We start from the raw sequence: 55,385 nt of genomic DNA, 5'->3' as shown, positions 1-55,385 counted from the left end.
TTTGCCCGGCGGATACGACCGCGAGTCGAGCGGAAGGCCGCCGAGAGGGTGTGGCAGCTGCGTACCATGCGGCGGCGCCGTAGGGCGGCGGTCACAGACCCGGTGCTGCGCCCGGTGGCGGTGCGCGGCCAGCAGTTGTACGGACGGGTCGTGACCCGGTTCAGCGCGGCCGAGGCGGCGGCGGCCAACCTCGGCCTGGTCGTGGCCGCGCTGGAACAAGAAGGCATCCCCTACTTCCTGGTCCCGGCCTCCCGTACGCGTCACACGGTCGGCGTGAACGCCGTCGACCGGGAGCGTTTCCTGACCGCTCTGGAGGAACAGAACGCGGGGAAGGCGGTGTTCATCGGCAGGCCGCTGCCCGGCGGCAAGCTCAACCATCCCGCGCTGTTCCTGGACGGGGTGCTGCCGGCCGCGCTGCGCACCTCCCCCACACTGCGGATCGGGGAGAACCACCTCGGTCCCGCGGGCCAGTTGCTCGCCGGTCCCGAACTCGCCTGCGACGTCGAGTTCTGGGAGGACGGCGCACAGCTGCTCGCCTCCCCCGAGGGGCCCCGGCGACTGGCCAAGGTGCAGCCGCAGGCGTCGGAGGACATCTTCGCCGAGTCCCTGATCGCGCCGCGCAACAACGGCATCACGGACGTGCTGCCGGCCTCCGAGCAGCGGCCGGCCACGGTGCGCGTCGGCGACCGGGAACTGCCGAGCTTCGTGGCGCTCACCCGGCCGACCGTGAACGATGTGACGTTTCCCGTCGACGTCGTCTACACCTGGGTGGACGGCGAGGAGCCGAAGATGCGGGCCAAGCGGGCCCGGTACCAGGACCGCGGCACCGCCGAGATCCTGGACAAGGAGACCAACGCCTCCCGGTACACCAGCCATGACGAGCTGAAGTACTCGCTGCGGTCGCTGGCGATGTACGCCGACTTCGTCCGGCACATCTACCTCGTGACCGACGGTCAGAAGCCGCACTGGCTCGACGACCGGGCGCCGGGGATCACGGTCGTCGACCACCGCGACATCTTCCCGCCGGACGTCCTGCCGGTGTTCAACTCGCATGCCATCGAGACCCGGCTGCACCACATTCCGGGGCTGTCGGAGCACTACCTGTACTTCAACGACGATGTGTTCGTCGGCCGCCGGGTCACCGCCGAGCACTTCTTCCACGGCAGCGGCCTCATGAAGATCCCGGTGTCCCCGCTCAAGATCGGCATCGGCAAGCCGCACGCCGAGGAGACGGCCACCAACTCCGCCAGCAAGAACGTCCGGCGGCTGCTGCTGGAGAGGTTCGGGCGGATGACGACGAACAACTTCATGCACACTCCGCTGCCGCAGCAGCGCGGGGCGCTCACGGCGATCGAGGAGCTGTTCGCGGAGGACGTACGCCGCACCACGGCGTCCCGTTTCCGCTCGCCGCAGGACATCGCCATGACGGCCCCGCTGCTGTACCAGTACGCGCTGATGACCGGCCTCGGGGTGCCGGGCAGGTTCAGCTTCCGGTATGTGAACATCAGCCGTCCGGACGCCGAGGCGCGCCTGGCCGATCTGCGCCGCAACCGCCGCTTCGACTTCTTCTGCCTCAACGACGTCGATGTGCCGGCCGAGGAGCGGGAGCAGGTCGGCATCCGGATGAGCGAGTTCCTGGAGGGCTACTTCCCGTTCCCGAGCCCCTTCGAGAAGCAGAGCTGACGGAAACCAACCCATGGACCTACACCATCGTCTCGCGGCGCCCACGGGCCTGCGGGCCGCCCGGGACCTGCTCGTGTACCTCAGGCTCCGGCAGTCCGCCCGGCTCTGGACGCTGCGTACGGGCCGGGCGCGCCGACGGCTGCGCGCCGCTGTCCCCGGCCTGCACCCGATCACCTGCGGGCCGGTGCGGCTGTACGGACGCACGGTCGCCGACTACACCGCCGCGGATGCCGCCGAAGCCGACCGGGAACGGGTGTGCACGTTGCTGGAGGCGATCGGCGTCCCCTACTTCGTCGTTCCCACAGAGCACGGATTCGGTGCGCCGCGTCAGGTGATCGGTGTCGAGGAGGAGTACCGCGGCACGGTGCTCGACCGGGCCGCGCAGCGGTTCGCCCGCACTGCCGGGTACGTCGGCGCCGTCGGCCCGGACGGGGCCGTGACGACCGCGGTGCTGTGGGCCGACGGAAGACTGCCGCGGGCGCTGCGGCGGGCCGCCGTGCTGCGTACCGGCGTGGTGCGCCTCGGCCCCGCGGGGCAGGTGCTCAGCGGTCTTGAGACGGGCTGCGACATCGAGTTCTGGTGCCGCGGCCGGAACCTGGGCGCCGCCCCGGACCCCTCCTGGCTCACCGTGCCCGGCAGCCGCCTTGAGGATGTCTTCGGCACGGCGCTCGTCGCCCCGCGCCGCAACCCGGTCTCGGAGGTGCTTCCGGCGGCGGCGCTGCGGCCGGCCGCGGTGGCGGGCCGCCGGGGCAGCGTGCCGACGTTCGCGCCGTTCGCCGAGCCGGGCATCGACGAGGTGCGCTTTGCCGTGGACGCCGTGTACACCTGGGTCGACGGGGACGACCCGGCGATGGCCGAGAAGCGCCGTGCCCATCAGGCGCTGTCCGACAACCCCATCGCCCCGCGCGAGACCGGCGCCTCCCGTTACACCAGCCATGACGAACTGAAGTACGCGCTGCGCTCGTTGGAGATGTACGCGGGGTTCATCCGGCATGTCTACCTCGTGACCGACTCGCAGATCCCCGACTGGCTGGATCCGGACGCGGCGGGCCTGACCGTGGTCGATCACCGGGACATCCTCCCGGCCGACGCCCTGCCCGTCTTCAACTCGCATGCGATAGAGAGCCGGCTGCACCACATTCCGGGGCTGTCGGAGCACTACCTCTATTTCAACGACGACGTCTTCGTCAACCGCCCGGTGCGTGCCGAGCACTTCTTCCACGGGAACGGCATCGCCCGTATCCCGCTGTCCCCGCTGAAGCTCGGCGTGGGCGCCCCGCATCCGCTGGAGCCGGCGCCGAACTCCGCCGGGAAGAACACCCGTGAGGTGATCAGGCGCTTCCACGGCAGATACATCACGCACAAGTCGCTGCACACCCCGCATCCCCAACTGCTGTCGGTGATGCGTGAGATGGAGGGCCTCGCGATCGAGGAGCTGCACAAGACCTCGTACTCGCGCTTCCGCTCCGTCACTGACGTCGCTCCGGCGTCCACCCTGCACCACCACTGGGCGATCGCGACCGGCCGGGGGGTCCCGGCCGACTACCGCTTCCGCTACATACAGTTGGGCACACCGGACATGCAGCGCCGACTGGACCGCCTTGCGGCCGGGGAGGACATCGACTTCTTCTGCCTCAACGACGTGGAGACGGCCCCCGAGGACAGGGCCGCCGCCCAGACGGCCATCCGCGCCTTCCTGGAACGCAAGTACCCCTTCCCCAGCCGCTTCGAGGGTGCGTCACGGCCCTTCTCACAGCTGATCGGGCCCGCTGCGGTGCCTCGCCCGCAGCGGGCGAGGCTGGAGGACGCACAGCGCCGCGAATGATCTGCCCTGCTCCCCGCCGGCTCACCGGCCGGCGGGGAGCGCCGCGTCTCAGATCGCGAGCGCGCTGATGCCGAGGGCGATCAGCGCCGCCGCCTCGGCCGCCTCAGGGGTGACGTGGACCGGGTGGGCGCGGGGGCGCGGAAGGGTCTCGCCCGCAGGCAACCGGGTCGGACCGGCGGTTGAGAACGGGCCGCACCGCGGTGAGTCGCAGGACCGGCGGGAGCACGGCGGCGGCGGCCGGCACGACCACCGACACGGGCGGGTCCGAGGCGCTGAGCCCCGACACGACGACGGCGGCCGGCGCGGCCTCCACGGTGTTGAGCGCCCGGAAGACGATACGGCCGACAGTCCGATCGCCGCCCTCACTCCCGGGGCGCGGAACTTCAACGGGGCTTCCAGGAAGGAGATCGCCGGCACCGTCCCGAGCCAGATGGAGCCGGCGGCCGCGACGACGGCCGAGGTGTCGGCCAGGGGTTGCCTGCCCTTGCCGACGGCGGATTCCGCCGCGTCGAGGGGTTCCGGGCCGGCGGGGCCCGGAACCGCCCGGTCCGCTATGCGGCGGCGAGCCAGAGGTCCGGTCCGAACACCTCGTAGTGGATGTCCCGGGCCGCAACGCCGCGGCGCAGCAGGTCACCGCGCACGGACCGCTATGGCTCCGGCCGCAGCCTGGTCGCCGGCGAGGACGGCATGACCTACCTCACCGTGCACCGCCGCCGCCCCGGCATGCGGATCCTCGGCCCGGCCGCACCGGGCACCGCTCCCCCGTCCTGACCGGCGCGGCGGGTGGCTGCCGCCCGCTGAGGCGAGCGCGGGTGCCGCGCGGGCCGCGCACTGGTCACACCCGGCGAGTGGGGGGACGCTGAAAAGGGAGGGGGCAACCGGCACCGGCAGCGCTCTCGCCCGCCGGGAAGCCGCGGCCGGGCGGGATGACGGACGCAAGGGAGACAGCCATGAAGGTCGGCATACTGACCGGTGGCGGAGACTGTCCGGGCCTGAACGCGGTGATCCGCAGCGTCGTCCGCAAAGGCGTGCAGAAGTACGCCTTCGAGTTCGTCGGACTGCGCGACGGCTGGCTCGGGGCGCTCCGCAACAGCGTCGTCCCGCTGGACATCTCCAGCGTGCGCGGGATCCTCCCGCGCGGCGGGACCATCCTCGGTTCCTCCCGCACCAATCCGTTCAAGCACGAGGACGGGGTGCGCCGCGTACAGGACACGCTCGCCGCACACGACGTGGACGCGCTCGTCGTGATCGGCGGCGAGGACACCCTCAGCGTGGCCGCCGAGTTGAGCCGCCAGGGGATCAGGCTGGTCGGCGTACCGAAGACCATCGACAACGACGTGTCCGGCACCGACTACACCTTCGGTTTCGACACCGCCGTCGGCATAGCCACCGAGGCCATCGACCGTCTGCACACCACCGCCGAGTCGCACATGCGGACACTCGTGGTGGAGGTGATGGGGCGGCACTCCGGGTGGATCGCCCTGCACGCCGGCATCGCGGGCGGCGCCAATGTGATCCTCGTCCCGGAGCGGCCGTTCGACATCGGCGAGGTGTGTGGCTGGGTGCGGAGCCGGTTCAAGATCAACTATGCGCCCATCGTCGTGGCGGCCGAAGGCGCGGTCCCCAAGGAGGGGCGGATGATCCTCAAGGACCGCACGGTGGACGAGTTCGGCCATGTGCGGCTGTCCGGAGTGGGCGAGTGGCTGGCCCGGGAGATCTCGGAGCGTACGGGCACGGACGCCCGTACCACCGTTCTCGGTCATGTCCAGCGGGGCGGTACGCCGAGCGCGTTCGACCGCTGGCTGGCCACGCGGTTCGGGCTGCACGCCGTGGACGCGGTCGAGGACGGTGACTTCGGTGTGATGACGGCGCTGCACGGCACCGGGATCGTGCGGGTTCCGCTGGCCGATGTCACGGGCCGGACGAAGAAGGTCGATCCGTCGCTGTACGAGGAGTTCGAGGCGTTCTTCGGCTGACCGCACAAAGTCGCGGGCGGGCTGGGGTGCGCCGACCGGCCCGGAGATCACCCGCCGTACGGAACGGCCGCCGGCATGGTGCAGCACGCGGGGCCGCAGGCCGCAGCCGGCCCCCGCTGAGCCGGGACCGGTGCCGGAGCCCACGACGAGCAGGCGCGGTCACACACGGCGTCCATGCGGCACCGACTCGGCGGGCAGGCGGGCAGGACCCGGGCCGGACCGCCCGCAGCGCTGCCCCGCCCGCCTGGCCGGCCGAGAAGGCGAAGTCCGCCACCGGGCGAACCGCGAGCCCGTCGAAGCCGCCCGGTCCCCGCGGCCCGTCGCCGAGGAGCCCGGCGCCGCGGGGGCGCCACCGGCAGCTCGTCCCGTGTCAATGGGGCCGATCGGCACTCGTCGGTGGGTCGTTTCCGTGGTGTGCTGGAGATGGGCGGGAAGGAGCGTTGGCGACGCGGAGAAGCGGCTCGTGGCCGTGCACCGCGCAATCCGGATCCGCGAGAAGTGGGTGGCCCTTCCCGTCCCCTCATACCGGCTCACCCGGCGATATGCGCCGAGAACCCCGAGGAGGAGAGCATGGAGCGCAGCCCGCACCGGGTGGGCGATGTGATGACGCGCGCCGTCGTCGCCGTGGGGCGCGAGGCCCGGTTCAAGGACATCGTGGCACGCATGGAGCAGTGGCAGATCAGTGCGCTTCCCGTGGTGGAGGGCGACGGCCGGGTGATCGGCGTGGTCTCCGAGGCGGATCTGCTGCCCAAGGAGGAGTTCCGGGACGAGGACCCGGACCGGCGCACCCAGCAGAACCGGCTTCCCGACCTGGCCAAGGCCGGGGCGCTGACGGCCGAGCAGCTGATGAGCACCCCGGCCGTCACCGTCCGCGCCGACGCCACGCTCGCCGAGGCCGCACGCATCATGGCGCTGCGGCAGGTGAAACGGCTGCCCGTGGTGACCGCCGAGGGCCTGCTCGACGGCGTGGTCAGCCGCGGGGACCTGCTGAAGGTCTTCCTGCGTCCGGACCAGGACCTCGCCGACGAGATACGGCGCGATGTCGTCGACCCGTTGTTCCCGGCACCCGTCGAGCCCGTGCACATCACGGTCACCGACGGCGTCGCGACACTGACCGGACGCGTCGCGGACGGCAGCCGGATCCCGCTGGCCGTCCGCCTCGTACGCGGCGTCGAGGGCGTGGTGAGGGTGGACTGCCGGCTCACCGCGGCCGACACATAGCCCCGCAGGACCGACGGCACGCGGGTCGGGCTCGGACGGTGATCCGGCGTCCGTCGGGCTCAGACGGTGATCCGGCGTCCGGAGACCGTGAAGGGACGGATACACACCCACAGATTGCGGGAGCCGCCCGCCCAGGGCGCGCTGTACGCCCGCTGCGTCAGCCGGCGCTGCTCCTGCGGGTCCGTCACCACCCGTGCGGTGCCGCGGACGAGCACGCTCCAGCCCTGACTGAACGCCTCGTCGATGTGGTCGACCTCGAAACCCACCTGGCAGCCGTCGCCCAGCGCCGGCGTCGCGCCGCGCGCGGTGCGGAAGACGATCGCTTCGTCCACGACGCTGTAGTTGACCGGTACGATCACCGGCCCCGAAGGGGTGGGTACCGCGATCCGCCCCACTCCGTGCGAGGCGAGCAGGGCCCGGCACTCGCCCGCGCGCAGCCTGGTGAACTCCGGGGACCGTCCGGCGCGTCCGGTACCGGCCGGCGGGTCGACGGCGCCGCCGCTCAGCTCGCTGACGGTGGTCTCCAGCGCCTCGGCCAGCCGCAGCAGCGCGCCCGTGCTCGGCGTGGCCCCGGGATGCTCCTCCAGGTGGCTGAGATAGCTGGTGGCCATGCCCGCGCGCGCGGCGGCTTCCCGCCGGCTCAGGCCGACCTGTGTCCGCCGCGCGGTCAGACGTCGGCCCAGATCGCCCGGCGGCTCCGCGGGCGCCGTGCCCGTACCCGCCCTCGTCCGTTCGCTCATGTTGCGCCGAGCCCTTCAAGTCCGGCCGTGGGAACGGCGAGTTCGTGCTGCTCCCCGTCCAGCACCACTTTGAGCGCGCCGGTGTCGGCCGCCCGGGAGAAGACGTCGTAGGCCTCCTCCATGTGGTCCAGCGGGAAGGTGTGGGTGACCAACTGGCCGGTCGGCAGCCGGCCGGCCGCGGCCATCCGCAGCAGCGTGGGCGTCGAGTAGGTGTCCACCAGCCCGGTCGTGATGGTCACGTTCTTGCTCCAGAGGTCTTCCAGGTGCAGCGTGGCCGGCTTGCCGTGCACCCCGACGTTGGCCACATGCCCGCCGGGGCGGACCATGCGGGTGCACAGTTCGAAGCTCTCCGGCACGCCGACGGCCTCGATCACCACGTCCGCCCCGAGCCCGTCGGTCAGGTCGGCGACCAACTGGACGGGGTCCTCACGGCCGTCGGCGACCGCGTCGGCGCCGAACCGGCGTGCCGCCTCCAGCCGGGCCGGGGCCAGGTCCACCGCGATGATCCGCTCCGGTGCGAACAGGCGTGCCGTGGCGATCGCGGTGAGCCCGATGGGACCGGCGCCCACGACGGCCACGGTGTCGCCGGGACGTACGCGCCCGTTGAGCACGCCCACTTCGTAGGAGGTCGGGAAGATGTCCGCGAGCAGTACGGCGTCCTCGCTGCGTACGGCGCCCGGCAGCGCGTGCACGGACAGGTCGGCGTAGGGGACGCGCACGTACTCGGCCTGAGTGCCGTCGATGCGATGCCCGAGGATCCAGCCGCCGCCACCCTGGCACTGGCCGTAGCCGCCCTCCCGGCAGAACCGGCACCGGCCGCACGAGGTGATGCAGGAGACGAGCACCCGGTCACCCGGCCGGACGGTACGCACATCGCTGCCGGCCTCGACGATCTCGCCGACGGCCTCGTGGCCGAGCACCGTTCCGGAGCGCACCTCGGGCACGTCCCCCTTGAGGATGTGCAGGTCCGTCCCGCAGATCGTGACGGCTCCGACCTTCACGATCGCGTCGGTCGGTTCCTTGATGTCCGGATCCGGGACGTCCTGCCAGGACGCCTGTCCCGGGCCGTGGAAAACGAAGCCTTTCATGACGCTCCTCACCTGTTCGACCTGTCGCGGGGCCCGGTCCCGGCCGATACGGCCGAGAACACGACCCGGACCCGGCGTGGTGCCGGGCCCGCCGCCCCGCTGTTTCAGCCTGTGGGGTGCGCGGGTCGCCGCGCTTGGGCCGACCGGCCCTGGCCTGCCGCCGGTCCGCCCCTCGGCTGCCCCGGGCGCGGTGGCCGCATGCCGGGACCCATGGCCCCTATGCCGGCACGGGAGATGGGCCGTCCGCCTGCCGGGCGGGGCTCCATCGGCCCCTGGCCACGGCGACCCCGTAAGGGGAACCGTCGAGGCAGCACCGCGACGAGGCGACGGGGCGAGGAGAAGTGAGGTGTTCCGCGATGAGCGCGACACGGCGGCTGTGGCGGTGGCGGAGCAATCCGCTGCGGCGGCGCGAGGACGTCGTAGAGGCATGGATCGTCCTGGCCGTCTGGGTCGTGGTGGTGGTCGGCGGGGCGGTCGCCGGGGCGGCGGCCGCACATGCCGCAGCGGACATGCTGGCGCGGGAGCGCGCCCACCGGCATCCCGTCCGTGCCGTCCTGCTCGCCGACGCCGTGCCCATGACCGCCTGGACGGCGAGCGGCCAGGTCCGCAACTCGGTGCGCTGGACGGCGCCGGACGGTACCTCGCGTACGGCGCGGACGCTGGTCGACGCGGGGCTGAAGAGGGGCGCCCGGGTGGTGGTCTGGCAGGACGACCGGGGTCGGCTGACCGGGCAGCCGCCAAGCCGCGCCATGGCGGCCGTCGAAGCCGGTCTCTACGGCACCGCGGCCGCGTGCCTCGTGGCGGCCCCGGCGCTGGCCGCGGGAGCCGTCGCGCGGGCGCGGCTGGACCGGCGTCGTATGGCCCGCTGGGACCGGGAGTGGGAGCTGATGGGACGCCGCCGGGGCCCGAGGGCGGCCTGACCGGTCCGTCCCCGGACTCTGCCGAACGGCCCGAACGGCCTGGGCGGCGGGCCGGGCGGCCCCTGGCCCGCCGGCCGGCAGCGGCCCACGCTGGAAGTGGCACACCCGCCCGCGAGCGACCCGACGGAGTTCATCATGTACGGCGCTCCCCACATCGTCAGTGACGTCATGACCCACACGGTCGCCGCCGTCGGCCCGCGGGCCCCGTTCAAGGAGATGGTGCGGCTGATGCGGGACTGGAAGGTCAGCGCGCTTCCCGTGATCGAGGGCGAGGGCCGGGTGGTCGGTGTGGTCTCCGAGGCCGATCTGCTCCCGACGGAGGAACTGCGCGACGACCCGGACGTGGGCTACCTCCGGCTGCGCCGGCCCGCCGACCTGGCCAAGGCCGAGGCGGTCACGGCGGCCGATCTGATGACCTCGCCCCCGGTCACCGTCCGGGCCGACGCGACCCTGGCCGAGGCGGCGCGTGTCATGGCGCGCGCCCGGGTCAAGAGGCTGCCCGTGGTCGACGACCTCCAGCTGCTGCAGGGCGTCGTCAGCCGGACCGACCTGCTCAAGGTCTTCCTCCGCGAGGACGACGACATCGCCGAGGAGGTGCGCCGCGAGATCGTGTCGTATCTCTTCCTCCCGCCGTCGGCCGTCCGGGCCGAGGTGCGCGACGGGGTCGTCACACTGAGCGGCACGGTCAGCGACACCTCCCTGCTGCCCGTGGCCGCCCGTCTGGTGCGGGCCGTCGAGGGCGTGGTGGACGTGGAGTTCGACCTCGCACGGGAGGGCGACGCGCCGCGACGGTAGCGGCGCCGGGTCACCGGCGCTCCTTCGGACCGGCGCCGGTTCCGCGCGCACCCGGGCCGGGGGACGCGGACGCCTCGGCCCGCGTGCTGGGTCTGGTGGTGGGGACCGCACGCGAGTGGGCGGCGGTCACGGAAAGTCCGGTACGACGGCCACGGGGCACAGGGCGTGGTGCAGCAGCGTGTGCGCGACCAGGCCCAGGTGCAGCCCTTCGTCGCCGTTCCTGCGCCGTACGCCGAGGACCAGCAGGTCCGCGGCGCCGGACCGGTCGAGCAACACCTTGCGCGCCGGTCCTTCGAGGACGCAGCGGTGCACCCGCACCTGGGGGTACTCGCTCATGGGATGGCGCAGCACGTCGTCGACGAGCGCGGACGCCTGCTCCTCACAGGTCGTGGGTGTGACCGCCCGCTCCTCGTACCCGTGGCCCCGGTCCCCCACGAGCAGGGCATGCCGGGCGGCCCGGTGTGCCGGACAGAGCCAGGTGCGGAGCACGTCGAGGGCGCAGTGTCGGGCCGCGGCCTCGCACAGCGCGAAGCGCGCCGCCTCGCCGCTCGTTCCCGGTTCCCCGACCGCGAGCACGATCCGCTCGTACGGGCCCGCCGCACCCGCCGGCCCGCCGCGGACCACGATCACCGGTCCGTCCGCGCGGCCGGCCACGGCCAGTCCCACCGAGCCGAGCAGCAGACCCGGTATCTTCCCGCGGCCTCGGCAACCGGTCACCACGGCGGTGGCGTTGTGGCCCTCGCGCAGCAGCGCGTACACCGGGTCCTCCTCCAGGACCACGGATTCGACCCTGACCGCGGGGGCGCGGCGCAGGGCGCGCGCTGTCGCGGCCGTCACGATCCGGTCGGCGGCGGCAGGGTGGGCGGGCCCCGGGTCGCCGGTCGAGGGCATGTCGCCCTCGTACTGCTCCCAGAGCGACGCGTGGACCAGCCGCAGGGGCAGATCCGCGTCGCGCACCGCCTCGTCGGCCGCCCAGTCCACCGCCTGCAGGCTGGAGTCCGATCCGTCGACGCCTACGACCAAGGGCAGACGCATCATCCTCACCGCCTCTCGTCGGGCCGCGACCGGCGCGGCAGTCCCCCGCGCGTACGCTCGCACGTCCCCGGCCGCATCCGCCGTGTCGGCTCTGCGGCGCGTGGGGCCGATTTCACCGTCGCACTCCGTACCGGAACGGCACGAGGGCCCTTCGGCCCCTTCCGGTGGCCTTCGGCCACGAGGGAGGTGCGGGAGCCGCGCAGTCCCCGGTGTGGGCCACCCGGCCCATGCCGTCCCGGGCGTGTTGACCGAGCCTGGAAGGCGGGACGACGATTCCGAGCAGCCCGGGAGGTCGAGATGACCGGCCGTCGCTACGCCGTCAGTGATGTGATGACCCGCAAGGTCGTCGCCGTGAGGGCGAAGGCTTCCTTCAAGGACATCGTGCGGACCCTGCGCCAGTGGGGGGTGACGGCGCTGCCGGTGGTGGACGACGAGCGACGGGTCGTCGGCGTCGTCTCCGAGGCCGATCTGCTGCCGAAGGAGGAGGCCAGGGACGGCGGTCCGTCCCCTGTCCCCCGGGCGGCGGACGGTTCGGCCGCCGCCAAGGCGGCCGCGGTCACCGCGGACCGGCTGATGACCGCGCCCGCCGTCACCGTGGCCGGGAGCGCGACGTTGGCGGTGGCCGCCCGGATCATGGCACGCAACGGGATCAAACGACTGCCCGTCGTCGACACCGCCGGCGTGCTCACGGGCATCGTCAGCCGGTCCGATCTGCTCAAGGTGTTCCTGCGGGACGACGAGGAGATCGCCGAGGAGGTGCGCCGCGACGTCCTCGGGCGGCTGTTCGTGGCGCAGCCCGAATCGCTGCGGGTCGAGGTGCACGACGGCGTCGTGACGCTCACCGGCCGGGTCCGGGACAGCGCGCTCGTGCCCGTCGTGGCGCGGCTGGTGCGCGGGGTCGAGGGGGTGGTGGACGTCGACTGCGCACTCATGGGACCACTACGCCGCCCGAACCTCGATCCGGACCTCCCCGACATCGCCGAATTCCCCCCGACCTGACACGAACCACACCCCAGGGCCGCCCCACCGGGCGGGACGGGGCGGCGGCCGGTCGTTACCGGTCCGGGGCCGTGCCGGGCCGGCATGCGAGGAGCGGCTGGAGGGCCGGCCGCGCACACGGCGCCCGGCCGATCCGACGCGCTGGCACGGCTCCGCCGGACCGGGCGCCCCGCGCCGGGTACGGACCCTGCCGAGCGGCTGCTGACGTAGGCAACCGGGTTTCAGCCGTCCAGGACGCCCGGCAGGGCCAGCGCCCCCAGCGCGGCGGCGCCGAGCAGCAGCCAGGCCACATAGTCCCCGACGTGCCCGGACTGCAGCCGGCGCAGTCGCTGCGCCCAGCCGGGAGCCGCCGCCCGGCGAGGGCGTACCACGGCGCGGCAGGCGAGAGCCGCGGCCAGCCCCGTGGACAGCAGACCGAGCAGGACGCCGGGCGGTGTCCAGTGCACCTCCCCGGCGCCCGCGGCGTCGACGCCGCGGGCCACGGCCGCGGCGAAGCCGGGAACCACGCCGACGGCGAGCGCGGCGGCCAGCAGCACCGCCGGGACGGCCGTCATGGTGTCCGGGACCCGCAGCAGTCTGCCCCCGGTCTCGGGCCGCTCGCCCAAGCCGGTGGTCTCGTAGCGGGACGAGTTCTCGGGGCGTGGGCCGAGTCCCCAGAAGACCCGGGCGGTGACCCGGAGCACCGCGGCGGCGGTGCTCGCCGATGCGGCGACGTACAGCGCCGTGAGCGGGCCGCCGACGGCTTCCTCGACGGTCAACTTCCCGAGGGCCGTGCCGAACGGCGGCAGGCCCGCGAGACCGAGCGCGCCCACCGCGAACATCGCCCCCGTCCCGCGCATCCGGCGGGCCCTGCCGTGCAGGGCGTGCTCGTCGAGGGCTGCCGAACCGGTCGAGGAGGACGCCGGCACAGGCGAACAGCGCGGCCTTCACCCCGGCGTGCCCGAGGATGTACAGCGCCACTCCGTCCTCGGCCGCCGGCTTGAGCAGGCCGATACCCACGAGGAACAGACCCATGTGGGCGATCGTGGAGTAGGCGAGCAGCCGCTTGATGTGCCGCTGGTACCAGCACAGGAGGGCCCCGGTCAGCGCCGTGAGCACGCCGAGGGCCACCAGCGCGCGCTCGAAGTCGCCCGCCGGGATGCCGCCGGGCCCGGCGAACACGGTGGTGTACACCCGCCAGACGCCGTATGCGCCGAGTTCCACCATGACGCCGGAGAACAGCATGCACACCGGGGTGGGGGCGACCGCGTGGGCGTCCGGGAGCCAGAAGTGGAACGGCGCGGCGGCGGCCTTCACCAGCAGGCCCGTCGTCACCAGTACGAACGCCGCGAGGACCAGCGCGTCGGGTCCGCCGTGCGCGTCCAGGCCGTCTTGGATCCGGGCCATGCCCAGTTCGCCGGTGCGCGCGTACAGCAGCGTGATGCCCATCAACAGGCCGTAGGCGCCCAGGGAGTTGACGACGCCGAAGGTCAGCGCGCCCTGCACGGGCTTCGCCTCGTCGATCCGGTAGCCGGTCAGCGCGTAGGCGACGACGCCCATCAGTTCGAAGAACACGAACGCGTTGAACAGGTCGCCGGCCAGGGCGAAGCCGGACATGCCCGCCTGGAACACCAGCATCAGGGCCGGGAAGGAACCGGCGTGGCCGCGCGGCGGCTCGTCGAAGTAGTGCCAGGAGTACGCCAGTGCCGCGAGCGTCAGCAGCGCGACGAGGGCGGCCATGCCGAGCGCCGGTGCGTCGCCGAGCAGCACGATGCCGATGCCGGGCCCCCAGCCGCCGACGTGTTCGGCGAGGGCGGGCGAGGCGTGGAGCAGCAGCACCAGCGCGAGGGCCCCGGTGCCGCCGGAGAAGGCGCATGCGGTGCTCTCGGCGGCGAGCCGTGGCAGCCGGCGGCCCGCGGCGACCAGCACCGCGGCGCCCAGCAGCGGCACCGCCGTGAGCAGCGGGAGCAGATGGTGCATCAGCCGCGCAGCTCCATCAGTTCGTCGGGGTCGACTGTGCCGTGCCGCTTGGCGATCTGCAGGACGAGCGCGAGCAGCAGCGCGGTGACGGTGGCGCCGACGACGATGTCGGTGAGGGTGAGGGCCTGCACGACGGGATCCACCAGGGGCCGGGTGCCCGGCTTCAGGTCGGAGAAGACGGGGGCGGTGCCGCCGTCCCGGTAGCCGACGGCCAGCAGCAGGACGTACGTCGCGCACTGGCACACGGACAGACAGCCCACGGCGTGGATCAGGTTCCGGCTGGTCGCCAGGCCCAGGCAGCCGGCCAGGAAGATATAGACGGCGACCAGATAGGGGAAGACGTGCATCACGGACGGCTCAACTCCCCTGCTCCTCCTCGATCTCGACGGCCTGCTCAAGGAACCGGGCGAGCAGCACCACGACGGCGCTCGCCACCTCCATGCCGATGGCCGCGTTCAGCAGGGGCACGGTGCCGCCGGACGACAGCGTGTTGAAGGTGCCGTAGGGCAGCAGGGTATTCGCGAGGAACGCGGTGCCGGCCAGGACGCCGGTGAGGCCGAGGACCAGGTACGCGCCGGCGGCGAGCGCGTCGCAGACCTCGAACGCCCCGATGGGGCGGACGCGTTCCAGGGCCCGGTAGTCGGCGCCCAGGTGGAGCAGGTGCAGTGCGGTGGCGGCGACCACCCCGCCCTGGAATCCGCCGCCGGGGCTGAGCTGCCCGTGGGCCATGACGTAGACGCCCACGACCAGGGCGATGGGCAGCACGACAAGGGCGTAGCGGGCCACGGCGGGTGCCACGTCGGCGGGTGCGGGCGGCGCACGGTGCTCGTCCCGGGCCTGCCGCAGCAGGACCACACAGCCCAGTACCGCGGCGAACAGGATGCTCATCTCGCCAAGGGTGTCGTAGGCGCGCAGATCGAAGTTGACGGAGGCGATGGTGTTGGCGGTGTGCCGGGCCAGTGAGGCGCGCACGGCCCGGTCCCCGTAGGGATGCCGTCGCCCGCCGAACGAGGGAAGGTCGAGGCAGGCGAGGACGAGCAGCACGGCGAGGCCCGCGCCGCCGACGGCCAGCACGGCCAGGCGCAGCCGGCGGCTCATCCGTCGCCGTCCCTCACCCGGGTCCGGGCGCGCCGCTTGAGCTTGCGCACGGACAGCATGATCAGCAGCGGGGTGAGGGCCGCGCCGACCGCCAGCTGCGACAGGCCGACGTCGGGGGCCTGCAACACGGTGAACAGCACGGCGAGGAGGGTGCCCAGCACGGACAGCACCAGGGCCTGACGGGCCGGATCGCGGGTGGCGACCGCCGCCGTGGCGGCGGTCGCCGTGGCGGCGGTCGCCACCAGCACCAGAACCACGACGATCGACGCGTCAGCCACCGCGCACCCCCCGAAAGCCGCCCGCCAGCGCGCGGGAGGCGACGAGGTTGCCGCCGATCAGCAAGGCGCCGGTCACCAGGAGCTTCACCATGGCGCGCCCCGGTCCGGCGGCCACGCACACGGCGAGAACGACGACCGCGCCCACGCCTGCCGCCGCCCACGTCAGCCTCCAGGCTGACGCCCCGGAATCGGCCAGGTCCTCGGCGAGCAACCGCGCGAAGACGAGTGTGCCGACCGGTCCCAGCAGCGCCAGGAGCAGGGCGAGATCCACATAGGAGGAGCGGTCGTAGCCCTGGGCGAGAAGCAGCAGACCCGGGCAGGCGACGGAGGTGGTGAGGTTCTGCGCCACCGCCCGGCGGGCCGGCGGCCCGCTCGCCACGCCCCAGACAGTCGCCGCCAGCCCCGCGCCGAGCAGGATCGTCGCCACGAGGACCCAGCCGTTCAACGCTCCCTCACCGCCTGCCGTGCGGCCCGCGCGGCGACGACCCGGACGACTTCGTGGCGGCGGTACGGCCCTACGCGGAGGCCGGGTTCACCGACGTCGCCCTCGTCCAGATCGGCGGCGACACACAGCCGCAGTTCCTGGACTGGTCGCAGAAGACACTGCTCCCGGCGCTGCGCGACGCGTTCGGCTGACGTCCTTCGGCGCCGGGGCCCGGCTCACCGGTCGGACCGGGCCTGCCGCACCACGCCGTGGCGCTCGGCCTCGTCCCGGATCAGCAGCGACAGCAGGGAGGCCACCGTCAGGTCGGCTTCGGCCGGGTGCCGCAGGATCTTGCTGGCGTCGATCCGGTAGGTGTTGCCGCGTCCCTGGCGGGTGTGGGAGAGATAGCCGTCCCGCTCCAGATCCGAGATGATCTTCTGAACGGCGCGTTCGGTGAGCCGGCAACGCGCGGCGATGTCGCGGATGCGCGCCCTGCGGTTGTCGGCGATGGTGGCCAGCACACGGGCGTGGCTGGTGAGGAACGTCCATCCGGTGTGCGGCTCGGGCACTCCATCCACTCCAACCATGGGGAAAGGGTAAGGCCGGGCGGGCATGCACTCAAAAGAACGAAATAAAATTCATGTATATCTTGACGGGCTGCGCGCGGCGGGCGACGCTGGTGGGACACGCAGGACCACGGAGAGGCAGTCATGCCGCAGCCGCCCGACACGACATGGTCGATCGACGGGCACGATCCCGTCTGCATGAGAACGATCTCCTCCTCGATTGTCACGCGACGTGACGGCGACCATGTCGTCGTGCGCATCGACGGAGAACTGTGTTTCGACGACGCCGAGTTGCTGGAGCACACCCTGCGCGCCGCGCTGGACAAGCCGGTCTCGCGCCTGGACCTGGACCTGCGTGACCTGACGTTCTGGGACTGCTCCGCGCTCAATGTGCTGCTGACCCTGCGCCGGCAGGCGCTCGCGGTGGGCAAGACGATCGCCGTGACGGCGGCCAGTGGGGTGGCGGAACGACTGCTGACCCTCACGGACACGCGCAGCCTGTTCACACCGGCGCAGCAGGGCGCGCACGACACCACGGGCGGCGACACGGACGCCCGCACGGACGTAGGCGACATAGCCGACGTGGACACGGACGAGGGCACGGGCGAGAGCCTGCGCTCGGAGGTCGTCCAGTTGCGGCGGGCTCTGCAGACCCGGCCGGAGATCGACATGGCCCGCGGCATCCTGATGGCCTCGTTCGGGCTGAACGCCGACGAGGCCTGGGACGTGCTGGTCATGGCCTCCCAGGGCACCAACACCAAGTTGCACCGCCTTGCCTCGAACGTGGTCACCGCGGTGACCGGGGGCACGCTGCCGCGGCCGGTGCGACAGCAGCTCACGGCGGCGGTCGCCCGGCGACGGGCAGCGGACGCACGGAGCGCCCGCGCGTCGGCGCCGCCCCGTGCCCCCCGTCGGGCAGGCAGTAGACGTGGAAGGCCCGCCCAATGACGGGCTGTGCCACGTTGCGCACCTTGATCCCGCCGCCGGTCATGCCGTGCTCCGCGCCGAAGTGCGCATGGCCGTGGACGGCGAGGTCCGCGCCGGCCGTGTCGATGGCCTCGGCAAGCAGATAGCTGCCGAGGAAGGGATAGATCTCCGGGGGTTCGCCGGCCAGCGTGTCCGGCACGGGTGAGAAGTGGGTCAGGGCGATCCGCGCATCGCACCGGCTGCGGCCCAGTTCCTCCAGGGCGCCGCGCAGACCGTCGGCCCGGCGGCGCGAGTAGCGGACGAACTCCTTCATGACCGGTTCGCCGAACTCACCGGCGCAGCGGCCGGCGAACCCGCCGCCGAACCCCTTGGTGCCGGCCACGCCGATGCGCAGTCCGGACCTGGTCACCACCGTCGCCTCGCCTTCCAGGACCTGTGCCCCGGACTCCCGCAGGACGGCCGTCACCTCGTCGGCCCGTCCGTCGTGGTGGTCGTGGTTGCCGAGGACGGCGACCACCGGCACGGCCAGGTCCGCTATCTCCCGGGCGACCACGCGCGCCTCCTCGGGGGTGCCGTGCCGGGTGAGGTCACCGGCCAGCAGCAGCACGTCCGCGCAGTCCGGCAGGGTCTCGAAGGCGGGGCGGAGCGTGCCCCGGCTCTCGGGCCCCATGTGGATGTCGCCGACGGCCGCCACCCGGATCACCAGAACTCCTCCGCGTGATCGGGCGGACCGTTGTCCGCGATGACCAGGTCGCTGAGCAGGGGCAGGTCCGGCAAGGTCTCGTGGGCGATGCGCAGGATGTCCTGGCGGCACCGGGCGGTCCCCACCGTGCCGGTCAGCACCAGGGCCTCGCCCCGGATCTCGGCCCGCACACCCAGCTCGCCGAGATTGCCCTCCGCCAGCCGCTCGGCCAGATGAGCGACCTGATACTCCAGGCAGCCCCGCGGGTTCACCGGTGCTCCCGCGGCGATGCGGGCGGCCGGCCGGCAGCGATGACGTTCAGCCGTTCCAGCAGGAACAGGAACGCCGCGGGCATCGGCTCGTGGCCGCACCGGCTGCGCACCTCGTCCCAGTCGACCTTCTCGCGCAGCGAGCGGGCCACGGGGAGCACCGCCCCGAAGTCGCAGTGGTGCTCGGAGAAGGCGGTGTTCAGGCTGACCAGCAGATCGGTCGCCGACAGCACCGGCATGCGCACGGAGTCCACCGGCAGTTCCTCGGCGCGGTCCAGCAGTTCCTCGGTGACCGGCCGGTCGGCCAGTTCGAAGATGAGGTCGACGTCCTGGTCGAAGCATGTGGTCTTCAGCAGCCAGTCCTCCGGTGGGACGCGCACCCCGAGTCCGGCCGCGCGCAGGTCCTCCGCCACCGCCGCGGCGTCCTCGGAAAGGACGCAGAAATCGACGTCGTGCCGGGGGCGGTCGCCGCCGCCGTGGGCGTAGACCGCCACGCTCCCGGCGAGCGCGAACCGGTGCCCCGACCGTTTCAGGACGGCACCCACCTGCTTGGCCGCCTCAAGGATCTGCTGGCCGCGGTCATGGGGCGGATCCTTGTGCGACGGAGGCGGCGGCCCCTTCGCGGCGGCGTGCGGGGTGGCCGCGGCGGCGTGCCGCGCGTGCTGCGTGCCCTGCGCGTTCGTCCTCACGACCGCTCCCTTCACCCGGCTTCACCCGGCCCGGCGCCCGCAGCCGTCGGGCGGCTCCGGCAGGGGCCGGGTACCCGGGGCTCCCCGGGCGACACGGAGCACCGCGAACCTCGCGCCGTACCCGGCGGCGCCGGCCGGAGACCCCCGTGCCGCGCAGGGGGCGGGTTCGACGGTCCGCTCCCCCGGGTACTCGAAGGCGCGGCCCCGTTCCACCAGGAAGGCACACAGATGGCTCACTTCGGATATTTCCTGTCCTGCGAAGAAAATTCCTGCCGCGGCTGCGCGGCTGACGCGTCGGACGGATGGTGGCAGCCATGGACGGCACCGCGAAGGCGGCGGGTTGCGCCCTCATCGTGATCGACATGATCAACACATACGACCACGAGGACGCCGAACTGCTGGTGCCCTCCACACGGCGGGTGGTGCCCGTCCTCGCGGACCTGATCGGCCGGGCCCGTGCGGCACAGGTGCCGGTCGTGTACGCGAACGACAACTTCGGGCTGTGGCGTTCCCATCACGGAGAACTGCTGGAGAGCGCGCTGTCCCGGCCCTACGCCGACCTCATCGAGCCGATCAGGCCCGACGACGAGTCGCTGTTCGTCGTGAAGGCCCGCCACTCGATCTTCTACGAGACACCCCTGTCCTATCTGCTGTGGCGCCTGGGCGCCGGACACGTGGTGCTGAGCGGCCAGGTCACCGAGCAGTGCGTGCTCTACTCCGCGCTGGACGCGCACATCCGCCATCTGGAGGTCACCGTGCCACGGGACGCCGTCGCCTCCATCCATCCGCGGCTGGCGGACGCGGCCCTGGAAATGATGGAGCGCAACATGGGGGCACGGATCGTCATGGCGCAAGACATCGCATTCCTGGGTACCCGTTGGCCCGTATCCGACGGACACCAGCCGGGAGGCCGAGCATGAGCGAACCCGTCCTCGAAGCGCCCGCGGACCGGCTGGTCGCGGCGCTGCGTGCCGAGACCGACGCCGAGGTCCGCTTCGATCCGGGCACCAGGGGCGCCTACGCCACGGACGGCTCCAACTACCGGCAGGTCCCCCTCGGCGTGGTCGTGCCCCGCACGGTCGAGGCCGGTGCCCGCGCGGTCCAGGTGTGTGCCCGGTTCGGGGCGCCCGTGCTGTCCCGGGGCGGAGGCACGAGCCTCGCCGGTCAGACGACGAACACGGCCGTCGTGATCGACTGGAGCAAGTACTGCCATGCCCTGGTCTCGGTCGACCCGGACACCCGTACGTGTGTGGTGGAGCCCGGGATCGTCCTGGACGAACTCAACCGGCGCCTGGCCGATCATGGGCTGCAGTTCGGTCCCAAGCCGTCCACCCACAGCCACTGTGCGCTGGGCGGCATGATCGGCAACAACTCCTGCGGGGCGTCCGCTCAGGCGTACGGCAAGACGGTCGACAACGTGCGCCGTCTGGAGGTGCTCACCTACGACGGCCTGCGCATGTGGGTCGGCCCGACCTCCCGGGCCGAGCGGGCGCGGATCGCCGCCGAGGGCGGTCGCCGGGCCGAGATCTACGAGGGTCTCGACCGGCTCGTCGCCGGGCACCTGGCGGACATCCGGCGCGGCTACCCGGACATCCCGCGCCGGGTCTCCGGCTACAACCTCGACTCGCTGCTGCCGGAGCGCGGCTTCGACGTCGCGCGGGCCCTGGTCGGCAGCGAGGGCACCCTCGTCACCGTCCTGCACGCCGAACTCGACCTCGTCCCCGTGCCGCCCTACCAGTCGCTGCTGGTCCTCGGCTACGACGACATCTGCCGCGCCGCCGACGACGTACCGCGTCTGCTGGAGCACGGTGCCCCGACCCAACTGGAGGCCCTGGACGGGCGGATGGCCCAGCTCATGCGCGAGGAGCACGCCTACCTGGACTCCCTCGACGCGCTGCCCGACGCGGACAGCTGGCTGTTGCTGCAGTTCAGCGGCGACAGCCAGGAGGAGGCCGACGACCAGGCACACCAGTTGCTCAAGGCGACCGGCCGCGGGGAGAAGGACCCCTCCGTCGCCTTCTCCGACGACCCCGACCGCGAGCAGCAGATGCTCAAGGCGCGGGAGGCCGGCCTCGGCGTGACGGCCCGGCCGCCGGACGACCGCGAGACCTGGGAGGGCTGGGAGGACTCCGCCGTCCCGCCCGACCGCCTCGGTGACTATCTGCGCGACCTGAAGCGGCTGTTCGTGGAGTTCGACTACGACCATCCTTCCCTGTACGGCCACTTCGGGCAGGGGTGCGTGCACACCCGCATCCCGTTCGGGCTGCGCACCGCGGACGGGGTGGCGGACTTCCGACGCTTCGTGGAACGGGCCGCCGACCTCGTGGCCGCCTACGGAGGTTCCCTGTCCGGCGAGCACGGGGACGGCCAGGCCCGGGGCGAGCTGCTGACCCGCATGTTCGGCGCACCGCTCGTGACCGCCTTCGGGGAACTGAAGGCGCTGTTCGACCCCGGCAACCGGATGAACCCGGGCAAGGTGGTCGACCCGCACCCGGTGGACGGGCAACTGCGCCTCGGGCCGGCCTGGCAACCGGCGTCGAACGACACCCACTTCGGCTATCCGGAGGACGACTACTCCTTCACCCGGGCCGTGTTGCGCTGTGTGGGCATCGGCAACTGCCGCAGCCACCGGGGCGGCGTGATGTGTCCCTCGTACCGGGCCACCCGGGAGGAGGAGCATTCCACCCGGGGACGTGCCCGGTTGCTGTTCGAGATGCTGGACGGGCATGCGGACTCGGCGGTCACCGACGGCTGGCGCTCCACCGAGGTACGCGACGCCCTCGATCTGTGCCTGGCCTGCAAGGGCTGCAAGTCGGACTGCCCGACCGGCGTCGACATGGCCACGTACAAGGCGGAGTTCCTGGCCCACCACTACGCCGGCCGGCCACGGCCCGCCGCCCACTACTCGATGGGCTGGCTGCCGCTGTGGGCCCGGCTGGCACGGCCGGCCCCGGGACTGGTCAACAGTGTGCTGCACGCACCCGGACTCGCCGGTGCGGGCAAACGGCTGGCCGGCGTGGCCGGCGACCGGCAGGCACCGGTGTTCGCCGGTGAGTCCTTCCTCCAGTGGTGGCGGGCCCGCCGCCCCGATGAGCCGGACCCGGCGGATCCGGCGGCGGTGGTGCTGTGGCCGGACACCTTCAGCACCTACTTCCACCCGTCCGTCGCGATCTCGGCGGTCCGCGTCCTGGAGGACGCCGGCTTTCGCGTCACCGTACCCAGCGCACCCGTCTGCTGTGCTCTGACCTGGATCTCCACCGGCCAACTGGCCACGGCGAAAAGAGTGTTGCGCCATACGCTGCGAGTCCTTGGCCCCTACCTGGACGCGGGCACGCCCGTCGTCGGCCTGGAACCCTCGTGCACGGCCGTCTTCCGGGCCGACGCCCCCGAGCTGCTGGCCGGCGCCCCGGACGCCCGCCGGCTTGCCGGGCAGGTCCGCACCCTCGCCGAACAACTCCTGCGCGCGGACTGGCGACCGCCGCGGCTGGCCCGGCACGCGACGGTGCAGACGCACTGCCACCAGCACGCCATCATGAAGTTCGACGCCGACCGTGAACTGCTGCGCCGCGCCCACCTGGACGCCGACGTCCTCGACGAGGGCTGCTGCGGGCTGGCCGGCAACTTCGGCTTCGAACGAGGTCACCACGAGGTCTCCCTGGCCGTCGGCGAGCTGGGCGTCCTGCCCGCCGTCCGCGCCGCCGCACCCGACGACGTGCTGCTGGCGGACGGCTTCAGCTGCCGCACCCAGATCGAGCAGGGCGACACCGGCCGCCGGGCGCTGCATCTGGCCGAGGTGCTGGCCCTCGGACTCGACGGCCCGCTGCCCGGCGACCGGCCCGAGCGGCTGGCCCGGCGCCCCCGTGTCCCCTCCGCCCCGGCCCGGTGGGCGACCACCGCGGGCGCCGGCACGCTGGCCGCCACGGCCGCCACGGCCGCCGTGAGCCTCGTACGCCGGCTGCGCCCGTAGCCCCAGGTCACACCTGGTCCCGTAGTCATACGCCCCTTGCGGAAAGGATCCGACCATGTCGACGAAGGTCTCCGACTACCTCCTCCAGCGGCTGCGCGAGTGGGGCGTGGAGTACGTCTTCGCCTATCCCGGAGACGGCATCAACGGCCTGCTCGCGGCCTGGGGACGCGCGGACGACAACCCACGGTTCATCCAGTCGCGCCACGAGGAGATGTCCGCGTTCGAAGCGGTCGGCTACGCCAAGTTCTCCGGCCGGGTCGGCGTGTGCGCCGCCACCTCGGGACCGGGCGCCATCCATCTCCTCAACGGCCTGTACGACGCGAAGCTGGACCATGTGCCCGTGGTCGCCGTGGTCGGGCAGACCAACCGCAGCGCCATGGGCGGCTCGTACCAGCAGGAGGTCGACCTGGTCAGCCTGTACAAGGACGTCGCCTCCGACTTCTGCGAGATGGTCACCGTCCCCGAGCAGCTGCCGAACGTGCTCGACCGGGCCCTGCGCACCGCCCTGGCCCGCCGCTCGGTGACCGCCGTGATCGTCCCGGCCGACGTCCAGGAGCTGGACTACTCCCCGCCCGAGCACGCCTTCAAGATGGTTCCCTCCAGCCTGGGCATGCCGCACTACGCGCCGGTGCCCTCCGACGAGGACCTGCAGCGGGCCGCGGACGTGCTCAACGCCGGCGAGCGGACCGCCATGCTGATCGGGCAGGGCGCGCGCGGGGCCCGTCCGGAGGTGACGACGGTCGCCGAACGGCTCGGCGCCGGCGTCGCCAAGGCGTTGCTGGGCAAGGACGCCCTCGATGACGAGCTGCCGTATGTGACCGGCGCGATCGGCCTGTTGGGCACGCGGCCGTCGTACGAGCTGATGCGGGACTGCGACACCCTGCTCGTCGTCGGCTCCTCCTTCCCCTACACCCAGTTCATGCCGGAGTTCGGGCAGGCACGGGCCGTACAGATCGACATCGACCCGCACATGGTCGGCCTGCGCTACCCCTTCGAGGTCAACCTCGTCGGCGACGCCGCCACGACGCTGCGCCGGCTGCTTCCGTTGCTCGAGCAGGCCGACCGTCCCGCGTGGCGGAAGAAGGTCGAGGACAACGTCGCGCGCTGGTGGGAGGTGATGGAGCGGCGCGCCGCCGTGGAGGCCGATCCGATCAACCCGGAGTACGTCACGCACGCGCTCGACGGTCTGCTCCCGGAGAATGTGATCCTCAGCTCGGACTCCGGGTCCGCCGCCAACTGGTACGCCCGCCATCTGAGGCTGCGCGGTGCCATGCGCGGTTCGCTGTCGGGCACGCTGGCCACCATGGGGCCGGGGGTGCCGTACGCCATCGGGGCCAAGTTCGCGCACGGCGACCGGCCGGCGATCGCCCTCGTCGGCGACGGGGCGATGCAGATGAACGGCATGGCCGAGCTGATCACCATCGCCAAGTACTGGCGGGAGTGGGCGGACCCGAGGCTTGTCGTCGCCGTGTTCAACAACCGGGACCTCAACCAGGTCACCTGGGAGATGCGGGCCATGGCGGGCGCCCCGCAGTTCCTGCCCTCGCAGTCGATCCCCGATGTGGCCTACGCCGACTTCGCCCGTTCCGTCGGGCTGACCGGGCAGCGCGTCGAGAAGCCGGACGAGGTGCGCGGCGCCTGGGAGGCCGCGCTCGCCGCGGACCGGCCCTGCGTGCTCGACTTCGTGACCGATCCCGCCGTACCGCCCATTCCGCCGCACGCCACCCTCGACCAGATCGAGGCCGCCGCGACGGCCGTCCTCAAGGGCGACAGCGACCGTGCCGCGATGGTCAGGCAGGGGTTCAAGGCAAAGGTCCAGGAGTTCCTGCCCGGCGGCCGGCACGGGACGAGCGGACGATGACCACCGAGTCGCCCGTACGACGGCCGAAGCGCCCCGCCGGCGCGGTTCTTCGGGGCGTCGCCGAGGGCGGAGGTGTCACCGTTGCCGGTCCCGTTCGTGGCCCGGTGGCCGCCCGCGGATGTCGCCGCCGGAGACCGGCCGGGCGCCGCGGGAGCGGATCGATGGGGCGCCGTCCGTCGGCCGTGCCGGGGAAACCGGCCGCTGGGCCGAGCCGCGACATCCAGGAGGGCCCGGCCCTTCATGACTCGCTGAGAACAGCACCGGAGGAATCGACCATGCCGCAAGTCGTCGTCATCACCGGAGCCAGCGCCGGTATCGGCCGTGCCACCGCCCGTCTGTACGCGCGGCGCGGCGCCGCCATCGGCTTGATCGCACGTGGCCGCGGCGGGCTGGACGCGGCGGCGCGGGACGTGGCGGCCCTGGGCGGGCGCCCCTTCATCCAGCAGGCGGACACCTCGGACGCCGGCCAGGTCTCGGCCGCCGCCGAAGCCGTCGAGCGGGCCCTCGGCCCCATCGACGTCTGGGTCAACTGCGCCTTCACCAGCGTGTTCGCGCCCTTCACCGAGATCAGCGCGGAGGAGTACCAGCGGGTGACCGACGTGACCTATCTGGGGTTCGTCAACGGCACCCGCGCGGCGCTCGCCCGCATGCTGCCGCGCGACCGCGGCACCATCGTGCAGGTCGGCTCCGCCCTGGGCGAGCGGTCGATCCCGCTCCAGTCCGCCTACTGCGGCGCCAAACACGCCATCAACGGCTTCACGTCGTCCGTGCGCCTGGAACTGCTGCACCGGGCGAGCAATGTGCACATCACGATCGCCCAGATGCCCGCGGTCAACACCCCGCAGTTCTCCTGGGTCAGGTCCCGGCTCTCCCGTCATCCGCAGCCGGTACCGCCGATCTACCAGCCCGAGGTCGCAGCGCGGGGCGTCCTGTACGCCGCCGACCACCCCCGACGCAAGCAGTACTACATCGGGGCCAGCACCGCGGCGACCGTCTGGGCCAACAGGATCGCCCCCGCCCTCCTCGACCGTTATCTGGCCCGCACGGGCTTCGACTCCCAGCAGACCGACAGCCCGGCCCCGACCGGAGCGGACAATCTGTTCAGCCCGTCCGACGGAGCGGCCGGCAGCGACTACGGCGCCCACGGCGTCTTCGACGAGAGGGCGCATCCCCACTCCGCCCAGGCCGCCCTCGCCCGGCACCCCGTGGTCACCGCCGCCACCACGTCGGTGGGCCTGGCCGCCGCGGCCGTCGGCTTGGGGCGACGGCTGAGCGGCCGGGCCCGGCAGGGTCACCGACTCGCACGGTGAGGCGTTCCCCGCGCGGCTCGCACGGTGAGGCGTTCCCCGCGCGGCTCGCACGGTGAGGCGTTCGGGCGGGGCGTCGGGCCGGGGCGGTCAGCCGACCTTGCGGCCCCGCAGGGGTTCGGTGTCCGCCCCCATGCCCGCTCGCAGCCCGCCCAGGAACTCCCGTACCACTTCCGGCGCGGTGTGTTCCGGCTCCCAGCCCAGCTCGCGGCGGGCCCGGCCGCAGTCCATCAGGGGCAGCCGCAGAACCGCGTCGAACAGGTGGGGGGACGCGGGCAGCAGATGCAGCCCCCAGGCCGCCGCGATCGCGGACCGGGCCGCGGTGCGGGGCAGCCGGACCGGGCGCAGGCCGAGCATCTGGCCGAGCCGGCCGGCGTCCAGCGGCGGTTCGGCGGCGAGGTTGAAGGCGCCCCGCGCACCGCTGTGCCGCAGGGCGAGCTGAAAGGCGCGGGCCGCGTCGTCCGTGTGCAGTGCCTGCACCCGCAGACCGGGCACATCCGGCAGGAAGGGCAGCAGATCGGGGCGGAGCAGCGGGCCGGGCAGGAACCGGCCGCCGAAGATACGCCGCTGTTCGCTCGCGGACTCCCGCTTGAACAGGAACGCCGGCCGCATGCGGACCACCCGGATCTCGGGGTGGTCGTGTGCGAAGGCGTCCAGCGCACGCTCCAGATAGGCCTTCTCCCGGCAGTAGGCGGCGTCCGGCCAGCCGTGTGTCGGCCAGGACTCGTCCACCGCCCGGTCCTTGGGGCCCGGGGAGTAGGCGCCGACCGACGAGGCGTGCAGCAGCACCGGTACCCGGGCCGCGGCCACCGCCTCGAACACCCTGATGCTGCCGAGCACATTGGTCTGCCAGGTCTTCGCCGGATCGTGCGTCGGCTGGAACGCCCACGCCAGATGGACCACGGCGCCGGCTCCCCGGAACACCGGGGCGAGATCGGCCTGCTCGGACGCGATGTCGACGGTGTGCCATTCGGTCCTGTCGGGTGCCCAGCCGGGCGTGCGCCGTGCGACACCGCGCACCCACTCGACCCGCGGGTCCCCGCTGAGCAGGCGCACCACGCTCGTCCCCAGATTCCCGGTCGCGCCCGTGACCACGACGCCACCGCCCGTTTCGCTGCTCATCTGTGACTCCTTCGGGTGTGAGGGTGCACGTCACAGCCGAACCGCAGGGAGGCCGGTTCGGCTGTGACGGCGTCGGCGGCCGCCCGGGGCTGCGGGCAGGGCACTCCCGTCAGCGGCCGAGCGCGTCCTCCAACTCCTTCTTGCTCATCGAGGAGCGTCCGTGGATGTTCCGCTTCCTGGCCTCGTCGTACAGCTGGTCCTTCGTGGGGCCCTGCGCGCCGCGGTGCGAACGCTGCCCACCGCGCTCGTACGACGATTTGGGGTCACGGGTCGAGGCCCTGCCGGCGGTCTTCGACTCGCCCGACCTGGCCCTCTCCTTGTTGACCGTGCGCGCGGCGATCTCCTTGGCCCGCCTCGTCGACTCGCCGCGGTCCTCCGCGCTCTTCTTGATGTGCTCGTACTGTCGTTCCCGTTTGGAACTGGATCCGGCCGGCATGGTGCCTCTCCTCTTCGGCGTACCGGGCGTGCTGCCCGCTCACGTGGTCGTTCGGGGGACGAGTTCCCCCAAGGAGCGGCCCGACGCGTGGGGCCCGCAACGGGCCGTCAGAGCGCCGAGCCGGGATCCTCGGGCCGGATCCGTCCGCGCCAGGCACCGCTCTCGCCCTCGCGGCCTTCGATGTACTCCTTGAAGCGGCCCAGGTCTCCCTTCACCCGGCGGTCGATCAGGCCCAGCGCGTCCGCGCCCTTCTCGGCGATGCCCTCGGGCTCGACCTCCATCGTGAGTTCCACCCGTGTGTGCGTGTCGTCCAGCCGCTCGAACCGGACCGATCCCCGCTGGCGTACGTCGCCGGCGATGGCGCGCCAGGTGATCCGGTCGTCCGGGAGCTGGTCGACGATCTCGGTGTCGAACTCGCGCCTGATCCCGCCGATGCTGGAGGTCCAGTGGTTGTGCCGGTCGTCGAGCTGCCTGACCTCCTCGACGCCCTCCATGAAGTTCGGGAACTCCTCGAACTGTGTCCACTGGTTGTAGGCGGTACGAACGGGAACGTCGACCTCCACCGATTTGCTGACGGTGCTCATGTCTTCCTCCTTGCCGTCGGCCGGTCGCGCCGGACTGCCGGCGCACCATGTGTCCACGGGAGACCGGGTACCCACCCGCGCGGACGACACGACACATGTCGACGGGTGGACGAAATCTCACGGAACCCGTCCCGCCCCGGCCCGGTTCCCACGGGGGTTTCGCCGGGTACCCGGTCGTGACCCGGGGCCGGCCCATGGCCCCCACCGCCGGGAGGCGTGATGGCGCAGGTGCGGCGAGCGGCCGTGTTCGACGTGGACGGAACCCTGGTCGACACCAACCATCTGCATGTGGTGGCCTGGTGGGAGGCGTTCCGCCAGGCCGGGCACCGGATCACCGCGCACGCCGTCCACCGGGCGGTCGGGCTCGGTTCCGCCGACCTCGTCACACATCTGCTGGGCGAGGCACGGGCCGAGGGCGAGGCGGCTCATCTCAGCAGCGCCCACAAGGTGCTCTACGCCGAGTACTTCGAGCGGCTGACCGCGCTGCCCGGTGCGGGACGTCTGCTGCGGCGCCTGGCCGAGGACGGCTGGCGGGTCGTGCTGGCCACCTCGGCGGCCGGCGACGAACTGTCCGCGCTGCGGCGGGCGATCGACGCGGACGACGCCATCACGGCGACGGCCAGTGCCGATGACGTCACCGAGGGCAAGCCCGCGCCGGAACCCGTCGAGCGGGCGCTGGAGCTGGCGGGCGTCGCGGCGGAGCGTGCGGTGTTCGTCGGCGACACGGTGTGGGACATGCGGGCGGGCCGGCACGCGGGGGTGCGCTGTGTGGCACTGCTCTGCGGCGGCATACCCCGCGCCGATCTGGAGGAGGCCGGCGCCGACGCCGTCTTCCAGGATCCGGCGCATCTGCTCCGCGCACTGCCGCACAGCCCCTTGGCGTGACCGGGGGCGCGCCGTCCCCTGTCCCGTTACCTCCGCCGTGCGGGGGTACTCGGACGGCGCCGCCGGTGCCCCGGCGTGCCCCATGTGTCGTCGATCGCCCCGGGAGCAACGGTGAAAGCACTGGTCGTCAGCTGCACGCTCAAGAAGTCGCCCGAGCCTTCGAACACCGAGGCGCTGGCCGCGGTGGTCGCCGGGCGGCTGGCCGAGCGCGGGGTGGCGGTGGAGCAGGTCCGGGCCGTGGACCTGGACATCGCGCCGGGTGTGGTCACCGACGCGGGCGACGGCGACCAGTGGCCACAGGTGCACGACAAGCTGCTGGAGTCGCAGATACTGATCATCGCCTCGCCCACCTGGCTGGGCCGGCCGTCCTCGGTGGCGCAACGCGTTCTCGAACGCATGGACGCGATGCTGTCCGAGACGGACGAGGAGGGGCGGCCCGTCGCCTACAACCGGGTGGCGGGCGTGGTGGTCACCGGCAACGAGGACGGCGCCCACCACGTCATCAGCGAGATCTCCGGGGCGCTCGCCGACATCGGCTACACCGTTCCCGGTCAGGCCTGGACGTACTGGCATCTCGGCCCGGGGCCGGGGCCCGACTATCTTCAGGAGCGGCGCGGTCGTGGCTGGGCGCACCGCACCGGTCGCACCATGGCCGACAACCTGTGCGGCGTGGCCCGGGCGCTGTCCTCCCTGCCGTTGAATGCGGCCGGGTGACCCGGATGACGCAGACATCCCCGACGACAGCCGACACCCTCACCGCGTCGTGGCCCCGCTGCTGGGTGCCCCGGGGTGTCTACGCCCCGCAGGCCGACACCCGGCTGCTGCGGCGGGCCATGCGCCGTGAGGGGATCGCGAGCGGGGCGGACGTCCTGGACCTGGGCACGGGCAGCGGAGTGCTCGCCGTGGAGGCGGCCCGGCTGGGCGGTCGCGTCACCGCGGTGGACATCTCCTTGCGGGCGGTGGCCGCCGCCCGGTTCAACGCCCTGCTCAACGGGCAGACGGTGCGCGTGCGTCACGGCGACCTGGCGTCCGCCGTGCCGGGCTGCCGCTTCGACCTCGTGGTCGCCAACCCGCCGTACGTACCCGCACCGGGCGGGCTGCCCCGCGGGGGCCCCGCGCGGGCCTGGGACGCCGGGAGCGACGGCCGTGCCCTGATCGACCGGGTCTGCGACGCCGCCCCGGCGCTCCTGCGGTCCGCGGGAGCGCTGCTGCTGGTGCACTCGCATCTGTGCGGCGTCGAAAACACCCTGGGCCGTCTCGAAGCGGCGGGGCTGCGTGCGGCCGTCGTCGACCGGACCCGGCTGCCGTTCGGGCGGGTGCTGCGCTCGCGGCTCGCCTGGCTGCGCGAGCGGGGACTGGCGGACGGCGATACGACCGAGGAGCTGGTGGTGATCCGTGCCGAACATGTCTGAACGCCCGCGCCGTATCCGCGTCCAGCGTGACGGGCCCCTGCTGGTGGAGGGGCCGGTCGAAGTGGTGGGCGAGGACGGTGAGGTGATCGTCTCGAAGCGTTTCCTGGTCGCGGTCTGCACCTGCCGCCGCAGCCGGATCTTTCCCTGGTGCGACACCAGCCACCGCCATCGGGACAGGCGGCACGGCGGGGGCGATGGCGTATGACGGCCACGCCCGCTCGGCGGCACGCCCCGCCGGGCCCGCCGCCGCTGCCCGAGCCGCGCGGTGCGCTGTCGGCCGCGGTGCTGGCCGCACTGCGCGGAGCGGGGCCCGGCCGCCTGCCGGTCCCGGTGACGGGTTCCGCGTACGGCGACGATCTGCACCTCGCGCTGTATGTCCTGTACGAGCTGCACTACCTGGGCTTCGCAGGCGTACCGGACCGCCTCGAATGGGACAGCGGCCTGCTGGCGCTGCGCGGCGCCATCGAGGAACGCTTCCTCGGTGCCCTGCGCTCCGACGTGCCGGTCGCGGGCACCGACACGGCCGCGCGTGCGCTGGACGAACTCCAGCTGGAACCGGTCGGTGACACCGACGGCAGTGTGTCGCACTATCTGCGCGGCGAGGGCACGCTGCGGCAGCTGCGCGAGTACGCGGCGCTGCGCTCGCTGTACCACCTCAAGGAGGCGGACCCGCACGCCTGGGTCATCCCCAGGCTGCGCGGGCGGGCCAAGGCGGCCATGGTCGCCGTGGAGTTCGACGAGTTCGGCGCCGGCCGCGCGGACGAGATCCACGCGGAGCTGTTCGCCGATCTCATGGCCGACCTCGGGCTGGACACCGCGTACGGGCGCTATGTCGACAGCGCTCCGGCCGAGGCGCTCGCGACGGTCAATGTGATGTCGCTGTTCGGTCTGCACCGGGCGCTGCGCGGTGCGCTCGTCGGGCACTTCGCCGCCGTGGAGGTGACCTCGTCCCCGGCCTCACGCCGGCTCGCCGAGGCCCTGCGCCGGGTGGGGGCGGGGCCGGCGGCCGTGCGGTTCTACTCGGAGCACGTCGAGGCGGACGCGGTGCACGAACAGGTGGTGCGGCACGATGTCGTCGGCGGGCTGCTGGAGAGCGAACCCCGGCTGGAGGACGACGTGGTGTTCGGGATCCGTGCGACCTCGCACCTCGAGGACCGGCTCGCGGCCCGGCTGCTGGGCGCGTGGCGCAGCGGCGCCACGGCCCTGCGCGGGGCAGGGCCGTCTCCGCTCTGAGTCCTCTCGGCGGCCGGGTCCTCGGCGGGGCGGGTCAGGTCGCGCCGCCGCCCCCGCCGCCGAAGGACCCGCTGGAACCGGACCGCCAGCGCGGCCGGTCCTGGTTCCCGCTCGGCCGGTCCGGCGTGTTGCCGAGTTCATGGGGCGTGGGCCGGTGGCCTTCACTCACCCGGGGCACCTCGCTGGGTTCACGCATCTGCCGTTCCTCACCCACCGGCCCCGACCGCGGCGGCCTTTGCCGCGCGGTGGACCGCTGCGGCATCTGCTCCCGTCGCAGCACCCTGGTCCCCAGCCGTACCGACCACACCAGTGCGGCCGTGACGAGCAGCCCGCAGACGACGATGACGATCTTCCCGGCCGTCGATCCCGCGGCGGCCATGTACTGAAGTGTCGTGTCCATCAACGCCGAGTACCCGGCCTTGTGCCGCCGGATTCAGGAAAGCGTGGCGGAACCGGCATTCATCACTGTCACCGGTAGCGTCGTCACACAGAGGAGTCGCCGGTTTCCCGTCCGTCGGGCGGAGCACTCGCCCGGTGCTGTCCGCTGTCGGCCGGGTTGAGGAGGGCCATGACCGAAGTGCCACAACGCCTCGGCGAGGGCGAAGGGGGCACGTCTTCGCCGACCGCCACCTCACTGGGGCGGACGCTGCTGGGCTGGGCCTCCACGACCGACCACAAGGTGATCGGCCGGCTGTACATGGTGACCTCCTTCTGCTTCTTCCTTCTGGGCGGGCTGCTCGCGCTCGCCATGCGCGCCGAACTGGCCCGTCCGGGGCTGCAGTTCATGAGCCAGAACACCTACAACCAGCTCTTCACGGTGCATGGCACCATCATGATGCTGCTCTTCGCGACGCCGATGTTCGCCGGGTTCGCGAACGCGGTGATGCCGTTGCAGATCGGCGCCCCGGACCTGGCGTTGCCCCGGCTCAACGCGCTGTCGTACTGGATGTACCTGTTCGGCGGGCTCATGGTCGTCTCGGGGTTCCTGGTGCCGAGCGGCGCGGCCTCGTTCGGCTGGTTCGCGTACGCCCCGCTCAACAGCGCCTACCACTCCCCCGGCGCCGGCGGTGACCTGTGGGCCATGGGCCTGGTGGTGACAGGTGTGTCGACCACGCTGAGCGCGGTCAACTTCATCACCACGATCCTGTGTCTGCGTGCCCCGGGGATGACGATGTTCCGGATGCCGATGTTCACCTGGAACGTGCTGTTCACGTCCATCCTGGTGCTGCCCGCGTTCCCGGTGCTCACCGCGGCGCTGCTGGCCCTGGAGTCCGACCGGAAGTTCGGCTCGCACATCTTCGACGCCACCAACGGCGGCGCCCTGCTCTGGCAGCACCTGTTCTGGTTCTTCGGGCATCCCGAGGTCTATATCGTCGCCCTGCCGTTCTTCGGCATCATCTCCGAGATCATCCCGGTGTTCTCACGCAAGCCGCTCTTCGGCTATCTGCCCATGATCGGGGCGACGACCTCGATCACCATGCTGTCGGCCGTGGTGTGGGCACACCACATGTTCGCCACGGGCGCGGTGCTGCTGCCCTTCTTCTCCCTCATGTCGTTCCTGATCGCGGTGCCGACGGGGATCAAGTTCTTCGCCTGGATCGGGACGATGGTGCGCGGGTCCATCTCCTTCGAGACACCGATGCTGTGGTCCCTCGGCTTTTTGGTGTCGTTCCTGCTGGGCGGGCTCAGCGGCGTGCTCGTCGCCTCGCCACCGCTCGACTTCCATGTCACCGACTCGTACTTCGTCGTCGCCCATCTGCATTACGTGCTGTTCGGCACCGTGGTCTTCGCGATGTTCGCCGGATTCTACTTCTGGTGGCCCAAGTTCACCGGGAAGATGCTGAACGAGCGGCTGGGCAAGCTGCACTTCTGGCTGCTGTTCCCGGGGTTCCAGCTGACGTTCCTCGTGCAGCACTGGCTCGGTGAGATGGGGATGCCCCGCCGCTACGCCGACTATCTGCCCTCCGACGGCTTCACCCTCCTCAACACCCTGTCCTCGGCGGGCGCGTTGCTGCTCGGTGTGTCCACCCTGCCGTTCCTCTACAACGTCTGGCACACCTCCCGGTACGGACGGCGCGTCGAACTGGCCGACCCCTGGGGGTACGGGCGGGCCCTGGAGTGGGCCACCGACTGCCCGCCGCCCCGCCACAACTTCGTGGCGCTGCCCCGGGTGCGGTCGGAGTCCCCGGCGTTCGACCTGCACCACCCCGAGGTCGTGCAGCAGGCGAAGCTGGAGGGACGGCAGTGAAGGTGGAGGCCCTGCTGTTCGGCGGTGTGGCCGTCTTCTTCGGCGGTACCGCCGCGCTCTACGGGGCGTGGTCGGGCGATCCGACCGGCACCGCGGCGCTCATCGTCGCGTTCGGCATGGCCGCGCTGGTGTCCTTCTTCTGCGCGGTGCAGTACGCCCGCCGCGGCCGGCGCCCGCAGGACCGCAGGGAGGCGGAGGTCACCGATGCCGCCGGGCCGCTGGAGTTCTTCCCGCCGCACAGCCTCTGGCCGATCGTGACCGCGCTCGGCTTCTCGGTCGCGGCGACCGGTGTGGTCTACGGGCTGTGGCTGTTCCTCATCGGCCTCGGTGTTCTGGCGCGGGGTGTTCTGGGTCTGGTGTTCCAGTACGCGAACCGGGGCGTCGAGCGGGAGGACTGACCGGGATGCGCGGGGCGCCCGGCCGGAAGGATGTGACCGGGCGGTGGCCGGCCTCGTATCCGCCCGCCAGGGTCTGGCGTACCTCGCCGGTCTCCTCACCCTCCGTCAGACGCTCGTGTTCGGCGGCCACGAGGGCGTGGCACAGCGCACGGGTGAGCGCGAAGGCGAGGACGGGCGCCACGATCAGGGCGATCCGCAGCACCCAGGTCAGGCTGTTCACCGAGATACGGAAGGTCGCCGCGATGACGTCGTTGCCGCCGGCCAGCAGCAGCACTCCGTAGAAGGTCACGCCCGCGACGCCGAGACCCGTGCGCACGGGCCGCTCCCGGGGCCGGTCGCACAGGTGCCGCTCCTTCCTCCACTCCCCGGTGAACCGCTGCTCCACAAACGGGTACGCGTACAGGACGAGGAAGAGCAGCGCGGGCAGCACGACGGCCGGCAGGAGGACGTTCCACATGAGGGTGTGCCCGGCGATGGTCGTCTCCCAGGGCGGTACGAGCCTGAGGGCGCCCTCCAGGAAGCCGACGTACCAGTCGGGCTGGGAGCCGGTCGACGCCTGGTCCGGCCGGTAGGGTCCGTACACCCACACCGGGTTGATCTGCGCGATGCCGGCGAGCACCGACAGCACCCCGAAGACGGTCAGGGACAGACCGGCGGACGAGGCCGTGAACCGCGGGTAGAGCGGCTTGCCGACGGCGTTCGCGTTGCTGCGGCCGGGCCCGCGCCACTGGGTGTGCTTGAGGTGGAAGACCAGCATCAGGTGCACCGAGACCAGGGCCACCAGTGCCCCCGGCAGCAGCAGGATGTGCAGGCTGTACAGCCGGGGCACCATGTCGTGGCCCGGGAACTGGGACCCGAACACAAACAGGGCGAGGTAGGTGCCCGCCACCGGAATGGACAGCATGATGCCCTGGGCGATCCGCAGGCCCGTGCCGGAGAGCAGATCGTCCGGCAGCGAATAGCCGGCGAAGCCCTCCGCCAGGGCGATCGCGAACAGCGTGACACCGATGACCCAGTTCAGCTCGCGGGGCCTGCGGAAGGCACCGGTGAAGAAGATCCGCAGCAGGTGCAGGCCGATCGCGGCGACGAAGACCAGCGCGGCCCAGTGGTGCAGTTGCCGGATCAGCAGGCCGCCGCGTACGTCGAAGCTGATGTCCAGGGTGGAGGCGAACGCCGTCGACATGCGCACCCCGCGCAGTGGCCGGTAGGAGCCGTCGTAGACCACATCCCGCATCTCGGGCTTGAAGAAGAAGGTCAGCCACACGCCCGTCAGCAGCAGCAGGACCAGGCTGTAGAGGGCCAGTTCGCCCAGCAGGAACGACCAGTGGTCGGGGAACGCCTTGCGCAGCAGCGGTCCGCCGCCGTCGTACACGGGCAGCCGCCTGTCGGCCGCGTCCGCCAACCGTTCTCCCCGGCGGCGCGCCGCCCCCGGCTCGGGCGCCGTCACGCCGGGTCCGCGGCGCGGCTGACGGTTTTCTCGTGCGGCACACCGTTCACGACAGGCCTCCTCGCGGTGTCACACCCCCTGTTCTCCGGCATCCGTTGCCCGGGGGGTGCGCGACGAGTACCCCGCCCTCGCGAAACACCCGTGCGACAGCGGCCCGGCACCCGATCGGCCGACCGGTAGCCGTGGCGCGCCCACGATCCCGCGGGTACCGGGACCGCGTGTGTCCCGCCGCTTGCGGGGCACCCAGAGTGTTGCCCTGCGTGACGAAGGAGGAAGGACCATGCCCGAGGACCCCACCCGTAAGCATCCCCGCCCCGACTTCCCCCAGCAGGATCAGGAACATCCGGGCTGGACCGGGCCCATGGACCCGCCGCCCGACCACGGCGAGGACTCGTACGAAGGCAGCGGACTGCTCCGGGACCTGACGGCGGTGGTCACCGGCGGCGACTCCGGCATCGGGCGGGCCGTCGCGCTCGCGTTCGCACGCGAAGGGGCCGATGTCCTGTTCACTCATCTGCCCGCCGAGGCCGACGACGCGGCCGAGACCGCCGCCCTCGTGTCGGAGGCGGGCCGCAGGGCCGTCGCCGTCTCCTGCGACATCCGGGAGGAGAGGCAGGTCCGCCGCCTGGTGGAACGTGCCGTCGACGAGTTCGGGCGCATCGACATCCTGGTCAACAACGCCGCCTATCAGATGTCTCAGCCCGACGGTATCCAGGCGATCTCCACCGAGCAGTTCGACCGGGTGGTGCGGACGAACCTGTACGGCATGTTCTGGCTGTGCAAGCTGGCGCTTCCGCATGTCCCGGCGGGCGGCTGCATCATCAACTCCGCGTCCGTGCAGGCGTACAAGCCCAGTCCGCATCTGCTCGACTACGCGATGACGAAGGGCGCCATCGTGACGTTCACGCAGGGGCTCGCGCAGATGGTCGCCGCCGACGGGATCCGCGTCAACGCCGTCGCTCCCGGCCCCGTGTGGACACCGCTGATTCCGGCGACGCTGCCCGACACGGTGGAGTTCGGCAAGCAGGCCCCGCTCGGCCGCCCCGCGCAGCCCGCCGAGATGGCACCCGCCTATGTCTTCCTCGCCTCCGCGCGGGCGAGCTTCATCACGGCGGAGATCCTGAACGCGACGGGCGGCACCCCGCTGCCCTGAGCACGGCGACTGCCGAGTGCCGAACACCGAGAACGGACCGGGGACGGTGGGATGCGGCAGGAACCTGATGTCAGGGATGCAGCAGGGTCTTGATCATGCCGTCCTCCTTGGCCTGGAACATCGCGTACGCCTTCGGCGCGTCCTCCAGCGGCATGTCATGCGTCTTGAAGGTGTCGACGCCGAGCGGATCCTCGTCCGTGAGCAGCGGCAGGATGTCGTCCACCCACCGCCGGACGTTCGCCTGGCCCATGCGGACCTGGATCTGCTTGTCGAACATCGTCATCAGCGGCATGGGGCTGACCGCTCCGCCGTAGACACCGGACACGGAGATCGTGCCGCCCCTGCGGACGAGGTCGATGGCCGTGTGCAGCACGCCGAGCCGGTCCACGCCCGCCTTCTCCATGAGCGGCTGGGCCACGCCGTCGGGCAGGTGCCCCACGAGCCACTGGGCGGCCTTGGCGAACGGGGCGCCATGTGCTTCCATCCCGACGGCGTCGATGGCGGCGTCGGTGCCCCGTCCGCCGGTGAGGTCCCGTACCGCCTTGCCCAGGTCCTTGCCGCTGTCCCGCAGGTCCAGGCAGGTGACCCCGTGGGCCCGGGCGCGTGCCAGGCGTTCGTCGACCAGGTCGATCCCGATGACCAGCCGGGCGCCACGGTGCTGGGCGATGCGGGCGCACATGTCGCCGATCGGTCCGAGCCCGAGCACGGTCACCGTCCCCTGCGGCGGGATGTCGGCGTACTCGACCGCCTGCCAGGCGGTGGGCAGCACATCGGACAGATACACATACCGGTCGTCGGGCGTGCCGTGGGGCACCTTGACGGGCAGCCGGTTGCCGAACGGCACGCGCAGGAACTCGGCCTGCCCGCCCGGCACCTGTCCGTACAGCTTCGTGTAGCCGAACAGCGAGGCGCCGGTGCCGTACTGGTGGACCTGGGTGGTCTCGCACTGCGAATGCAGGCCCTGGTCGCACATGAAACAGTCACAGCACGAAACGTTGAACGGGACCACCACGCGGTCGCCCGGGGCGAGGGCGTGCACCTCGGGCCCGACGTCCGCCACGATTCCCATGGGTTCGTGGCCGAGGATGTCGCCGGACTCCAGGAACGGTCCGAACAGTTCGTACAGGTGCAGATCGGATCCGCAGATGCCGGAGGACGTGACCCTGACGACGATGTCGTCCGGTTTCTCGATCTTCGGATCCGGGACGGTCTCCACCCGTACGTCTCGCAATCCCTGCCAGGTCAGTGCGCGCATCGTCTCGACTCCTCCGCTCACACCTCGCTCGGTCGGCCACGGCGGGCCTCTGCGCTACTCCGAGTCCCCTGCCCGCGGGTTCCGACACGCGCGGGCCGGGTGCGCGCTCGGCACGGCGATGCTCGTTTCGGCCCGGGACCGCGGGTCACTCGTCACGTTCCCCGTCCACGTCGATGCGAGGAATCCCATGAGCCCCTCACAGCCACCTCCCGGCCGTCCCGCACCGCAGCCGCCGCAGATCGAGGAGCCCACCGAGCCGCACGGTCCGCTGCCGCCGAAACCGGATCAGCAGGGGCCGGGCACCTACAGCCCCACCGGGCAGCCCACCGGAGTCGACGAGGCGTCCGTCGCCCAGGCCGGTGAGCGGCACACCACGGCTCAGGGCCTGCGGCTGCCGGACACGGACCACTCCCTGAAGGCCGGTCCGCGCGGCCCCGTACTCCTCCAGGACCACCATCTGCGCGAGAAGATCACGCATTTCGACCACGAACGCATCCCGGAACGGGTCGTGCACGCCCGGGGAGCCGCCGCGCACGGCGTCTTTCGGGGGTACGGCACCGCGTCGAAGGTCTCCAAGGCCGCGTTCCTCGCCGAGGACGTGGAGACTCCCGTCTTCGTCCGGTTCTCCACCGTGCTCGGTTCGCGCGGTTCGGCTGACACTGACGCCGGTGGAGCGCGAACACGTCATCGCGGCCTACACCTTCGAACTGAGCAAGTGCTACGAGCAGGCGATCAGGGAACGCGTCCTGCGGACGCTCGCGCAGATCGACCCGCAGCTGTGCCAGGAGGTCGCGGCCGGTCTCGGTCTGCCCGCTCCGCAGCCGGCCGAGCCGCTCGCCGAGGTCGCACCGAGCCCGGCACTGGCGCAGGTGGGCAGGGAGTGGCCGACCGCCGGCCGGGTCGTCGGCATCGTCGCCGACGACAAGAGCGACCTCGCGGCCGTGCAGGCCGTAGGGCAGTCCGTGCTCGACCAGGGCATGGTGCCGCTCGTCATCGGTCCGACCGGCGGTGCGCTGGGCGACGGCGCGACGGAACCGGTCACCGTGCAGCGGACCTTCGCCGCCGCCCGGTCCGTGGAGTTCGACGCGCTGCTGCTGGCCGGGGCGCCCGCGCCCGCCGCGGACGCCCATGGCAGCCGGGACGCCAAGGCCGCCGGCGGCGGCAACGCGCCGGTGGACCCGCGGGTTCTGCTGCTCGTCGGGGAGGCGTACCGCCATGCCAAGGTCATCGGCGGCTGGAACGGCGCCCGGCAGGTCTACGACGCCCTCGGCATCGCCGCCGACGCGCCGGGCGTGGTGAGCGGGGACGACGGCACGTCCGTGCTGGGCCTCGTCACCGGGCTGCTGGCCCAGCACCGGGTGTGGGACCGTTTCCCGGCGAGGCTGTGACCCGGTTTCGGGCGCGCGCGTCACGGGCACCCGTGCCAGGCTCGAAGCAGAGCCGCAGCGAGGCGGGTAGGGCCGAGGAGCGCGTGCCCTGATCGAGGAGGGCGAGCCATGACCCACAGCGATGTCGGCACAACGCATCGGCCGGGACATGACGCGGTGCACGGCAACCAGCTGTTCGGTCCCCAGCCGAACGTGGCGGGCGCCGCCGGATACCCCGACGCCCCGCCGCGCATGGGTTTCTTCACGGACACCTCCGTGTGCATCGGCTGCAAGGCGTGCGAGGTGGCCTGCAAGGAGTGGAACGCCATTCCGGAGGACGGCCTGGAGCTGACGGGCATGTCCTACGACAACACCCAGGGGCTCGGCGCCGACACCTGGCGCCATGTGGCCTTCATCGAGCAGCGGACACCGGTGCGCCCGGACCCCGGGGACGGACACGAGCACGCCGATGCCGTGGATGCCGTCGATGTCTTCGACGCCGCCCGCGGCCTCGGCGCCTTCCCCGGCGCGACGGCCCCGGCGGCCGGCACCGCGGCCGAGGACGGCCCGGCCGAGCGGATCTCGCCGGTGTCCCCCGACGGCCGCACCGAGTTGCGCTGGCTGATGTCCTCGGACGTGTGCAAGCACTGCACCCATGCCGCCTGTCTGGACGTGTGCCCCACCGGATCGCTGTTCCGCACCGAGTTCGGCACGGTCGTCGTCCAGGAGGACATCTGCAACGGCTGCGGCTACTGCATACCCGCATGCCCCTACGGGGTCATCGACCAGCGCCGGGGCGACGGTCGCGCCTGGAAGTGCACCCTGTGTTACGACCGGCTCGGGACCGGCCTCGAACCGGCCTGCGCCAAGGCGTGCCCGACCGACTCGATCCAGTTCGGTCCCCTGGACGAGCTGCGGGAACGGGCGGCGAACCGGGTGGCACAGCTGCACGCGGCCGGGGCCGGCGAGGCCCGGCTGTACGGGGAGAGCCCGGACGACGGGGTGGGCGGGGACGGCGCGTTCTTCCTGCTGCTGGACGAGCCGGAGGTCTACGGCCTGCCGCCCGACCCGGTCGTCACCACCCGGGATCTGCCGGACATGTGGCGGCACGCGGCCGTCGCCGCCGTCTCGCTCGCCGCGCTGGCGGTCGCCAGTTTCGCCAGGAGGCCACGATGACCGGATCCGATGTGCCGCCCCGCGGGAAGCAGGGTGTCGAGGCCGGCGGGACGGCCGCCGCCACGGCGCCCACGGGGCGCCGCCGACGCCGCCGCGGACGCGGCGAGCAGGCCATGGTGCCCGAGGCCCGGTTCTCCTCGTACTACGGCAGGCCGGTCCTGAAGAAACCGGTCTGGGCGCCGCTCGACATCGCCGGATACCTGTACCTCGGCGGGCTCGCCGGTGCCTCGTCGCTGCTGGCCGCCGGCGGGCATGCCACCGGGCGTTGCGCGCTGGCCAGGTCGGCGAAGCTGGCCGCGGCGGGCGCCATCTCGCTGTCCCTGGTCGCGCTGGTCCACGACCTGGGCCGGCCGGCGCGTTTCCTCAACATGCTGCGGGTCTTCAAGCCGACCTCGCCGATGAGCCTCGGGTCCTGGCTGCTGGCCGGATACGTCCCGCTGACGATGACCGCGGCGGCGACCGACGTCGTGGGCCGCTACCGGCTCGTCGGCTCCGCCGCCACGGGGGCCGCGGCGCTGCTCGGCCCGGCGGTCACCACGTACACCGCCGTGCTGATCGCGGACACGGCGGTGCCGTCCTGGCACGAGGGCCATCGCGAGATGCCGTTCGTCTTCGCCGGTTCCGGCGCCACCGCGGCAGCAGGGCTCGCCCTGGCCGCGGCCCCCGTCGCACAGACGGGCCCCGCGCGCCGGCTCGCGCTGCTCGGGGCGGCCCTGGAACTGGGGTCGTTCCAGGTGATGAAGCGGCGCATGGGGCTGGCGGCCGAGCCCTACGAGCAGGGCGGGCCGCGGGCGCTGATGCGGTCGGCGGAGATCCTCACGGCGGGCGGCGCGGCGCTCGCGGGGTGCGCGGGCCGGCGGCGCAGCCGGCCGCTGGCCGCGGTGGCCGGGGCCGCCCTGCTGACCGGCTCGGCCGCCCTGCGCCTCGGGGTGTTCCACGCGGGGGTGGCCTCCGCCGAGGACCCGAAGTACACGGTCGTACCGCAGCGCGAGCGCCTGCGGGCCCGCACCGGCTGACGGAGGTCCCCACATGGTCAGAGGTCCGCACATGGTCAGGGGAGAGCGGGCACAGGGCGGATACACGCTGGGCGAAGATGCCGTCGGCGCCGTACCGCGGGACAATCGAGCCGAGAAGAGCCGGGAGCGGCCGGAAGACGCCGAGGCCGCGCGGGTCGCCGGCCGCGCGGCGGCCGGGCGGGAGGTGTGACTCATGGGTGTGCGCACCTGGATCGACTCATGGCCGGTCTACCGCCAGCTCAAGGGCACCGACCCGCTGGGCCGCGGAGCCGCGGCCAAGAGCGCGGGCGGTGCGCGGCTCGCGCCCCGCACCGCGAGCGCGGAGCGGGTGGTGAAGTCGGTGTGCCCGTACTGCGCGGTGGGCTGCGGGCAGAACGTCTATGTCGAGGGCGGGCGGGTCACTCAGATCGAGGGCGACCCCGACTCCCCCGTCTCCCGCGGCCGGCTGTGCCCCAAGGGTTCGGCGAGCCTCCAGTTGACCACCGGTGACGCCCGCGAGCACCACGTGCTGTACCGCCCTGCCTACGGCACCGCATGGGAACGGCTCGATCTCGACCGGGCGATGGACATGATCGCCGACCGGGTGATCGCGGCACGGCGGGCGGGCTGGCAGTGGGAGGTCGAACAGACCCGCACACGGCGCACGCTCGGCTTCGCGAGCCTGGGTGGCGCCACGCTCGACAACGAAGAGAACTACCTGATCAAGAAGTTGTTCACCGCGCTCGGCGCCATCCAGATCGAGAACCAGGCCCGCATTTGACACTCCTCCACGGTTCCCAGTCTGGGAACCTCGTTCGGACGCGGCGGTGCGACCACCTTCCAGCAGGACCTGCAGAACGCGGACTGCATCGTCATCCAGGGCTCGAACATGGCCGAGTGCCATCCGGTCGGCTTCCAGTGGGTGATGGAGGCCAAGGCCCGCGGTGCGAAGGTGATCCACGTCGATCCGCGCTTCACCCGCACCAGCGCGCTGGCCGATCTGCATGTGCCGCTGCGCGCGGGCACGGACATCGTCTTCCTCGGCGCGATCATCAACTACGTCCTGCAGAACGACAAGTACTTCCGTGACTACGTGGTGGCGTACACCAACGCGCCCACGGTGCTGCGGGAGGACTTCCGGGACACGGAGGACCTGGACGGTGTCTTCTCCGGCCTGGATCCGGACAACCGCCGCTACGACAACAGCAGTTGGCAGTACGAAGGCACACAGGTGCAGGCGGCGTCCGGCGACCGCGACCGCTGGTACGAGGAGCGCACCAGGGGCGGCAGGTCGGTGACCGAGGCCGCGCGCGGCGAGGCCCACGGCTCCGGCGGCGCGGCCATCGGCATGGGCGAGCCGGAGCGGGACGAGACGCTGAGCCACCCGCGCTGTGTGTTCCAGGTGCTCAAGCGGCACTACGCCCGCTACACACCGCGGATGGTGGAACAGATCTGCGGCGTGCCGCAGGACCTGTTCCGGCGGGTGTGCGACCTGGTCACGGACAACTCGGGCCGGGACCGCACGACGGCCTTCGCCTACGCGGTCGGCTGGACCCAGCACACGGTGGGCGTGCAGTACATCCGCACCGCCGCCATCCTCCAGCAGCTCCTCGGCAACATCGGCCGGCCCGGCGGCGGCATCCTCGCGCTGCGCGGGCACGCCTCCATCCAGGGGTCGACGGACATCCCCACCCTGTTCGACCTGCTGCCCGGCTACATCCCGATGCCGCACGCACATCTGAACCAGGATCTGGACGCCTTCGTCGAGGCGGACTCGGCACGCAAGGGCTACTGGGGTGACATGCGCTCCTACCTGGTGAGCCTGCTCAAGGCGTACTGGGGCGAGGCCGCGAGGGCCGAGAACGACTTCTGCTTCGACTATCTGCCGCGTCTGACCGGCTCCCACTCCACCTACGAGACGACCATGACCCAGCTGGAGGGCACCTGCAAGGGCTACTTCCTGTACGGCGAGAACCCGGCCGTCGGCAGCGCCAACTCCAAGCTGCAGCGCCTGGGCATGGCCAACCTGGACTGGCTGGTGGTCCGGGACTTCTCGCTGATCGAGTCGGCCACCTGGTGGAAGGACGGCCCGGAGATCGAGACGGGCGAGCTGCGCACCGAGGACATCCGTACCGAGGTGTTCTTCCTGCCGGCCGCCGCGCACACCGAGAAGGACGGCAGCTTCACCAACACCCAGCGCATGCTGCAGTGGCACCACCAGGCCGTCGAGCCGCCCGGCGAGGCCCGCAGCGACCTGTGGTTCACCTTCCACCTGGGACGGCTGATCCGGCGCAAGCTGGCCGGCTCCACCGACCCGATGGACCGACCGGTGCTCGATCTGGTCTGGGACTACCCCACCAGGGGCCGGCTCGCCGAACCGGACGCGGAGGCCGTCCTCGCCGAGATCAACGGCCGCGACGCCGACGGCCGTCCGCTGTCCTCCTACCTCCAGCTCAAGGACGACGGCTCCACCCTGTGCGGCTGCTGGATCTACTGCGGGGTGTACGCCGACGGCATCAACCAGGCGGCCCGTCGCAAGCCGGGCGCGGAGCAGAACTGGGTGGCGGGCGAGTGGGCGTGGGCCTGGCCGGCCAACCGCCGCATCCTGTACAACCGGGCCTCGGCCGACCCGGACGGCAGGCCGTGGAGCGAGCGCAAGGCGCTGGTGTGGTGGGACGCGGAGAAGGCCCGGTGGGTGGGCCATGACGTCCCCGACTTCCCCCAGGACAGGTCCCCGCACTACCAGGCGCCACCGGACGCGACCGGCTCCGACGCCCTGTCCGGCACGGACCCGTTCATCATGCAGGCCGACGGCAAGGCATGGCTGTACGCCCCCTCGGGCCTCACCGACGGTCCCCTGCCCGTGCACTACGAGCCGCAGGACTCCCCGTTCCGGAACCTGCTGTACGGGCAGCAGCGCAACCCGGTGCGGCACCTGATGCCGCCGCTGCCCGACAACCGCTACCAGCCGAGCGCCGGCGAACCGGGCACGCAGGTGTTCCCGTACGTCGCCACCACCTACCGGCTCACCGAACACCACACGGCGGGCGGCATGTCCCGCTGGCTGCCCTATCTGGCGGAGCTGCAACCGGAGTTCTTCTGCGAGGTCTCGCCGGAACTCGCCGCGGAGCGCGGTCTTGCGCACACCGGCTGGGCGACGATCGTCAGCGCCCGCAATGTCATCGAGGCCCGTGTGCTGGTCACCGACCGGGTGCCGCCGCTGACCGTGCAGGGGCGGACCCTGCATCAGATCGGGCTGCCCTACCACTGGGGTCCGAACGGCTACAGCACGGGCGACGCCGCCAACGAACTGCTGCATCTGTCTCTCGACCCCAACACCCATATCCAGGAGGCCAAGGCGATCGCCGTCGACATCCGGCCCGGACGGCGCCCCCGGGGTCCGGCGGCCGCCGAGCTGGTGCGCGCCTACCGGACGCGGGCCGGCATCGACGACCGGACCGGCACCCAGATGTGAACCAAATCGGCACGCAGATGTGAGGGCGGCCGCGCTCCCTCACGGTCACCGGAGCACGGCCACCGGAGCACGGCCGCCGCAGCACGGCCACCGGAGCACGGCCACCGGAGCACGGTCACCGCAGCACGGCCGCCGCAGCACGGTCACCGGAGCACGAGGGAGTGCGGTCCGCACGGCACGAGTTCCCCGATCACCGGCGCCCCGGGCACCTCGCCGGCGACCAGCAGCCCCCCGGAGGTCTGGGCGTCGGCCAGCAGGAGCCGGGTGTCCTCGTCGGTCGTGCCGAAGTCCGTGACGGGCGTCACCCACTGGAGATTACGCCGGGTGCCGCCGCTGACGTACCCGTCCCGTACGGCCCTGTGTGCGCCGTCGAGATACGGCACGGCGGCCGTGTCGATCACCGCGGTCACCCGTGAGGCCCGGGCCAGCTTGTGCAGATGGCCCAGCAGCCCGAAACCGGTGACGTCGGTGGCGCAGACCGCCCCGGCCGCGAGGGCCGCGGCCGACGCGTCCCGGTTGAGGGCCGCCATCGTGGCGACGGCCTGCTCGAACCGTTCGCCGGTGGCCTTGTGCCGGTTGTTGAGCACGCCGAGGCCGAGGGGTTTGGTCAGCGACAGCGGCATGCCGGGCCGGCCGGCGTCGTTGCGCAGCAGCCGTGCCGGGTCGGCCAGCCCGGTGACGGCCATGCCGTACTTGGGTTCGGGATCGTCGACACTGTGACCGCCGCCCACATGGCAGCCGGCCTCGGTGGCGACCTGCAGCCCGCCGCGCAGCACCTCGCGGGCCAGCTCGAACGGCAGCACGTCACGCGGCCAGGCCAGGAGGTTGACGGCGACGACGGGCCGGCCGCCCATCGCGTACACGTCGGACAGGGCGTTGGCCGCGGCGATGCGTCCCCAGTCGTAGGGGTCGTCGACGACCGGCGTGAAGAAGTCCGCGGTGGACACCACGGCCTGGGCGGGGCCGCTCTGGGCGGGCAGCGCGACGACGGCGGCGTCGTCCCCGGTGGCGAGGCCGACCAGGAGCGGCGTGTCGACGGCCGAGGCCGGCAGCGGTGCCGACAGGGCGCCGAGGACGTCCTCCAGCTCACCGGGCGGGATCTTGCAGGCGCAGCCGCCGCCGTGGGCGTACTGCGTGAGTCGTACGGACGCTTCGCGGGTCGTGGTCATCGCGGTCTCCTGCGCGCGTAGCCTGGGGGGTCGGTGGAGGCGTGTGGGTGCCTGGTGGCCCTCCCGGTCTTCAAAACCGAGGTGCCCGAGGATCTCGGGCAGGCGGGTTCGATTCCCGTCCGCCTCCGCTTGCGGTGCCGGTACGGCAGCGCCGCCGCCGGTCGTCGACACGCTCCGTGTACCCCTGTGCGTCCAGGAACTCCAGCAGCGGCACGGCCACCCGCCGTGTGGTGCCGAGGGCCTGCCGGGCCTCGCTCAGCGTGAACGGCTGGGGCAGCCGGGCGAGCACGGCGGCGGCCCGCGCGTCCGCGCCGGGCAGCAGCACGATCCCGTCGGCGACCCGCAGCAGCGCGCCCGCGGCGACCGCGGCGGCCACCGTCTTGCGGGTCAGGCCCAGTTCGGTGAGGCGGTCGGCCTCGGGCGCGCGAAACGGTGCCGTCGCAAGCTCCCGCCCTACGGCGTCGACGGCCGCGCGGACGGCGGGCGGCAGGGTCGGCCCGAGGCTTTCGCAGCGGTACAGCCTGCCCTGACGGCGGGTGAGCGGCCGGCCACCGGGCGTGTCGGCCAGGGCGTCCACCAGTGACCGGTCGGGCAGGCCGAGCAGATGCCGGGCCGCCTGGGTGGGCAGGCCCGGTTCCAGGGGGTGCTGTCGCGCATACCGGTCCACGGCGGCGGCCAGGCGTTCTCGCAGCCCCTCCCAGTGCGCCGGGTCGGCGAGCCAGTCCCCGGCGACCGGTGGGGCCGGGGTTGGCACGCCCATGGCGAGCAGTTCCGGGCGGCGGATCAGCCCGCGGCGGCGCAGTTCGGCCGGCCCGTCCGGGACGCCGGTCATGGCGGCCAGTTGCTCCGCGCGGGCCCGGCCCGCGCCCCGCCGGGCCAGCGGCGGCGGGCGGACGTCCAGCACGGTCACCGCGCACGGTACGCGGCGGCCTCCCGGTTCGCGCAGCACTGCACGGTCGCCGACGCGCAGCGGCAGACCGCGGTCCAGGGTCAGCCGGGCGGTGTCGGGGCCGAGCGGGCGCACGGCGACCGGGACGGCGGCGGTGCCGATGTGCAGGGTGACGCGCCTTGGCAGGTCGTCGACCGGTTCGCCGCCGACCCGCACGTCGACGAGACGCGTGAGCAGCCAGCACTCCGGTGCCAGCAGCACCTGACCGCGGCGCAGTGCTCCGGCCGTGGGACCGTGCACGTTGACCGCGACCCGTGCCACCCCGCTGACGGCGGAGCGTTCCTCGTTCAGCGTCTGCAGGCCGCGCACACGGAGCGTGGCGCTCCCTTCGCCCGTCACCACCCGGTCGCCCACCCGGAGGGTGCCGGCCCCGAGCGTGCCGGTCACCACGGTGCCGTGCCCGCGCACCGTGAAGGCCCGGTCCAGCCACAGCCGTAGGTCCGCGTCGGCGGGCGGGACCGGGAGCGCGGCGGCCAACCGGGCCAGCGCCGCGCGCAGTTCGTCAAGACCGGCGCCGGTCACCGAGCTGACCGCGACGGACGGTACGGCGCCCAGCGAGGTGGCCGCCATCCGCTCCAGCGCGGCGTCCCGGGCCGGGCCGGGGTCGGCGAGGTCGCTGCGGGTCACGGCGAGGACCGCGTGCCGCACCCCGAGCGCGTCGAGGATCGCCAGGTGCTCCTCCGACTGGGCCTGCCAGCCCTGGTCGGCGGCCACCGCGAACAGCACCGCGGGCACCGGCCCGGCCCCGGCGAGCATGGTCGCAACGAACCTCTCGTGACCGGGCACGTCCACGAAGGCCACCTGCTCCCCGCCGGGGCCGAGCCGCGTCCACACGAACCCGAGGTCGAGGGTCAGTCCTCTGCGCCGCTCCTCCTCGAAGCGGTCGGGTTCCATGCCGGTCAGCGCCCGTACCAGGGCGGACTTGCCGTGGTCGACATGGCCGGCGGTGGCCAGGACACGCATGCCGGCTACCCTTCCGCGGCCGACCGGACCGCCGCGGCCAGCCGGTCGTCGTCCGCGGGCGGCACCGCGCGCAGATCGAGCAGACAGCGCCCCGCCTCCAGCCGCCCGACGACCGGTGTGGGTCCGGTGCGCAGCGCGGCGGCGAACGGCTCCGGCAGGGACAGCGCGGCACTGGGCAGGGTCACCCCGGGCGCGCCGCCGCCGCCGACCGTCGCCGCGCTCTGCACGGACCGGACGTCGATGCCGTATCCGCCGAGGGCGCGGGCGAGCCGGTCGGCGCGGGCGCGCAGGGCGGCCGGGTCGGCGGTCAGCGCCTCGGCGGTCGGGGTCGGCGGTCCGGTGAGCGTGGCCTGAAGCGCGGCGAGGGTCAGCTTGTCCACGCGCAGGGCGCGGGCCAGCGGATGCCGGGACAGCGTGCGGACGAGGCCCGCCTCGCCGAGGAGGAGCCCGCACTGGGGTCCGCCGAGCAGTTTGTCGCCGCTGGCGGTCACCAGTGAGGCGCCGGCCCGCAGCTGCGTCTCGGCGTCCGGCTCGTCGGGCAGCACCGGGTGGGGTGCCAGCAGCCCGGAGCCGATGTCGACGATCACCGGGACGCCCAGCGCGGCCAGTTCCCCGACTCCGGCGCCGCTGGTGAAGCCGGTGATGCGGAAGTTCGAGGGGTGCACCTTCAGCAGGAACCCCGTGCCGGGCCCGATCGCCGCGGCGTAGTCGGCGGCGGTCGTGCGGTTGGTGGTGCCGACCTCGTGCAGCCGGGCCCCGGTTGACCTCAGGAGGTCCGGGAGGCGGAAACCGTCCCCGATCTCCACCATCTCGCCGCGGCTGATGACGATCTCCTTGCCGGCGGCGAGCGCGGTGGCGGCCAGGACCAGGGCGGCGGCGCCGTTGTTGACGACGTGCGCCGCCGCGGCGGACGGCACCCGCTCGCGCAGGGCCCGCAGCGCCGTGCGCCCGCGCCGGGCCCGTACGCCGGTGGCCAGATCGAGTTCCACGTCGGTGGGGCCCGATGCCTCCGCCACGGCCCGGCGTGCCGCCGCCGACAGGCTCGCCCGGCCGAGGTTGGTGTGCAGCAGGACCCCGGTGGCGTTGATCACCGGGCGCAGTCCGCCCGCGGTCCGCGGCAGGAGCGCGACGGCCGTGTCGGCGATCCGTTCCGGCGGGATACGGCCGGCGCGGGCACGTTCCTGTGCCTCGCGGACCGCGGCCTTGACGACGGACACCCCCAGACCGCGGGCCGCTTCGGTCAGCCGCGGCTCCCGCAGCAGGGCGTCGGTGCGGGGGATCTGGCGCCGTACGTCCTCCTGCGGGCGGCCGGGCGCGCCTTCGGGCGCGGGCGTCGCGGCCCGTCCGCTCCCGGCTTTCTGCGATGCGACCTGCGGCTCCACCCGGTCCTGCCTCTCCGCCCGCCTCCGGCCCGTCCGAGATGTCCTGCGCGGTGTCCATCGTCTCCCAGTGCCCCGGGCCGGGCGCTCGACACGCCGCGACGGGCCGCCCCCGCGTCGACGCCGACGCGGATCAGGCGGGCGGTGGCCCGTTCCCGTCCTCGCCGGGCGCCGGGGGCGCTTCCGCGGGCTCGTCCACGACGTGCACGGCGGCCTCCTCGGCGGATGCCGCGCCGCCGGCGACACCGGTCTCCTCCGCCACGGTGTCGTCCGTCGCCCCGGCCGGTCGGGACGCTTCGCCGGCCGCCGTCAACCGCCCGGCGCGCCGGTCGCCGACCTCCGCGTCGACGCGTTCGCCGCTCCCGCCGGGAAGGTCCCCGATCCCGTCGCCCGGCGGCGGCTCCACGTCGGGTCGCTCGGCCCGCAGGCGCTCGTCCAAGGAGTCCCGCTCGCGTTGCTCCGCGGCCGTGGTACCGCGGCTCTGTGCCGCGAGCGGCTTCTCGGGCGGGGAGTAACCCTCGTCGATCGCGGGGTTGACACCGCGCTCGTCCAGGCTGTCCTCGGGGTCCAGTACCCCGGCGTCGTCCTGGACCTCGGACTGGTCCGGCTGGTACACCTCGTCGCCCATGTGCTGCTCGTACTCGCCTTGTTCGTCGGACATGCATGCTCCTCGCGCAGTCGGACCGCATCCGGCGCGTGACCGCGGCCCGCGCACCGGGCGGCGCCGCGGCCGGCGGCGCGGCCCCCGGAACTCCTCGCGCCCGGGTTTCCGGTTGCCGAACCCGTGAAACCCGTCAGCACGAGCCACGGACCGCGGTCCGACGTCGTCCATGCTGCGAGGTGTCATGAGTTCCACGACGGCCAGGAAGAACTCCCGCGACCGCACGGAGCAGGCGGTCGTACGGGCCCTGCTCGACCGGCAGGGATCCACCTACCTCGACCAGGCGGGCATCAGGTTGCGGAACACGCCCGGCCCGCTCTACCAGACGCTCGTTCTCGCCGTGCTGCTGAGCGCCCGCATCAAGGCGGACATCGCGGTGGCCGCCGCGCGGGCGTTCTTCGAGGCGGGCCTGCGCACCCCGCGCGCGATGGCGAAGGCGTCGTGGCAGCAGCGTGTCGACGCGCTCGGCGAGGGCGGATACCGGCGCTACGACGAGCGCACGGCCACCATGCTGGGCGACGGCGCGGACCTGCTGCTGGAGCGGTACGGCGGCGATCTGCGCAAGCTGCGCGAGCGGGACGACCCGAGGGACGCGCTCCAGGAGATTCCCGGCCTGGGGCCCACGGGTGCCGACATCTTCCTGCGTGCCGTGCAGACGGTGTGGCCGGAGTTCGCACCCTATGTCGACAAAAAGGCGCTGGACGGCGCCAAGCGGCTGGGGCTGCCCGCCTCGCCCGAGCACCTGGCGAGCCTGGTGAGCAAGCGCGAACTGGCTCGCTTCACCGACGGACTGGTCCACGCGGCGCTGGACAAGCCGCTCGCCGACGACGTCCTCGCCAAGGCGAAGGCGGCGTAGCGGGACCGGGCCGTCTTCCCCGAGGAGACGAAGGGCCGAGGTCATGAACGCCAAGCACGCGCATCGCGGCGGAAGTTCGCACCGCGTCCGCCGGGACGCGCCGAAACCGGCAGGGCCGGCCGGCCGGAACGACGGGTCGTCGGCCCACCCGGTGGAGGGCATCGCCGTACCGGAGGACACCGCCATGGCCCCAGGCGCGACGCCTCCCGCCGAGTCCGGGGTGTCCGGGCTCGCCGCGCCGGAACGCGAGGCACTGAGCCGGGGATGGTCGCTCGCGCCGCTCACCGTCATCTGGATCGTCGTCCTCCTCGTCGCCATCGGCCTGGTGGCCATGGCGGTCGTGCTGGCCACCACCTGACGCGTCGCACGCCGCCCTGGAACCTGGAACCCCACAGCCCGCAGCCCGACGCCTTGGAGCCTCTGGGCCCGGAAGCCCGCAGAGGGGACGCCGGTGGATGCGAACGCTGTCGCCGACGAGCTGCACGGGCTTGGGCCGACGGAGGTCACCGGGGTCCGCGACGCACGCGCCGCGCACGCCCGCGCAGCGGGTGACCGGCGACTGGCGCGGACGATCAGCGGGACGCGGCGTCCCAGCCTGCCGGCCTGGGCCGGCAGTCTCCTGGTGCGCGAGCGGCCCTACGAGGTCCGGCGGCTGCTCCGGCTCGGCCAGGCGCCAGGCGCACCGGGAACGGGACGGCACGAGGCTGCGCCGACTGGTCCAGGGGCAATGGGCGCTGATCGACGCGCTCTCCCGGCAGGCCCGGCAGCTGGCGGCCGAGGCCGGCCGCCCTCCGGCCCAGCGCCGCCGCCTGACCCGGTATGCCTGCGCACCGGTTTGGCGCCGCCCGTGCCGGTTACGCGGCAGGGGACGGCACACGGCCGAAGTGGGAGGCGGGAGTTCGACATGACACGGCGGATTCGCAAGGTGATGACCCCCGGCACGGTCACGGTGGAGCCGATGACCTCGCTGGAACAGGCCGCCGCGGCGATGCGCGAGCGCGATGTCGGGGATGTCCTGGTGGCCTACGACCGCGATCTGTTCGGTGTCCTCACCGACCGCGACATCGTGGTCCGGGCCCTCGCGGCCGGCCTCGACCCGCAGGCCACGACCGTCGGCGCCCTGTGCACCCGGCCGCCGCTGGCCACCGTGACCCCCGAGGACACCACCGACCACGCGGCCGAGTTGATGCGCGAGCACGCCGTGCGCCGCCTGCCCGTCGTGGAACGCGACGGCTGCCCGGTCGGCATCGTCACCCTGGGCGACCTGGCCGTCGGCGACGACCCGGAGTCCGCTCTGGCGGACATCGGCAGGGCCCGGCCGAACCGCTGAAGGAAGAGGACGCAAGCGCTGAGGAGGACGACCATGAGTCCCGAACCTCCCGGGCACCCCGAGCCACCGGCCCCGCGGTCGCGGTCCGGCACCATCGGCCGGCACTCCGCGCGCACCGGCAGCGAGCCGGTCACCGCGCGGAGCCCGCTGCGTCTGCGGCTGCTGCTGAGCGGGATCTTCCTGCCGGTGTTCGTGGCGGCGGCCGCGCTCTTCGCGCTGTGGGCGCGCGCCTCGGGCCCCGGGGGCAGCCCGCACCGCGCCGTGCTGATCACGATCGCCGCCCTCTGCGCGATCATCGCCTTCCTCGCCGTCGTGGACCTCCTGGTCGTGGTCCGCCGGCTGCGCCGCGAGCGGGGCACCGGCCGCTGACCACGCCGGTCCGAAGACGAAGACGACGAAGACGGGGCCGGTCGGTGAGGCCGCCCGGGTTCGGGCCGGTGCGTCAGCCGGTCATCGGGCCGGGCGTGGTGGTGCGTGGCCCGCCGGTACGGTGCAGACGTGTCGTCCTGCGACGGTGGAGGGTGGCACCGCCGGCCACGAGGGCGAGGCCCAGGCAGAACAGCAGGGCCAGGGCCAGACCGGAGCAGAAGATGCCGAGCGGACCGAGGGTCGCGATGTGCTGGCCGAGAACCGACACCGCGTAGTCCGGACCGCCCGACAGATTGCCGACGATCGCCAGGGCGGTGAACGCGGCCGTCGCCAGGAGGAGGAGCAGTCCGAGGAACACCATCTGATTCATCTCCTCAGGAGTCGTTCTGAGGACGCGAGTACCTGCAATACCGCGGATCTACACAAGGCCGTCGAGACGCCGCCCCGCGGTGGTCAGCGAGCGCCGGCAGCGGCCGAGCCCCTTCCACGGGTCGCCGTACTTGTCCAGGCGCTCGGGGAGCGTGCGCAGGGTCCACCGCCGCGGGCCGAGTTCGGGATCGTCGAGTTCGTCCCAGTGCAACGGGGTCGCGACCGGGGCGTGCGGGCGGGCGCGTACGGCGTAGGGGGCGACCGAGGTCTGGGCGTAGGCGTTGCGCTGGGTGTCCAGGTAGAGCCGGCCGCGGCGCTTGTCCTTGCGTGGCTGCGTGGTCAACCGGTCGCTGTGGCGTTCGGCGAGCACATCGGCGACGCGCCGGGCGAAGCGGCGGGCGGTGTCGAAGTCGGTGCGCCCGTCGAGCAGGACGACCAGATGCATGCCGCGCGATCCGGTGGTCATCAGCGCCGGACGCAGCCCGAGTTCGGTGAGCAGGTCCCCCACCGTGCGGGCGCTCCAGCGCACCGCCGCGAAGCCGTCCTCGCCGTCCTCCGGGGGATCGAGATCGAAGACCAGCCGGTCCGGGCAGTCCAGGCGGTCCGCCGTGCTCAGCCACGGGTGCGGTGTGATGCACGCCTGGTTGGCGAGGTAGGCCAAGGTGGCGGTGTCGTCGCAGACGGCCATGGTGAGGCTGCCGCCCTCCTTGGGCACCCGGACGGTGCGGATCCACTCGGGGAAGTAGTCGGGGACGTCCTTGTGGTAGAAGGACTTGCCCTCGTATCCGTCCGGGTAGCGTTCCATCACCAGGGGCCGGTCCCGCAGATGGGTGAGCATCGGGCGGGCCACGGTCCGGTAGTAGTCGATCAGCTCGGCCTTGGTGATCCCGTCGTCGGGAAAGAGTTCCTTGTCGGGACGGGTCACCGTCACCCGCCGATCGCCCACCCGGATCTCGTCCTTCGTCCTGGCGCTCATCGGCTTCTCCTCGCCTTCTCTGCGGGCCGCTCGCACACCACCGCCGACTCCGTCGGCGAAGCGGAGAACGGCATCCGGCCCGCCTCCTTGCGCCGTCGAGTGCCCACTGCGCGCGGCGGCATGCCGGCCCGCCGGGCATCGGGGCGAGCCCGGGGTCCACGGGTCTGACACGGCCGAACCGGGGCAGCAGAGCCGGTGCGGTACCTGTACGCCACCGTCGAGAACCGAGGTGAACCATGACGCAGGAAACGACCCCGAAGTACACGGTCCCCGGCATCGGACGCGAGGCGGCCGGCCGGCTGATCGGTCTGCTCCGGCTCCGGCTGCACACGCTCAACGATCTGCATCTGACGCTCAAGCACGTGCACTGGAACGTCGTCGGACCCCACTTCATCGCGGTCCACGAGATGCTCGACCCGCAGGTCGACCGGGTGCGGCAGATGGCCGACGACGTGGCCGAGCGGATCGCCGCGCTCGGCGGCGTCGCCCAGGGCACGCCAGGGGCCCTGGTCTCGGCGCGCACCTGGGACGACTACTCCATCGGCCGGGCCGACGCCATCGCCCATCTCGGCGCGCTCGACCTCGTGTACACGGGAGTGATCGAAGCCGTGCGCGCCGCGATCAAGGAGGCCGGTCAGGTCGACGTCGCCACGGAGGACCTGCTGATCGAGCAGCTGCGGGATCTGGAGCAGTTCCAGTGGTTCGTGCGGGCCCATCTGGAGAGCGCGGGCGGCACGCTGGCCACCGGCCGGGCGAAGACGGAGGCGGAGGCCGCCTCGAAGGGGGCCGAGCTGAGCTGAGCCGGCGCGCCCCGCGGTCGGTCATCCGGCCGCGGTCCGCCGGTCACCCGACGTGCGCGCCCCGCGGCC

Annotated in this window: 53 protein-coding genes, 1 tRNA gene and 5 pseudogenes (1 of these 59 running past the window's edge); 34 read left to right on the top strand and 25 right to left on the bottom strand. The window is 72.7% G+C overall.

The window, feature by feature from the left end; translation table 11 throughout:
* The 5 genes from ABT245_RS34220 to ABT245_RS34200 form a co-directional block, all read left to right on the top strand.
* Window positions 1-1,683, top strand: partial view of a stealth family protein gene (locus tag ABT245_RS34220; protein ID WP_351741401.1) — the 3' portion only. It extends 15 nt beyond the left edge of the window; the window shows 1,683 of its 1,698 coding nt (coding positions 16-1,698); its start codon lies beyond the left edge, outside the window; its stop codon occupies window positions 1,681-1,683.
* 13 nt (window positions 1,684-1,696) lie between these two features.
* Complete coding sequence (locus ABT245_RS34215) at window positions 1,697-3,508, top strand: stealth family protein (protein ID WP_351741398.1); 1,812 nt, start codon at window positions 1,697-1,699, stop codon at window positions 3,506-3,508.
* Between the two features lie 597 nt (window positions 3,509-4,105).
* Window positions 4,106-4,279: a hypothetical protein gene (locus ABT245_RS34210; RefSeq protein WP_351741436.1), complete on the top strand. Its 174-nt coding sequence runs from the start codon at window positions 4,106-4,108 to the stop codon at window positions 4,277-4,279.
* A 179-nt stretch (window positions 4,280-4,458) separates the two neighbouring features.
* Window positions 4,459-5,484, top strand: coding sequence for a 6-phosphofructokinase (locus ABT245_RS34205; RefSeq protein ID WP_351741396.1), 1,026 nt, complete (start codon window positions 4,459-4,461; stop codon window positions 5,482-5,484).
* A 570-nt stretch (window positions 5,485-6,054) separates the two neighbouring features.
* Complete coding sequence (locus ABT245_RS34200) at window positions 6,055-6,705, top strand: CBS domain-containing protein (RefSeq protein WP_351741394.1); 651 nt, start codon at window positions 6,055-6,057, stop codon at window positions 6,703-6,705.
* A 59-nt stretch (window positions 6,706-6,764) separates the two neighbouring features.
* Here the strand turns inward: ABT245_RS34200 and ABT245_RS34195 are convergent, their stop codons facing one another.
* Together ABT245_RS34195 and ABT245_RS34190 are read right to left on the bottom strand one after the other, a co-directional pair.
* Complete coding sequence (locus ABT245_RS34195) at window positions 6,765-7,445, bottom strand: helix-turn-helix domain-containing protein (protein WP_351741391.1); 681 nt, start codon at window positions 7,443-7,445, stop codon at window positions 6,765-6,767.
* A complete protein-coding gene (locus ABT245_RS34190; protein WP_351741388.1) occupies window positions 7,442-8,533 on the bottom strand; it encodes a zinc-dependent alcohol dehydrogenase family protein in 1,092 nt (363 codons plus the stop codon). The genes ABT245_RS34195 and ABT245_RS34190 overlap by 4 nt, the downstream gene beginning before the upstream one ends.
* A 356-nt stretch (window positions 8,534-8,889) precedes the next feature.
* On the opposite strand from ABT245_RS34190, the gene ABT245_RS34185 reads away from it, so the two are divergent.
* Window positions 8,890-9,453 carry an Rv1733c family protein gene (locus ABT245_RS34185; protein WP_351741386.1) on the top strand — a complete coding sequence of 188 codons (564 nt, stop codon included), beginning with the start codon at window positions 8,890-8,892 and terminating at the stop codon, window positions 9,451-9,453.
* Between the two features lie 135 nt (window positions 9,454-9,588).
* The gene (locus ABT245_RS34180) at window positions 9,589-10,248 is read left to right on the top strand and encodes a CBS domain-containing protein (protein ID WP_351741383.1); all 660 of its coding nucleotides are present in this window, start codon (window positions 9,589-9,591) and stop codon (window positions 10,246-10,248) included.
* Between the two features lie 126 nt (window positions 10,249-10,374).
* Here ABT245_RS34180 and ABT245_RS34175 read toward each other — a convergent pair whose 3' ends face one another.
* Window positions 10,375-11,286, bottom strand: a complete 912-nt coding sequence (locus ABT245_RS34175; RefSeq protein WP_351741380.1) for a universal stress protein — start codon at window positions 11,284-11,286, stop codon at window positions 10,375-10,377.
* 294 nt (window positions 11,287-11,580) lie between these two features.
* Here ABT245_RS34175 and ABT245_RS34170 point away from each other — a divergent pair, with 294 nt between their 5' ends.
* A complete protein-coding gene (locus ABT245_RS34170; protein WP_351741377.1) occupies window positions 11,581-12,282 on the top strand; it encodes a CBS domain-containing protein in 702 nt (233 codons plus the stop codon).
* Window positions 12,283-12,503: 221 nt separating this feature from the next.
* Here ABT245_RS34170 and ABT245_RS34165 read toward each other — a convergent pair.
* The 5 genes and pseudogenes from ABT245_RS34165 to ABT245_RS34145 form a co-directional block, all read right to left on the bottom strand.
* Window positions 12,504-14,241, bottom strand: a pseudogene (locus tag ABT245_RS34165) (complex I subunit 5 family protein).
* A complete protein-coding gene (locus ABT245_RS34160; RefSeq protein WP_351741434.1) occupies window positions 14,241-14,588 on the bottom strand; it encodes an NADH-quinone oxidoreductase subunit K in 348 nt (115 codons plus the stop codon). Before ABT245_RS34160 ends, ABT245_RS34165 begins: the two are co-directional and overlap by 1 nt.
* Window positions 14,589-14,598: 10 nt before the next feature.
* The gene (locus ABT245_RS34155; RefSeq protein WP_351741375.1) at window positions 14,599-15,339 is read right to left on the bottom strand and encodes an MnhB domain-containing protein; all 741 of its coding nucleotides are present in this window, start codon (window positions 15,337-15,339) and stop codon (window positions 14,599-14,601) included.
* Window positions 15,336-15,617: a Na(+)/H(+) antiporter subunit B gene (locus ABT245_RS34150; protein ID WP_351741372.1), complete on the bottom strand. Its 282-nt coding sequence runs from the start codon at window positions 15,615-15,617 to the stop codon at window positions 15,336-15,338. Before ABT245_RS34150 ends, ABT245_RS34155 begins: the two co-directional genes overlap by 4 nt.
* Window positions 15,610-16,062, bottom strand: a complete 453-nt coding sequence (locus ABT245_RS34145) for an MrpF/PhaF family protein (RefSeq protein WP_351741369.1) — start codon at window positions 16,060-16,062, stop codon at window positions 15,610-15,612. The genes ABT245_RS34150 and ABT245_RS34145 overlap by 8 nt, the downstream gene beginning before the upstream one ends.
* A 26-nt stretch (window positions 16,063-16,088) precedes the next feature.
* Between ABT245_RS34145 and ABT245_RS34140 the strand changes: the two are divergent.
* Window positions 16,089-16,253, top strand: a pseudogene (locus ABT245_RS34140) (LLM class F420-dependent oxidoreductase); the annotation flags it as partial.
* Between the two features lie 24 nt (window positions 16,254-16,277).
* Here the strand turns inward: ABT245_RS34140 and ABT245_RS34135 are convergent.
* Window positions 16,278-16,619, bottom strand: coding sequence for a helix-turn-helix transcriptional regulator (locus ABT245_RS34135; protein ID WP_502982250.1), 342 nt, complete (start codon window positions 16,617-16,619; stop codon window positions 16,278-16,280).
* A gap of 132 nt (window positions 16,620-16,751) precedes the next feature.
* Here ABT245_RS34135 and ABT245_RS34130 point away from each other — a divergent pair, with 132 nt between their 5' ends.
* Window positions 16,752-17,555 (top strand): ANTAR domain-containing protein, encoded by an 804-nt coding sequence (locus ABT245_RS34130; protein WP_351741364.1) that lies wholly within the window; start codon window positions 16,752-16,754, stop codon window positions 17,553-17,555.
* Here the strand turns inward: ABT245_RS34130 and ABT245_RS34125 are convergent.
* Genes ABT245_RS34125 through ABT245_RS34115 form a run of 3 tightly spaced genes read right to left on the bottom strand, consistent with a single transcriptional unit; the run spans window position 17,443 to window position 19,174 of the window.
* Window positions 17,443-18,237 carry a metallophosphoesterase family protein gene (locus ABT245_RS34125; RefSeq protein WP_351741362.1) on the bottom strand — a complete coding sequence of 265 codons (795 nt, stop codon included), beginning with the start codon at window positions 18,235-18,237 and terminating at the stop codon, window positions 17,443-17,445. The genes ABT245_RS34130 and ABT245_RS34125 overlap by 113 nt on opposite strands.
* Window positions 18,234-18,488 (bottom strand): hypothetical protein, encoded by a 255-nt coding sequence (locus ABT245_RS34120; protein ID WP_351741360.1) that lies wholly within the window; start codon window positions 18,486-18,488, stop codon window positions 18,234-18,236. Before ABT245_RS34120 ends, ABT245_RS34125 begins: the two co-directional genes overlap by 4 nt.
* Window positions 18,485-19,174 (bottom strand): hypothetical protein, encoded by a 690-nt coding sequence (locus ABT245_RS34115; protein ID WP_351741357.1) that lies wholly within the window; start codon window positions 19,172-19,174, stop codon window positions 18,485-18,487. The genes ABT245_RS34120 and ABT245_RS34115 overlap by 4 nt, the downstream gene beginning before the upstream one ends.
* A gap of 314 nt (window positions 19,175-19,488) precedes the next feature.
* On the opposite strand from ABT245_RS34115, the gene ABT245_RS34110 reads away from it, so the two are divergent.
* From ABT245_RS34110 to ABT245_RS34095, 4 genes are all read left to right on the top strand, one after another.
* Window positions 19,489-20,094: a cysteine hydrolase family protein gene (locus tag ABT245_RS34110; protein ID WP_351741354.1), complete on the top strand. Its 606-nt coding sequence runs from the start codon at window positions 19,489-19,491 to the stop codon at window positions 20,092-20,094.
* The gene (locus ABT245_RS34105; protein ID WP_351741351.1) at window positions 20,091-23,141 is read left to right on the top strand and encodes an FAD-binding and (Fe-S)-binding domain-containing protein; all 3,051 of its coding nucleotides are present in this window, start codon (window positions 20,091-20,093) and stop codon (window positions 23,139-23,141) included. The genes ABT245_RS34110 and ABT245_RS34105 overlap by 4 nt, the downstream gene beginning before the upstream one ends.
* 55 nt (window positions 23,142-23,196) lie before the next feature.
* A complete protein-coding gene (locus ABT245_RS34100) occupies window positions 23,197-25,002 on the top strand; it encodes a thiamine pyrophosphate-requiring protein (RefSeq protein WP_351741348.1) in 1,806 nt (601 codons plus the stop codon).
* Window positions 25,003-25,277: 275 nt separating this feature from the next.
* Window positions 25,278-26,312 carry an SDR family oxidoreductase gene (locus ABT245_RS34095; protein ID WP_351741345.1) on the top strand — a complete coding sequence of 345 codons (1,035 nt, stop codon included), beginning with the start codon at window positions 25,278-25,280 and terminating at the stop codon, window positions 26,310-26,312.
* 87 nt (window positions 26,313-26,399) lie between these two features.
* On the opposite strand, the gene ABT245_RS34090 is transcribed toward ABT245_RS34095, so the two are convergent.
* The 3 genes from ABT245_RS34090 to ABT245_RS34080 form a co-directional block, all read right to left on the bottom strand.
* The gene (locus ABT245_RS34090; protein WP_351741343.1) at window positions 26,400-27,431 is read right to left on the bottom strand and encodes an SDR family oxidoreductase; all 1,032 of its coding nucleotides are present in this window, start codon (window positions 27,429-27,431) and stop codon (window positions 26,400-26,402) included.
* Between the two features lie 109 nt (window positions 27,432-27,540).
* Window positions 27,541-27,867, bottom strand: a complete 327-nt coding sequence (locus ABT245_RS34085) for a plasmid stabilization protein (RefSeq protein WP_351741340.1) — start codon at window positions 27,865-27,867, stop codon at window positions 27,541-27,543.
* A gap of 107 nt (window positions 27,868-27,974) precedes the next feature.
* A complete protein-coding gene (locus tag ABT245_RS34080; RefSeq protein ID WP_351741337.1) occupies window positions 27,975-28,451 on the bottom strand; it encodes an SRPBCC family protein in 477 nt (158 codons plus the stop codon).
* A 228-nt stretch (window positions 28,452-28,679) separates the two neighbouring features.
* Here ABT245_RS34080 and ABT245_RS34075 point away from each other — a divergent pair, with 228 nt between their 5' ends.
* The 5 genes from ABT245_RS34075 (at window position 28,680) to ABT245_RS34055 (ending at window position 31,981) form a co-directional block, all read left to right on the top strand.
* Window positions 28,680-29,336: an HAD family hydrolase gene (locus ABT245_RS34075; RefSeq protein ID WP_351741431.1), complete on the top strand. Its 657-nt coding sequence runs from the start codon at window positions 28,680-28,682 to the stop codon at window positions 29,334-29,336.
* A 111-nt stretch (window positions 29,337-29,447) separates the two neighbouring features.
* On the top strand, window positions 29,448-30,050 hold the full coding sequence (locus ABT245_RS34070; protein WP_351741334.1) for a flavodoxin family protein: 603 nt from the start codon (window positions 29,448-29,450) through the stop codon (window positions 30,048-30,050).
* Between the two features lie 5 nt (window positions 30,051-30,055).
* Window positions 30,056-30,748, top strand: coding sequence for a HemK2/MTQ2 family protein methyltransferase (locus ABT245_RS34065; RefSeq protein WP_351741331.1), 693 nt, complete (start codon window positions 30,056-30,058; stop codon window positions 30,746-30,748).
* Window positions 30,732-30,953, top strand: coding sequence for a CDGSH iron-sulfur domain-containing protein (locus ABT245_RS34060; protein ID WP_351741329.1), 222 nt, complete (start codon window positions 30,732-30,734; stop codon window positions 30,951-30,953). The genes ABT245_RS34065 and ABT245_RS34060 overlap by 17 nt, the downstream gene beginning before the upstream one ends.
* Complete coding sequence (locus ABT245_RS34055; RefSeq protein WP_351741327.1) at window positions 30,950-31,981, top strand: iron-containing redox enzyme family protein; 1,032 nt, start codon at window positions 30,950-30,952, stop codon at window positions 31,979-31,981. The genes ABT245_RS34060 and ABT245_RS34055 overlap by 4 nt, the downstream gene beginning before the upstream one ends.
* A 34-nt stretch (window positions 31,982-32,015) precedes the next feature.
* Here ABT245_RS34055 and ABT245_RS34050 read toward each other — a convergent pair whose 3' ends face one another.
* Window positions 32,016-32,381 (bottom strand): DUF6479 family protein, encoded by a 366-nt coding sequence (locus tag ABT245_RS34050; RefSeq protein ID WP_351741324.1) that lies wholly within the window; start codon window positions 32,379-32,381, stop codon window positions 32,016-32,018.
* 168 nt (window positions 32,382-32,549) lie between these two features.
* On the opposite strand from ABT245_RS34050, the gene ctaD reads away from it, so the two are divergent.
* Window positions 32,550-34,229, top strand: a complete 1,680-nt coding sequence (gene ctaD / locus ABT245_RS34045) for an aa3-type cytochrome oxidase subunit I (RefSeq protein WP_351741322.1) — start codon at window positions 32,550-32,552, stop codon at window positions 34,227-34,229.
* On the top strand, window positions 34,226-34,627 hold the full coding sequence (gene ctaF / locus ABT245_RS34040; protein ID WP_351741320.1) for an aa3-type cytochrome oxidase subunit IV: 402 nt from the start codon (window positions 34,226-34,228) through the stop codon (window positions 34,625-34,627). Before ctaD ends, ctaF begins: the two co-directional genes overlap by 4 nt.
* Here ctaF and qcrB read toward each other — a convergent pair.
* The gene (qcrB, locus tag ABT245_RS34035; RefSeq protein ID WP_351741318.1) at window positions 34,545-36,029 is read right to left on the bottom strand and encodes a cytochrome bc1 complex cytochrome b subunit; all 1,485 of its coding nucleotides are present in this window, start codon (window positions 36,027-36,029) and stop codon (window positions 34,545-34,547) included. The two genes, ctaF and qcrB, sit on opposite strands and share 83 nt — an antisense overlap.
* A gap of 325 nt (window positions 36,030-36,354) precedes the next feature.
* Between qcrB and ABT245_RS34030 the strand changes: the two genes are divergently transcribed.
* Complete coding sequence (locus tag ABT245_RS34030) at window positions 36,355-37,227, top strand: SDR family oxidoreductase (protein WP_351741315.1); 873 nt, start codon at window positions 36,355-36,357, stop codon at window positions 37,225-37,227.
* A gap of 70 nt (window positions 37,228-37,297) precedes the next feature.
* Here the strand turns inward: ABT245_RS34030 and ABT245_RS34025 are convergent, their stop codons facing one another.
* Window positions 37,298-38,482, bottom strand: a complete 1,185-nt coding sequence (locus ABT245_RS34025; RefSeq protein ID WP_351741313.1) for an alcohol dehydrogenase catalytic domain-containing protein — start codon at window positions 38,480-38,482, stop codon at window positions 37,298-37,300.
* A gap of 187 nt (window positions 38,483-38,669) precedes the next feature.
* On the opposite strand from ABT245_RS34025, the pseudogene ABT245_RS34020 reads away from it, so the two are divergent.
* The 5 genes and pseudogenes from ABT245_RS34020 (at window position 38,670) to fdh (ending at window position 45,495) form a co-directional block, all read left to right on the top strand.
* Window positions 38,670-39,870 (top strand): annotated as a pseudogene (locus ABT245_RS34020) (catalase).
* A 108-nt stretch (window positions 39,871-39,978) separates the two neighbouring features.
* Window positions 39,979-41,025 (top strand): 4Fe-4S dicluster domain-containing protein, encoded by a 1,047-nt coding sequence (locus tag ABT245_RS34015; protein ID WP_351741310.1) that lies wholly within the window; start codon window positions 39,979-39,981, stop codon window positions 41,023-41,025.
* Window positions 41,022-42,041 (top strand): NrfD/PsrC family molybdoenzyme membrane anchor subunit, encoded by a 1,020-nt coding sequence (gene nrfD / locus ABT245_RS34010; RefSeq protein ID WP_351741308.1) that lies wholly within the window; start codon window positions 41,022-41,024, stop codon window positions 42,039-42,041. Before ABT245_RS34015 ends, nrfD begins: the two co-directional genes overlap by 4 nt.
* Before the next feature lie 13 nt (window positions 42,042-42,054).
* Complete coding sequence (locus ABT245_RS34005) at window positions 42,055-42,231, top strand: hypothetical protein (RefSeq protein ID WP_351741305.1); 177 nt, start codon at window positions 42,055-42,057, stop codon at window positions 42,229-42,231.
* 3 nt (window positions 42,232-42,234) lie between these two features.
* Complete coding sequence (fdh, locus tag ABT245_RS34000) at window positions 42,235-45,495, top strand: formate dehydrogenase (protein WP_351741302.1); 3,261 nt, start codon at window positions 42,235-42,237, stop codon at window positions 45,493-45,495.
* A gap of 143 nt (window positions 45,496-45,638) precedes the next feature.
* Here fdh and selD read toward each other — a convergent pair whose 3' ends face one another.
* Window positions 45,639-46,664, bottom strand: a complete 1,026-nt coding sequence (gene selD / locus ABT245_RS33995; protein WP_351741300.1) for a selenide, water dikinase SelD — start codon at window positions 46,662-46,664, stop codon at window positions 45,639-45,641.
* Window positions 46,665-46,699: 35 nt separating this feature from the next.
* On the opposite strand from selD, the gene ABT245_RS33990 reads away from it, so the two are divergent.
* Window positions 46,700-46,793: transfer RNA gene (locus ABT245_RS33990), tRNA-Sec, on the top strand.
* A 34-nt stretch (window positions 46,794-46,827) separates the two neighbouring features.
* Here the strand turns inward: ABT245_RS33990 and ABT245_RS33985 are convergent.
* Window positions 46,828-46,953 (bottom strand): annotated as a pseudogene (locus tag ABT245_RS33985) (SelB domain-containing protein); the annotation flags it as partial.
* 315 nt (window positions 46,954-47,268) lie between these two features.
* Here ABT245_RS33985 and ABT245_RS33980 point away from each other — a divergent pair.
* Window positions 47,269-48,051 carry a hypothetical protein gene (locus ABT245_RS33980; RefSeq protein ID WP_351741297.1) on the top strand — a complete coding sequence of 261 codons (783 nt, stop codon included), beginning with the start codon at window positions 47,269-47,271 and terminating at the stop codon, window positions 48,049-48,051.
* A gap of 48 nt (window positions 48,052-48,099) precedes the next feature.
* On the opposite strand, the pseudogene ABT245_RS33975 reads toward ABT245_RS33980, so the two are convergent.
* The 3 genes and pseudogenes from ABT245_RS33975 to ABT245_RS33965 all read right to left on the bottom strand — a co-directional run.
* Window positions 48,100-48,576: pseudogene (locus ABT245_RS33975) on the bottom strand (GTP-binding protein); the annotation flags it as partial.
* A gap of 5 nt (window positions 48,577-48,581) precedes the next feature.
* A complete protein-coding gene (gene selA / locus ABT245_RS33970) occupies window positions 48,582-49,958 on the bottom strand; it encodes an L-seryl-tRNA(Sec) selenium transferase (RefSeq protein WP_502982248.1) in 1,377 nt (458 codons plus the stop codon).
* Between the two features lie 130 nt (window positions 49,959-50,088).
* Window positions 50,089-50,616, bottom strand: coding sequence for a DUF5709 domain-containing protein (locus ABT245_RS33965; RefSeq protein ID WP_351741294.1), 528 nt, complete (start codon window positions 50,614-50,616; stop codon window positions 50,089-50,091).
* 184 nt (window positions 50,617-50,800) lie between these two features.
* On the opposite strand from ABT245_RS33965, the gene ABT245_RS33960 reads away from it, so the two are divergent.
* The 4 genes from ABT245_RS33960 (at window position 50,801) to ABT245_RS33945 (ending at window position 53,171) form a co-directional block, all read left to right on the top strand.
* A complete protein-coding gene (locus ABT245_RS33960; RefSeq protein ID WP_351741291.1) occupies window positions 50,801-51,472 on the top strand; it encodes an HhH-GDP family DNA glycosylase in 672 nt (223 codons plus the stop codon).
* A 43-nt stretch (window positions 51,473-51,515) separates the two neighbouring features.
* Entirely contained in the window at window positions 51,516-51,830 is a 315-nt protein-coding gene (locus ABT245_RS33955) for a DUF6480 family protein (protein ID WP_351741288.1), read from the top strand.
* Window positions 51,831-52,376: 546 nt separating this feature from the next.
* The gene (locus tag ABT245_RS33950; protein WP_351741285.1) at window positions 52,377-52,802 is read left to right on the top strand and encodes a CBS domain-containing protein; all 426 of its coding nucleotides are present in this window, start codon (window positions 52,377-52,379) and stop codon (window positions 52,800-52,802) included.
* A 33-nt stretch (window positions 52,803-52,835) separates the two neighbouring features.
* Window positions 52,836-53,171 (top strand): DUF6343 family protein, encoded by a 336-nt coding sequence (locus ABT245_RS33945; protein ID WP_351741282.1) that lies wholly within the window; start codon window positions 52,836-52,838, stop codon window positions 53,169-53,171.
* 73 nt (window positions 53,172-53,244) lie between these two features.
* Here ABT245_RS33945 and ABT245_RS33940 read toward each other — a convergent pair whose 3' ends face one another.
* Together ABT245_RS33940 and ligD are read right to left on the bottom strand one after the other, a co-directional pair.
* Complete coding sequence (locus ABT245_RS33940; protein ID WP_351741279.1) at window positions 53,245-53,541, bottom strand: hypothetical protein; 297 nt, start codon at window positions 53,539-53,541, stop codon at window positions 53,245-53,247.
* A gap of 48 nt (window positions 53,542-53,589) precedes the next feature.
* Complete coding sequence (gene ligD, locus ABT245_RS33935) at window positions 53,590-54,516, bottom strand: non-homologous end-joining DNA ligase (protein WP_351741277.1); 927 nt, start codon at window positions 54,514-54,516, stop codon at window positions 53,590-53,592.
* 236 nt (window positions 54,517-54,752) lie between these two features.
* Here ligD and ABT245_RS33930 point away from each other — a divergent pair, with 236 nt between their 5' ends.
* Entirely contained in the window at window positions 54,753-55,316 is a 564-nt protein-coding gene (locus ABT245_RS33930; RefSeq protein ID WP_351741274.1) for a Dps family protein, read from the top strand.
* Window positions 55,317-55,385 lie beyond the last annotated feature (69 nt).

It is taken from the genome of Streptomyces sp. NPDC001508 (assembly GCF_040298665.1).
Lineage (GTDB): Bacteria > Actinomycetota > Actinomycetes > Streptomycetales > Streptomycetaceae > Streptomyces.
Note: the sequence above shows the minus strand (reverse complement) of the source record. Positions and strands in the feature narration are given on the sequence as shown.

Bases quoted from the DNA above. Each gene is read 5' to 3' on its own strand.
- ABT245_RS34215 (WP_351741398.1), top strand. From the start codon at position 1,697: ATGGACCTACACCATCGTCTCGCGGCGCCCACGGGCCTGCGGGCCGCC.
- ABT245_RS34210 (WP_351741436.1), top strand. From the start codon at position 4,106: ATGTCCCGGGCCGCAACGCCGCGGCGCAGCAGGTCACCGCGCACGGAC.
- ABT245_RS34205 (WP_351741396.1), top strand. From the start codon at position 4,459: ATGAAGGTCGGCATACTGACCGGTGGCGGAGACTGTCCGGGCCTGAAC.
- ABT245_RS34200 (WP_351741394.1), top strand. From the start codon at position 6,055: ATGGAGCGCAGCCCGCACCGGGTGGGCGATGTGATGACGCGCGCCGTC.
- ABT245_RS34195 (WP_351741391.1), bottom strand. From the start codon at position 7,445: ATGAGCGAACGGACGAGGGCGGGTACGGGCACGGCGCCCGCGGAGCCG.
- ABT245_RS34190 (WP_351741388.1), bottom strand. From the start codon at position 8,533: ATGAAAGGCTTCGTTTTCCACGGCCCGGGACAGGCGTCCTGGCAGGAC.
- ABT245_RS34185 (WP_351741386.1), top strand. From the start codon at position 8,890: ATGAGCGCGACACGGCGGCTGTGGCGGTGGCGGAGCAATCCGCTGCGG.
- ABT245_RS34180 (WP_351741383.1), top strand. From the start codon at position 9,589: ATGTACGGCGCTCCCCACATCGTCAGTGACGTCATGACCCACACGGTC.
- ABT245_RS34175 (WP_351741380.1), bottom strand. From the start codon at position 11,286: ATGATGCGTCTGCCCTTGGTCGTAGGCGTCGACGGATCGGACTCCAGC.
- ABT245_RS34170 (WP_351741377.1), top strand. From the start codon at position 11,581: ATGACCGGCCGTCGCTACGCCGTCAGTGATGTGATGACCCGCAAGGTC.
- ABT245_RS34160 (WP_351741434.1), bottom strand. From the start codon at position 14,588: ATGCACGTCTTCCCCTATCTGGTCGCCGTCTATATCTTCCTGGCCGGC.
- ABT245_RS34155 (WP_351741375.1), bottom strand. From the start codon at position 15,339: ATGAGCCGCCGGCTGCGCCTGGCCGTGCTGGCCGTCGGCGGCGCGGGC.
- ABT245_RS34130 (WP_351741364.1), top strand. From the start codon at position 16,752: ATGCCGCAGCCGCCCGACACGACATGGTCGATCGACGGGCACGATCCC.
- ABT245_RS34110 (WP_351741354.1), top strand. From the start codon at position 19,489: ATGGACGGCACCGCGAAGGCGGCGGGTTGCGCCCTCATCGTGATCGAC.
- ABT245_RS34105 (WP_351741351.1), top strand. From the start codon at position 20,091: ATGAGCGAACCCGTCCTCGAAGCGCCCGCGGACCGGCTGGTCGCGGCG.
- ABT245_RS34100 (WP_351741348.1), top strand. From the start codon at position 23,197: ATGTCGACGAAGGTCTCCGACTACCTCCTCCAGCGGCTGCGCGAGTGG.
- ABT245_RS34095 (WP_351741345.1), top strand. From the start codon at position 25,278: ATGCCGCAAGTCGTCGTCATCACCGGAGCCAGCGCCGGTATCGGCCGT.
- ABT245_RS34090 (WP_351741343.1), bottom strand. From the start codon at position 27,431: ATGAGCAGCGAAACGGGCGGTGGCGTCGTGGTCACGGGCGCGACCGGG.
- ABT245_RS34085 (WP_351741340.1), bottom strand. From the start codon at position 27,867: ATGCCGGCCGGATCCAGTTCCAAACGGGAACGACAGTACGAGCACATC.
- ABT245_RS34080 (WP_351741337.1), bottom strand. From the start codon at position 28,451: ATGAGCACCGTCAGCAAATCGGTGGAGGTCGACGTTCCCGTTCGTACC.
- ABT245_RS34065 (WP_351741331.1), top strand. From the start codon at position 30,056: ATGACGCAGACATCCCCGACGACAGCCGACACCCTCACCGCGTCGTGG.
- ABT245_RS34055 (WP_351741327.1), top strand. From the start codon at position 30,950: ATGACGGCCACGCCCGCTCGGCGGCACGCCCCGCCGGGCCCGCCGCCG.
- ABT245_RS34050 (WP_351741324.1), bottom strand. From the start codon at position 32,381: ATGGACACGACACTTCAGTACATGGCCGCCGCGGGATCGACGGCCGGG.
- ctaD (WP_351741322.1), top strand. From the start codon at position 32,550: ATGACCGAAGTGCCACAACGCCTCGGCGAGGGCGAAGGGGGCACGTCT.
- ABT245_RS34030 (WP_351741315.1), top strand. From the start codon at position 36,355: ATGCCCGAGGACCCCACCCGTAAGCATCCCCGCCCCGACTTCCCCCAG.
- ABT245_RS34025 (WP_351741313.1), bottom strand. From the start codon at position 38,482: ATGCGCGCACTGACCTGGCAGGGATTGCGAGACGTACGGGTGGAGACC.
- ABT245_RS34015 (WP_351741310.1), top strand. From the start codon at position 39,979: ATGACCCACAGCGATGTCGGCACAACGCATCGGCCGGGACATGACGCG.
- nrfD (WP_351741308.1), top strand. From the start codon at position 41,022: ATGACCGGATCCGATGTGCCGCCCCGCGGGAAGCAGGGTGTCGAGGCC.
- ABT245_RS34005 (WP_351741305.1), top strand. From the start codon at position 42,055: ATGGTCAGAGGTCCGCACATGGTCAGGGGAGAGCGGGCACAGGGCGGA.
- selD (WP_351741300.1), bottom strand. From the start codon at position 46,664: ATGACCACGACCCGCGAAGCGTCCGTACGACTCACGCAGTACGCCCAC.
- ABT245_RS33980 (WP_351741297.1), top strand. From the start codon at position 47,269: ATGCCGGGCCGCCTGGGTGGGCAGGCCCGGTTCCAGGGGGTGCTGTCG.
- ABT245_RS33965 (WP_351741294.1), bottom strand. From the start codon at position 50,616: ATGTCCGACGAACAAGGCGAGTACGAGCAGCACATGGGCGACGAGGTG.
- ABT245_RS33960 (WP_351741291.1), top strand. From the start codon at position 50,801: ATGAGTTCCACGACGGCCAGGAAGAACTCCCGCGACCGCACGGAGCAG.
- ABT245_RS33955 (WP_351741288.1), top strand. From the start codon at position 51,516: ATGAACGCCAAGCACGCGCATCGCGGCGGAAGTTCGCACCGCGTCCGC.
- ABT245_RS33950 (WP_351741285.1), top strand. From the start codon at position 52,377: ATGACACGGCGGATTCGCAAGGTGATGACCCCCGGCACGGTCACGGTG.
- ABT245_RS33945 (WP_351741282.1), top strand. From the start codon at position 52,836: ATGAGTCCCGAACCTCCCGGGCACCCCGAGCCACCGGCCCCGCGGTCG.
- ABT245_RS33940 (WP_351741279.1), bottom strand. From the start codon at position 53,541: ATGAATCAGATGGTGTTCCTCGGACTGCTCCTCCTCCTGGCGACGGCC.
- ligD (WP_351741277.1), bottom strand. From the start codon at position 54,516: ATGAGCGCCAGGACGAAGGACGAGATCCGGGTGGGCGATCGGCGGGTG.
- ABT245_RS33930 (WP_351741274.1), top strand. From the start codon at position 54,753: ATGACGCAGGAAACGACCCCGAAGTACACGGTCCCCGGCATCGGACGC.